The 57,671-nt window shown below is 67.3% G+C and carries 39 protein-coding genes, 1 tRNA gene and 1 rRNA gene; 21 read left to right on the top strand and 20 right to left on the bottom strand.

What is annotated here, in order from left to right; genetic code table 11:
* From rrf to AC1DDO_RS18910, 5 genes are all read left to right on the top strand, one after another.
* Positions 1-94: ribosomal RNA gene (rrf, locus tag AC1DDO_RS18890) — 5S ribosomal RNA — on the top strand; the annotation flags it as partial.
* 606 nt (positions 95-700) lie between these two features.
* Entirely contained in the window at positions 701-988 is a 288-nt protein-coding gene (locus tag AC1DDO_RS18895; protein ID WP_011776355.1) for an HU family DNA-binding protein, read from the top strand.
* A gap of 144 nt (positions 989-1,132) precedes the next feature.
* Complete coding sequence (locus tag AC1DDO_RS18900; protein ID WP_476869857.1) at positions 1,133-3,307, top strand: bifunctional copper resistance protein CopD/cytochrome c oxidase assembly protein; 2,175 nt, start codon at positions 1,133-1,135, stop codon at positions 3,305-3,307.
* Complete coding sequence (locus AC1DDO_RS18905) at positions 3,304-5,262, top strand: NHL domain-containing thioredoxin family protein (protein ID WP_476972498.1); 1,959 nt, start codon at positions 3,304-3,306, stop codon at positions 5,260-5,262. The genes AC1DDO_RS18900 and AC1DDO_RS18905 overlap by 4 nt, the downstream gene beginning before the upstream one ends.
* Positions 5,263-5,311: 49 nt before the next feature.
* Positions 5,312-6,100 (top strand): endonuclease domain-containing protein, encoded by a 789-nt coding sequence (locus AC1DDO_RS18910; protein WP_476972499.1) that lies wholly within the window; start codon positions 5,312-5,314, stop codon positions 6,098-6,100.
* 155 nt (positions 6,101-6,255) lie between these two features.
* Here the strand turns inward: AC1DDO_RS18910 and AC1DDO_RS18915 are convergent, their stop codons facing one another.
* Both AC1DDO_RS18915 and AC1DDO_RS18920 read right to left on the bottom strand, forming a co-directional pair.
* The gene (locus AC1DDO_RS18915; protein WP_441411192.1) at positions 6,256-7,248 is read right to left on the bottom strand and encodes a hypothetical protein; all 993 of its coding nucleotides are present in this window, start codon (positions 7,246-7,248) and stop codon (positions 6,256-6,258) included.
* Between the two features lie 133 nt (positions 7,249-7,381).
* A complete protein-coding gene (locus tag AC1DDO_RS18920) occupies positions 7,382-9,109 on the bottom strand; it encodes a helicase HerA-like domain-containing protein (RefSeq protein ID WP_476972500.1) in 1,728 nt (575 codons plus the stop codon).
* 147 nt (positions 9,110-9,256) lie between these two features.
* Here AC1DDO_RS18920 and AC1DDO_RS18925 point away from each other — a divergent pair, with 147 nt between their 5' ends.
* Both AC1DDO_RS18925 and AC1DDO_RS18930 read left to right on the top strand, forming a co-directional pair.
* Entirely contained in the window at positions 9,257-10,057 is an 801-nt protein-coding gene (locus tag AC1DDO_RS18925; RefSeq protein WP_476972501.1) for a glycoside hydrolase family 25 domain-containing protein, read from the top strand.
* 243 nt (positions 10,058-10,300) lie between these two features.
* Positions 10,301-11,290 (top strand): LLM class flavin-dependent oxidoreductase, encoded by a 990-nt coding sequence (locus AC1DDO_RS18930; RefSeq protein ID WP_476867907.1) that lies wholly within the window; start codon positions 10,301-10,303, stop codon positions 11,288-11,290.
* A 76-nt stretch (positions 11,291-11,366) separates the two neighbouring features.
* Here AC1DDO_RS18930 and galK read toward each other — a convergent pair whose 3' ends face one another.
* The 8 genes from galK to AC1DDO_RS18970 all read right to left on the bottom strand — a co-directional run bounded on the left by galK (position 11,367) and on the right by AC1DDO_RS18970 (position 22,373).
* Complete coding sequence (gene galK / locus AC1DDO_RS18935) at positions 11,367-12,530, bottom strand: galactokinase (protein WP_476972502.1); 1,164 nt, start codon at positions 12,528-12,530, stop codon at positions 11,367-11,369.
* The gene (gene galT / locus AC1DDO_RS18940; RefSeq protein WP_476972503.1) at positions 12,527-13,735 is read right to left on the bottom strand and encodes a galactose-1-phosphate uridylyltransferase; all 1,209 of its coding nucleotides are present in this window, start codon (positions 13,733-13,735) and stop codon (positions 12,527-12,529) included. Before galT ends, galK begins: the two co-directional genes overlap by 4 nt.
* A 2-nt stretch (positions 13,736-13,737) precedes the next feature.
* A complete protein-coding gene (locus AC1DDO_RS18945) occupies positions 13,738-15,996 on the bottom strand; it encodes an alpha-galactosidase (RefSeq protein ID WP_476972534.1) in 2,259 nt (752 codons plus the stop codon).
* Positions 15,997-16,115: 119 nt separating this feature from the next.
* Positions 16,116-16,946, bottom strand: coding sequence for a DeoR/GlpR family DNA-binding transcription regulator (locus tag AC1DDO_RS18950; RefSeq protein WP_476972504.1), 831 nt, complete (start codon positions 16,944-16,946; stop codon positions 16,116-16,118).
* Positions 16,947-16,955: 9 nt separating this feature from the next.
* Complete coding sequence (locus AC1DDO_RS18955) at positions 16,956-19,085, bottom strand: beta-galactosidase (RefSeq protein WP_476972505.1); 2,130 nt, start codon at positions 19,083-19,085, stop codon at positions 16,956-16,958.
* Between the two features lie 2 nt (positions 19,086-19,087).
* Positions 19,088-20,047, bottom strand: coding sequence for a carbohydrate ABC transporter permease (locus AC1DDO_RS18960; RefSeq protein ID WP_476972506.1), 960 nt, complete (start codon positions 20,045-20,047; stop codon positions 19,088-19,090).
* Positions 20,044-20,994, bottom strand: coding sequence for a carbohydrate ABC transporter permease (locus AC1DDO_RS18965; RefSeq protein ID WP_476867913.1), 951 nt, complete (start codon positions 20,992-20,994; stop codon positions 20,044-20,046). The genes AC1DDO_RS18960 and AC1DDO_RS18965 overlap by 4 nt, the downstream gene beginning before the upstream one ends.
* A 62-nt stretch (positions 20,995-21,056) precedes the next feature.
* Positions 21,057-22,373 carry an ABC transporter substrate-binding protein gene (locus AC1DDO_RS18970; RefSeq protein ID WP_476867914.1) on the bottom strand — a complete coding sequence of 439 codons (1,317 nt, stop codon included), beginning with the start codon at positions 22,371-22,373 and terminating at the stop codon, positions 21,057-21,059.
* A gap of 225 nt (positions 22,374-22,598) precedes the next feature.
* On the opposite strand from AC1DDO_RS18970, the gene AC1DDO_RS18975 reads away from it, so the two are divergent.
* The 9 genes from AC1DDO_RS18975 (at position 22,599) to AC1DDO_RS19015 (ending at position 35,659) form a co-directional block, all read left to right on the top strand.
* Positions 22,599-23,924, top strand: a complete 1,326-nt coding sequence (locus AC1DDO_RS18975) for a right-handed parallel beta-helix repeat-containing protein (protein WP_476867915.1) — start codon at positions 22,599-22,601, stop codon at positions 23,922-23,924.
* A 156-nt stretch (positions 23,925-24,080) separates the two neighbouring features.
* The gene (locus tag AC1DDO_RS18980) at positions 24,081-25,097 is read left to right on the top strand and encodes a LacI family DNA-binding transcriptional regulator (RefSeq protein WP_476867916.1); all 1,017 of its coding nucleotides are present in this window, start codon (positions 24,081-24,083) and stop codon (positions 25,095-25,097) included.
* A 109-nt stretch (positions 25,098-25,206) separates the two neighbouring features.
* A complete protein-coding gene (locus tag AC1DDO_RS18985; RefSeq protein WP_476867917.1) occupies positions 25,207-26,508 on the top strand; it encodes an extracellular solute-binding protein in 1,302 nt (433 codons plus the stop codon).
* 13 nt (positions 26,509-26,521) lie between these two features.
* Positions 26,522-27,487 carry a carbohydrate ABC transporter permease gene (locus tag AC1DDO_RS18990; protein WP_476867918.1) on the top strand — a complete coding sequence of 322 codons (966 nt, stop codon included), beginning with the start codon at positions 26,522-26,524 and terminating at the stop codon, positions 27,485-27,487.
* Between the two features lies 1 nt (position 27,488).
* Positions 27,489-28,460, top strand: a complete 972-nt coding sequence (locus AC1DDO_RS18995; protein ID WP_476867919.1) for a carbohydrate ABC transporter permease — start codon at positions 27,489-27,491, stop codon at positions 28,458-28,460.
* Positions 28,461-28,463: 3 nt separating this feature from the next.
* Entirely contained in the window at positions 28,464-29,558 is a 1,095-nt protein-coding gene (locus AC1DDO_RS19000) for a glycoside hydrolase family 130 protein (RefSeq protein WP_476867920.1), read from the top strand.
* Positions 29,559-29,608: 50 nt separating this feature from the next.
* Positions 29,609-31,717, top strand: coding sequence for a hypothetical protein (locus AC1DDO_RS19005; protein ID WP_476867921.1), 2,109 nt, complete (start codon positions 29,609-29,611; stop codon positions 31,715-31,717).
* 67 nt (positions 31,718-31,784) lie between these two features.
* Positions 31,785-32,849 (top strand): glycoside hydrolase family 130 protein, encoded by a 1,065-nt coding sequence (locus AC1DDO_RS19010; RefSeq protein WP_476867922.1) that lies wholly within the window; start codon positions 31,785-31,787, stop codon positions 32,847-32,849.
* A 182-nt stretch (positions 32,850-33,031) separates the two neighbouring features.
* Positions 33,032-35,659: a trehalase-like domain-containing protein gene (locus tag AC1DDO_RS19015; protein ID WP_476867923.1), complete on the top strand. Its 2,628-nt coding sequence runs from the start codon at positions 33,032-33,034 to the stop codon at positions 35,657-35,659.
* A gap of 49 nt (positions 35,660-35,708) precedes the next feature.
* Here AC1DDO_RS19015 and AC1DDO_RS19020 read toward each other — a convergent pair whose 3' ends face one another.
* The 5 genes from AC1DDO_RS19020 to AC1DDO_RS19040 form a co-directional block, all read right to left on the bottom strand.
* The gene (locus tag AC1DDO_RS19020) at positions 35,709-36,749 is read right to left on the bottom strand and encodes a GmrSD restriction endonuclease domain-containing protein (RefSeq protein ID WP_476867924.1); all 1,041 of its coding nucleotides are present in this window, start codon (positions 36,747-36,749) and stop codon (positions 35,709-35,711) included.
* Positions 36,750-36,950: 201 nt separating this feature from the next.
* Entirely contained in the window at positions 36,951-38,081 is a 1,131-nt protein-coding gene (locus tag AC1DDO_RS19025; protein WP_476867925.1) for an FAD-dependent oxidoreductase, read from the bottom strand.
* Positions 38,082-38,136: 55 nt separating this feature from the next.
* A complete protein-coding gene (locus tag AC1DDO_RS19030; protein WP_476867926.1) occupies positions 38,137-39,063 on the bottom strand; it encodes an AEC family transporter in 927 nt (308 codons plus the stop codon).
* A gap of 117 nt (positions 39,064-39,180) precedes the next feature.
* Complete coding sequence (gene panD, locus AC1DDO_RS19035) at positions 39,181-39,609, bottom strand: aspartate 1-decarboxylase (protein WP_441411214.1); 429 nt, start codon at positions 39,607-39,609, stop codon at positions 39,181-39,183.
* A 119-nt stretch (positions 39,610-39,728) separates the two neighbouring features.
* Entirely contained in the window at positions 39,729-40,679 is a 951-nt protein-coding gene (locus tag AC1DDO_RS19040) for a LysR family transcriptional regulator (RefSeq protein ID WP_476867928.1), read from the bottom strand.
* 142 nt (positions 40,680-40,821) lie between these two features.
* On the opposite strand from AC1DDO_RS19040, the gene AC1DDO_RS19045 reads away from it, so the two are divergent.
* Both AC1DDO_RS19045 and AC1DDO_RS19050 read left to right on the top strand, forming a co-directional pair.
* Positions 40,822-42,285 carry an amino acid permease gene (locus tag AC1DDO_RS19045; RefSeq protein WP_476867929.1) on the top strand — a complete coding sequence of 488 codons (1,464 nt, stop codon included), beginning with the start codon at positions 40,822-40,824 and terminating at the stop codon, positions 42,283-42,285.
* Positions 42,286-42,571: 286 nt separating this feature from the next.
* The gene (locus AC1DDO_RS19050; RefSeq protein ID WP_476972507.1) at positions 42,572-46,138 is read left to right on the top strand and encodes a bifunctional proline dehydrogenase/L-glutamate gamma-semialdehyde dehydrogenase; all 3,567 of its coding nucleotides are present in this window, start codon (positions 42,572-42,574) and stop codon (positions 46,136-46,138) included.
* A gap of 167 nt (positions 46,139-46,305) precedes the next feature.
* On the opposite strand, the gene AC1DDO_RS19055 is transcribed toward AC1DDO_RS19050, so the two are convergent.
* Positions 46,306-46,581 (bottom strand): hypothetical protein, encoded by a 276-nt coding sequence (locus AC1DDO_RS19055; RefSeq protein WP_441411218.1) that lies wholly within the window; start codon positions 46,579-46,581, stop codon positions 46,306-46,308.
* 431 nt (positions 46,582-47,012) lie between these two features.
* Positions 47,013-47,867, bottom strand: a complete 855-nt coding sequence (locus AC1DDO_RS19060; protein ID WP_441411219.1) for a LysR substrate-binding domain-containing protein — start codon at positions 47,865-47,867, stop codon at positions 47,013-47,015.
* Positions 47,868-48,008: 141 nt separating this feature from the next.
* On the opposite strand from AC1DDO_RS19060, the gene AC1DDO_RS19065 reads away from it, so the two are divergent.
* Positions 48,009-49,382, top strand: coding sequence for an MFS transporter (locus AC1DDO_RS19065; RefSeq protein WP_476867931.1), 1,374 nt, complete (start codon positions 48,009-48,011; stop codon positions 49,380-49,382).
* A gap of 73 nt (positions 49,383-49,455) precedes the next feature.
* Here AC1DDO_RS19065 and AC1DDO_RS19070 read toward each other — a convergent pair whose 3' ends face one another.
* The 3 genes from AC1DDO_RS19070 to AC1DDO_RS19080 all read right to left on the bottom strand — a co-directional run bounded on the left by AC1DDO_RS19070 (position 49,456) and on the right by AC1DDO_RS19080 (position 50,948).
* A complete protein-coding gene (locus AC1DDO_RS19070; RefSeq protein WP_476867932.1) occupies positions 49,456-50,616 on the bottom strand; it encodes a N(5)-(carboxyethyl)ornithine synthase in 1,161 nt (386 codons plus the stop codon).
* On the bottom strand, positions 50,613-50,762 hold the full coding sequence (locus AC1DDO_RS19075; protein WP_441411222.1) for a hypothetical protein: 150 nt from the start codon (positions 50,760-50,762) through the stop codon (positions 50,613-50,615). The genes AC1DDO_RS19070 and AC1DDO_RS19075 overlap by 4 nt, the downstream gene beginning before the upstream one ends.
* Before the next feature lie 112 nt (positions 50,763-50,874).
* Positions 50,875-50,948: transfer RNA gene (locus tag AC1DDO_RS19080), tRNA-Gly, on the bottom strand.
* 701 nt (positions 50,949-51,649) lie between these two features.
* On the opposite strand from AC1DDO_RS19080, the gene AC1DDO_RS19085 reads away from it, so the two are divergent.
* Positions 51,650-52,327 carry a hypothetical protein gene (locus AC1DDO_RS19085; protein WP_476867933.1) on the top strand — a complete coding sequence of 226 codons (678 nt, stop codon included), beginning with the start codon at positions 51,650-51,652 and terminating at the stop codon, positions 52,325-52,327.
* Positions 52,324-57,636, top strand: coding sequence for a PKD domain-containing protein (locus tag AC1DDO_RS19090; RefSeq protein WP_476972508.1), 5,313 nt, complete (start codon positions 52,324-52,326; stop codon positions 57,634-57,636). Before AC1DDO_RS19085 ends, AC1DDO_RS19090 begins: the two co-directional genes overlap by 4 nt.
* Positions 57,637-57,671: the final 35 nt, after the last annotated feature.

A 57,671-nucleotide genomic window follows, 5' to 3' on the forward strand; every position in this document is an offset into this window, starting at 1 on the left:
AACGCCCGGTCCCATCCCGAACCCGGAAGCTAAGACCCACAGCGCCGATGGTACTGCACCCGGGAGGGTGTGGGAGAGTAGGTCACCGCCGGAACATCATTAACGGTCGAGGACCCCCAACACATGTTGGGGGTCCTCCCGCATTTAACGCCACTTTCCGGCCACAGCCACGGCTGCCGGCCAGGCCGCCGGAACGCGCCGGCCAGGACCCCGCTGCCGCGGCCAGGACGCTGCCGGCGCCGGACCCCCGGCACCAGCGCCCCGGCACCCCCCGCACCCCACCCGGCAGGCCCGCAGGCCCATCCCTGACACCCGCCCCCGGCACCCCGCCAACCGCCCCCACGCCGCACCGGGCAGGCCCGCAGGCCCCTCCCGGACACCGGGGCGGACACCACGCCAACCGGCCCCACACCCCACCGGTACGCCTCCGGGCACCTCAATTGGTCGCGGAAAGTCCGCCAGTGGGAAACCCGGCGGAGGCGTCGGCGGACCTGTCGGAAAGGCAGCCGGCAGCGAGGCGTCCGCTCTCGGCGCAATTTCACCTGCGATCGGCGCCGATTCCAGTGATTTTCCCCAAAAAACGCCGAAAACACGCGGAATTTGCCACCTCTAAGGCGCCAAGCTGGTAAGTTTTCGAACAGTGGTTTGTACGCATGCCGTGTGCAGGCTCCAGAAATCATGACCGTCCAGGAGGACATAAATGGCTAAGAACCGTAGTGAACTTGTTGCAGAGGTAGCAGGCAAGGCCGGCACCAGCCAGGCAGCAGTCAACTCCGTGCTCGACGCACTGTTCGAGGTCTTCGAGACCTCTGTCGCCGCGGGCGAAAAGATCACCATCCCGGGTTGGCTCGCCGTCGAGCGCACCGACCGTGCAGCTCGCACCGGCCGCAACCCGCAGACCGGCGAGACCATCCAGATTGCCGCTGGCCACAGCGTCAAGCTGACCGCCGGCTCCAAGCTGAAGGCTGCAGTCGCCAAGAAGAAGTAGTCTTCTTCTCAGGCTTCAAAGGAGCGGCAACCCTCGGGTTGCCGCTCCTTTTGCGTCCCCCGGCCGTTTTGCGGGCCTGCTCCGCTCGAACCGGGCCTCCGGCGCCGATTCGCTGCGCAGGGCGGCGTAGCGGACAATGGAGGTGTGCCTTCCGCAGCAAATCCCACGCCCACAACCGCAGCGCCCGTCCCCCCGGGGGACGCACGCGGCCCTGGTTCCGGTCCCGGCGGAGTTGGCCGGCCGTGGCTGATCGCCGGCCTTGGCGCGTTGTTCGTGGGACTGGCCGCGGCTCTCATCTTTTCCGGCGCTGCAGCCGCCCGCGAAGTCTCGGACCCGGGTGCGCTGGTGCGCTGGGGGCTGCCGGTGAGCAAGGCTGTCCACAACGTCGCCGTGGCCACCGTGATCGGCGGACTCATCTTCGCCGTCGGGATCCTGCCGATGAACAGGAACGGCACCCGGTCCAAGGACCGGGACGCCCCGGAGCACCCGGCCTTCAGCCGGGCCCTGGCCGTTGCCGCGGCGGCGGGCGCCGTCTGGACCCTCTCCGCCATAGCCGTGCTGGTCCTCGGCTATTCGGACATTGCAGGGCAGGGCCTATCCGGGGATCCGGAATTCACCCGCTCGCTCGTGTACTTCATGACGGATATCGAAACGGGACGCGCCTGGCTGGCTGTCGTGATCATCGCGGCGGTCGTCACCACCGCCCTTTTCGGCGTACGGTCCCGCGGAGGCCTGGCATTGACGCTGGTCCTTTCGCTGATCGGGCTGGTCCCCGCTGCGCTGATCGGACACTCCTCAAGCTCCAGTGACCACGAGGGCGCCATCAACTCGCTCGGCCTGCACCTGGTGGGCGTCTCGGCGTGGGTGGGCGGCATCATCATGCTGGCAGTGCTCTCGGGCGTGCTGGGCGGCACAGGTGCCGGCAGCCGCAACTCAGGGGCCTCTTCCGGAACTGCGGACATCACCGAGCCAACCCTGCGCCGGTTCTCCTCCCTGGCGGGCTTCGCCTTCATCCTGGTCTTCGCCTCCGGCGTGATCAACGCCAGCATCCGCCTCACCTCCTGGGCCGACCTCTTTGGATCGGCCTACGGGCAACTGATCCTCGCTAAGACGGCGGCGGTCCTGGTGCTCGGCGGCATCGGGTTCATGCACCGCCGCTGGGTCATCCCGCAGCTGGGCAACCGCGCCATGGGAAGCTCCGCCCGCCGTGTGCTGTGGCAGCTGGTGATCGTGGAGTTGCTCGTCATGGGAGTGACGTCCGGGATCGCCGTGGCGCTGGGACGCTCTGCCCCGCCGCAGCCCACCACTTTCGCCCCCGACGCGTCGCCGGCCTTCATCCTCTCCGGCTACGAGCTGCCCCCGGAACTGACGCCGGAACGCTGGCTCACGGAGTGGCGGCTCGACTGGCTCTGGATCGCCGTCGCCATCTTTGGCCTCGCGGCCTACGCCCTCGGTGTCCGGAAGGTGCTGAAACGGGGAGACTCCTGGTCCTGGTTCCGGACCATCAACTGGGTGATTGGCCTCATGGTCCTCATCTACGTGACCTCGGGCCCGCCGTCGGTCTATGGCAGGGTCCTGTTCTCGGCGCACATGGTGGACCACATGGCCCTGACCATGGTGGCCCCCATCTTCCTGGTCCTCGGCGCCCCCGTGACGCTGGCGCTCCGGGCACTCACGCCGCGGCGCGACAGCTCCCGCGGACCGCGCGAGTGGCTGCTGATCTTCATCCACTCGAAGTTCTCGCAACTGGTGACCCACCCGCTGTTCGCCGCCGCCAACTTCGCCGGCTCGATCGTGCTCTTCTACTATTCGGACGCGTTCGGCTACGCGATGCGGGACCACGTGGGCCACGAACTGATGAACCTGCACTTCGCCCTCACCGGCTACATCTTCGTGCTCACCATGATCGGCACCGACCCGTTGCCGCGCCGCGCACCGTACCCCATGCGGCTGCTGATCCTGCTGGCCACCATGGGCTTCCACGCGTTCTTCGGCGTCGCCATCATGGGCGGCACCGGGCTGCTGGCCGCAGACTACTTCGGCAACCTGGGCCGGACATGGGGAGTCAGTGCCCTGCTGGACCAGCAGATGGGCGGTGCCGTGGCTTGGGGCATCGGTGAAGTGCCAACCCTGCTGGTGGCGATCGGCGTCGCCGTCATGTGGTCCCGCTCCGACGCGCGGGAGTCCAAGCGCACGGACCGGGCGGCGGACAGGAATAACGACGCCGATCTCACTGCTTACAACGATATGTTTGCCAAGCTGGCCGAGCGCGATGCCAGGCTTGCCGAACGCAATTCAAAGCTGGAAGGACGCTCATGACCGAAACCGTACGCACCCACCTCCGGGTCCGGGCCTCCGAACTTGTGGGCCGCAACTGGCTGAACACGGGCGGCAAATCCCTGGACCTCGAATCCCTGCGCGGCAAGATCGTCCTGCTGGATTTCTGGACGTTCTGCTGCATCAACTGCCTGCATGTCCTGGACGAACTCCGCCCGCTGGAGCAGCAGTACTCCGATGTCCTTGTGACCGTTGGCGTACATTCGCCCAAGTTCGAGCACGAGGCCGATCCTGTGGCGCTGGCCGCCGCCGTCGAACGCTACGAGATCCGCCACCCGGTCCTGGACGACCCGGAACTGGACACCTGGAAGGCCTACACGGCCCGGGCGTGGCCGACCCTGGTGGTCATCGATCCCGAGGGCTACATCGTGGCGCACCTCTCCGGTGAGGGCCACGCCGACGGCCTCGCCGTGCTCATCCCCGAACTCATCGCCGAACACGAGGCCAAGGGCACCCTGCACCGCGGCGACGGCCCCTACGTGGCGCCGGAGCCGACGTCGGGCACGCTGCGCTTCCCGGGCAAGGCCCTGTACCTTCCTGCCGGCCGCGGCGTCGGAAGCGCCGGGGACGGGTCATGGCTGGTGACCGACACAGGCCACCACCGGCTTGTGGAGCTCTCCACCGACTTTGAGACGGTTCTGGCCACGTACGGCTCCGGCGACAAGGGCCACGCCGACGGCAACGCCGCCACCGCCCGGTTCAATGAACCGCAGGGCCTGGTGCTGCTGCCCGAGGCCGTCGCCGCGGACACCGGCTACGACGTCGTGATTGCCGACTCCGTGAATCACCGGCTCCGCGGACTGTCCCTCGCGGACGGAACCGTCCGGACACTTGCCGGCAACGGCGTGCAGCGGCTGCTGGAAACCGGCCCGGCCCGGGTGGACGAGGAAGGCGCAGCCTACGGTTCCCGGCTCGAGGCGGACCCGCTTGCGGTATCGCTGAGTTCCCCGTGGGATGTCGTCTGGTCCACCAAACTGAACGCCGTGGTGGTGGCGATGGCCGGCGTGCACCAGATCTTCAGTTTCGAACCCACCTCCGGCGCCGTGAAGATCATCGCCGGCAACGGCCTCGAAGGGCTCCTGGACGGCCCGGCCGCCGAAGCCTGGTTTGCCCAGTCCTCCGGCCTGGCCGAAGACGCTGACGGCAACATCTGGGTGGCTGACTCCGAGACCTCCGCCCTGCGCAAACTCGTCATTGACGACGCCGGCAGCATCACCGTCGAGTCGGCGGTGGGCAAGGGCCTGTTCGACTTCGGTTTCCGCGACGGCGCCGCCGCCGAAGCGCGGCTGCAGCACCCGCTCGGCGTGACGGTGCTTCCCGACGGCTCCGTGGCCATTGCCGACACGTACAACGGCGCAGTCCGCCGCTACGACCCCGCAACTGGCACGGTCTCCACGCTGGCACGCGGACTGTCCGAGCCCTCGGACGTGATTGTGGATCACACCCATGTTGCCGGGGCCGAACCGCTGCTGGTGGTGGTCGAGGCCAACAAGCACCAACTCGTCTACGTGCCCATCCCGAAGGAAGCCCAGCAGGTGGACGAGGGCGCCGCGCAGACCCACCGGCCCAAGAGCCCTGTGGCGCCCGGGCTGCTCGAACTGGCCGTGCGCTTCACGGCGCCCACCGGACAGAAACTGGACGACCGCTGGGGCGATCCCACCCAGCTGAAGATCTCCTCCACCCCGCCCGAACTGCTGGTCTCCGGCGGCGGGACGTCCGTGGGGCTCCTGCGCACCCTGGAACTTTCCTCCGACGTTCCCGAAGGCGTCCTGCACATCACCGCCCGCGCGGCGGCGTGCGACGGCCCCGAAGACGCCGACGGCGAGATCCCGGACCACGCGGCCTGCCACCTGTACCAGCAGGACTGGGGAATCCCCGTCCTCCTGCAGGCCGACGGCGACACCGAGCTGGTCCTGGACCTGCGCGGAATGGACTGAGCCGCAACACCTGGCCGCTGCGCCGGTGCTGATCAAAAGGCTGCTGCCCGTGACCCCGCGTCACGGACAGCAGCCTTTCGGCTTTCTTCGGGCCGCGCTGCGGCGGGCGGTGAGGGCCGGCGTCGTGCAACCATCGCGGGGACTGTATGCGCTTCCGACGGCGGACCCTGACTATGTTGCGCTGCTCCAGCGCAGGCAGCTGCTCACGTGTGTGAGCGCCGCGCCGTTCTACGGGTTGTGGGCGTTGGAGCAGCCCGGGCCCCGGCATGTGTACCACCGGCGCGGGGGTGCGGCAGGCGGGGAGCCGGGACACGGCGGACTGCTGTTCGCCCCGGATCCGCACCGGCCGGTTGCGGCCCTGGGCGATGTCCTCATCCATGCGCTGAGGTGGCTGCCGTTCCGCGAGTCCCTGGTGATGGTGGAGTGCGCGGTCGGCAGGGGTGACATGACGCTGGACTTCCTGCGACGGCGACTGCCCGGGACGCGCAATGGCCGGGCCCGGGAGGTCCTGAATTGGGTGGACCGCGGCGCGGAATCGCTGCTCGAAACCCTGGCGCGAACCTATTTCCGGCAAGCCGGTATCCGCGTGGAAGGGCAGGTGCACATCGGCGGCGTCGGTTCTGTTGATTTGCTGCTTGAGGGCAGGCTGATAGTGGAGCTCGACGGACGCCATCACGGCGAATGGGCTCAGGTGAAGAAAGAGCAGCGCCGCAACAACCGCTCCGTGGTCCGAGGATACGCGGTGCTCCGCTACTACTATGCGGACGTGGTGCACAACCCGGCGGACATGGTGGCGGAGGTCCTCGCTGTCCTTGCCGGCATCAAGGCACCCGGGTAGGCGTCACGGCCGGCAGGTTATCTGGCACCGAGGGAGAAGAAATCCGCGGATTTGCCGGGAGCCGGGCCAGCGACGGGTTCAAAGTCTGCCCTGCATGACGGGAAGGGGCCCGGCGCCGTGGGAATCAGCCAGGGTTCCAGGAGTTAGCCGGGAGCCTAGTAGTTCAGCTGCGGGGTGAGCTTGACGGTGTCGCCGTCGATGTCCAGGCGGGTGGTGAAGCTGAAATCGTGGACGCTGTCGATGTCGGATACGGCGCCCGAGAACAGGTCCACCTGGCGGCCCTGGATCCGGGCCTTGCCGTCCAAGGGGGACACGACCCAGCGGCCGCCGAACGGCTCGATGCTGACGGTGGGGTAGTCCGTGATGCTCCAGTGGATGGTCCCGTCGATCACCCGGTTGTTCGTGGCGTGATAGAACGGGCAGTCGGGCTGCAGCTTCTGCTGCTTGTCGGCCTCTTGGGCGCAGGAGTCCAGGAAGTCCTTGACCTTGCCACTCACGGCGTCCTTGAGGGCACCGGTGGCCTCAGTCAGCAGGTTCAGCGAGGCCGGGTGCGCTTCCTCTCCGGCGACGGTGGCCCGGGTGGGCGGGGCCGAGAAGTACTGGCCGTTCAGTGAGGCCTCGTACTCGCCGGGGTAGAAGACCGCGAAGGAGTTGCGGCCGTTGGGCATGTTCACCGGAACGCCATTGACGGTTGCCTCGCTGGAGTTGACCACCGTGACGTCCAGGACGGGCAGCGCAGCGGGGACGAAGGACCATTTGTGGAAGAACAGCCACTCGGTGCCGGAACGCTCCAGCAGGAACTCGGTCCGCAGCCGGCTGCCATCGATGGTGTAGTCCATGGGCACCATCACCCGGTTCGCACCGCGCTCTTCGGCGTCGCCGAGCTTGACGTCTGAGATGCGGGAGGCCGCAGTTTGCAGGGCGGTTCCGTCGAGCATCGCCGGGTTGCTGTCCGGCACGGAGGCGCGCAGCAGGCCCAGGGCTTTTTCGCCCTCGCCTTTTTGCAGGGCGCTGAGATATTCGCGGACGGGCTGCTGCGGCCCGGCAATGGAGTCGTTCACCAGGTTGATCGACACGATGGCTCCGGCCACGGCAAGCATCAGTCCCAGCAGCCACGCTGCTGCGATTTTGACCAAGGCCTGACTCATCTGCACGATTCTTACGTTACCTGCACCCCACAGGAATCTCCGTGTCAAGGACCGCCTCTGTGACGCGGACCATGGCGGCCGCGCCCGATTAGAGTGCCCCGGACCTCCGGCGGGCAGCAACGGCAGTCATCCGCTAGCGTCGGCGGCGCCTCGAGGAAGTGCCAAACACGCCGCGCAGCAGTTCCCGGCCGAGTTGGGTCCCCAGCGAGCGGGCCATGCTCTGGAGGCCGCCGCCCAGGGCCCCCGCGAGGTCGCCGCCGATGCCGCCGCCTGTGGGCTGTGCCGGCCGGGGGGCACGCCGCTCGGGCGCCTCCCCGTATTCGGGCGGCATCCCTGGTGCCGGCGCAGGACTGCTGCTGGTTCGGCTGCTGGGACGGCCGAGGACTTCTTCCTCGATCCGTCGGGCTTCGGCGTCGATGGCGTTCGGGTCCAGTCCGCCGGCGGAGGCCCCTCCCTGGGTCCCGGCACCCTGCTGAGCGGTCCCGGCGGCCGGCCCGGTGGGGGCAGCGCCCTTCCCGGTGATCTTCTCGTACGCCGAGATGTTGTCGACGGCGGTGCCGTACTTGGGCAGGAGGGCGGAGGCAGCGACCGTGCTGGAAATCAGGGCATCGGTGCTGGGACCCATGACGGACTCCGGGGCGCGGAGCCGGGTCAGGGCCACGGGCGTCGGCGCCCCCTTTTCGTTCAAGACCGTGATGACCGCCTCGCCGATGCCGGCGGTGGTGAGGGTCTCCTCGAGGTCGTAGTCGCTGGTGGGAAAGGTGGAGACGGTGGCCTTGAGCGCCTTGGCGTCCTCCGGGGTGTAGGCGCGGAGGGCGTGCTGCACCCGGTTTGCCAGCTGGCCCAGGACGTCCGCGGGGACATCCTTGGGGGTCTGCGTCACGAAAAAGATGCCGACGCCCTTGGACCGGATGAGCCGGACGGTAGTGGTGATGGCGTCGAGAAAGGCCTTCGAAGCGCCGTTGAACAGCAGGTGCGCCTCATCCAGGAAGAACACGAGCTTGGGCTTGTCGAGGTCTCCGGCCTCAGGCAGGTCCTCGAAGAGATCTGCGAGCAGCCACATGAGGAATGTCGAGAACAGCATCGGCGTGGTCTGCAGGGTGGGCAATTCCAGGCAGCTCACCACGCCGCGGCCGTCAGGTGCGGTACGCAGCAGTTCGGCGGTGTTGAACTCGGGTTCGCCGAAGAATTTTTCCATGCCCTGCGCCTCGAGGGTGATCAGTTCGCGCAGGATCACACCGGCGGTTGCCTTAGAGAGGCCGCCGAGTTCCTCGAGCGCGTCCTTGCCCTCGGCCGAGGTCAGGAACTGGATCACGGCACGCAGGTCCTTGAGGTCGATCAGCTCCAGGTTGTTCTTATCCGCGAAATGGAAGACCAGCTGCAGGCTGGATTCCTGGGTCTCGTTCAGGTCCATGACCCGGGAGAGCAGGATGGGGCCAAAGGAAGTGATGCTGGCGCGGACGGGTATGCCCTGTCCATCGCCGCCGAGGGCCAGGAACTCCACCGGGAAGGTCTTCCCCGACCATGCCTGGCCGATGCTCTCAGTGCGTGCCAGGAGCTTCTCGCTGCCTGTGGCGGCGGTGGCGAGCCCGGAGAGGTCGCCCTTGATGTCGGCCAGAAACACGGGCACGCCCGCCGTGGAAAGCTGTTCGGCCATCATGTGGAGCGTGACTGTCTTGCCGGTGCCCGTTGCCCCGGCCACGAGGCCGTGCCGGTTCATCATCGCGAGCGGCAGCCGGACGGGCGCGTCCTTGTGGAGTTCGCCGTCGACGATTGCCGCCCCGAGCTCGATCGTCGGGCCGTCCAGGGTGTAGCCCTTCTGGATCGTGGCGACTTTGTCTGCAGTGGATTTGATGGCCATGCGGTTAGCTTAGCCGGGTCCGGTGTTCCCGGACCCGGCTCAAGCCGGCCTATTCGGCGGTGGCGAGTTGTGTGACCGTGTCGGCGGCGCACCGGCGCCGTGACAGAATTACGCCACCGATTTGTTTTTCTTGCTTTAGACTGTGGCATGCCCAACTCGTTCCCGCGCATCGTACTGGCCTTTGTCATAACCCTCTGCCTTGTCTTCTTGGGTGGAGGCGCTGCCTCGGCCGCCACGGCCACCTCCCCGGGACCGGGCATCGACGTGTCCTGGCCGCAGTGCGGCAAGACGCTGCCAAAGCAGCCCGCTTTCGCGGTCGTCGGCGTCAACTACGGCCTGGCCAACAACACGAACCCGTGCCTGGCAAGCCAGCTGGCCTGGGCGAAGACAGCGAAGTCTCCCGCAGCGACGTCGCAGCCGCGGGTGGCCCTGTACGTCAATACGGCCAACCCCGGCCTGAAGGGGTCCTGGTGGCCCACATCGAACACCTACAGCGGGGTGAAGGTCGCCAACCCCTACGGCAACTGCGCCCTGGGGTCGTTCAAAGCCTGCTCCTACATGTACGGATGGGCCAAAGCGTCCGACGACGCCAGGCGCCGCGGCGTCAGCAACCCTCAGACCTACCTCTGGTGGCTGGATGTGGAAACGGAAAACACCTGGCAGTCAGACAAGGCAGCCAACGTCGCAGTCCTCGAAGGCATGACCGCCTACTTCAAGCGGATCGGCGCCCGCGTGGGCCTCTACTCCACCCCCTATCAGTGGGGGAGGATCGCCGGAACCGTTAAGTTCACCAGCCCGCTGGCAGGACTGCCGAGCTGGCTTGCGGGAGCGGGATCCGCGGCCGGCGCCAAGAAGAACTGCGCCCTCCCCGGATTGACCCCGCGCAGCCGTGTCTCGATGACGCAGTACATTTCCGGCGGACTCGATTACAACTACTCATGCAGCTGACCCGCTGATTCACTGATCTGCGAAAGCCTATGTAGCAGGCAGGCAGGCACGTAGCAGGAGGCGTGCGGCCGGCCGCAGGCTGGCCGTACCGGGCAAGAAACATGCGCAGGAAAATGTGCAGAAATATCCCGGGGGCCGCCGTCGTTGATGCCAGTGTGCCCGCGCCGGAAACCCGGTGCCGCCAGGACCGCAGTTCCCAACTCCGGCCCGCACACTGCTCCGCTACGAAAGGCCGGCTTTTCCGTGACTGTTCCGCTTTCCATCCTTGATCTCGCAACCATCGGCCCGGGCCAGACGGCGGCGGAGAGCTTCGCCGGCAGCGTGGCCATGGCGCAGCTCGCCGAGGACCGGGGCTACCGTCGGATCTGGTACGCCGAGCACCACAACATGTCCGCGATCGCCTCCTCCGCCACGAGTGTGCTGATCGCGCACGTCGCGGCGCACACCTCCAGCATTCGGCTCGGCGCCGGCGGCGTGATGCTGCCCAACCACTCGCCGCTGACCATCGCGGAACAGTTCGGTACCCTCGAAACCCTGCACCCGGGCAGGATCGACCTCGGGCTGGGCCGGGCCCCGGGCAGCGACCAGAACACCATGCGGGCCCTGCGCCGTGACCCGATGTCGGCCGAGAGCTTCCCGCAGGACGTCCTGGAGCTCCAGGGCTACCTGACCGGACCCACCCGCATCCAGGGCGTCGAGGCGACCCCGGGCAAGGGCACCAACGTCCCGCTGTACATCCTGGGTTCGTCCCTGTTCGGCGCCAGGCTGGCAGCCCAGCTGGGCCTGCCCTACGCCTTCGCCTCCCATTTCGCGCCCAATGCGCTGCAGGACGCGGTTGCCACGTACCGCCGCGAATTCCGGCCCTCGGCGCAGCTCGACGTCCCGCACGTGATCGCCGGCGTCAACGTCATCGCCGCGGACTCCGCCGCTGAAGCCCAGGCCATGTTCCAGGCCACCAAACGGGCCAGGGTCTCACTGTTCTTCGGCAATGGACGCGTGTTCAGCGACGACGAGGCGGACATGATCCTGGACTCGCCCCAGGGCCAGCACATGGCGCAGATGATGAAGTACTCCGCCGTGGGCACTCCCGATGCCGTGCTGGCGTACCTCGAGGAGTTCACGGAGCACGCCGACGCCGACGAGCTGATCGTGGCCCATCAGAGCACCGGCACCGAGACCCGGCTCCGTTCCGTGGAGCTTCTGGCAGACGCCGCCCGGCTCGTCCGGGCGTAGCGGCCTAAGAGCCGAACGCCTGACGGCGCCGCGGAGCGTCAGTCCAGGACCGGCGCCCGCGCGGCGCCGTCTCTGGCTACAGTTCCCGGCGGGCTCCCTCCGACGCGGTGACGGGGAAGATGTGCGGGGCGGTGTACCCCGCCCGGGCGAAGTCGCGGGCAATGCCCTCGGCCACTGTCCCGGCGTCGCCGTTCCGGACCAGTGCCAGGGCCGCGCCGCCGAAACCGCCGCCGGTCATGCGCGCGCCGATCGCACCCAGCTTCTGGGCGCTGGACACTGCGAGGTCGAGCTCGGCGGTGGAAATCTCGAAGTCGTCGCGCATCGACACGTGCGATTCGTTGAGGAACGGGCCGATCGCGGCGGCGCCGGAAGTCCGCAGCGCCGCGACGGTGTCTAGTACCCGCTGGTTTTCCGTGATGATGTGGCGGACCCGGCGGTAAGTCTGTCCGTCGAGCTGTGCCGCTGCCCGCGGGAGGTCCTCCGGGCCCAGAGCCCGGAGGCTGCCGACGCCCAGGCGGCGGGCGCCGTCCTCGCAGGAACGACGGCGGCTGGCGTAGCCGCCGTCGGCATGGGAGTGGCTGGTCCTGGTGTCGATCACGAGGAGCCCCACCCCGGCGCCGGCGAACCCGAGGGCTACGCTCTCGGTCTTCAGGCTCTGGCAGTCGAGCAGGATGCCATGATCCGGCTCGCCCAGGAGCGAGGCTGACTGGTCCATGATCCCGGTGGGCGCGCCGACCACCCTGTTCTCGGCCAGCTGGCCGATCCGGGCCAGCTCCGGCCGGTCCAGCCCCAGCCCCCAGAGATCGCTCAAGGCCAGGGCCACCGCGCATTCGACGGCGGCAGAGGAGGACAGCCCGGCGCCGGCCGGGACATCCGAGGTCAGCGCCAGGTCCATGCCGGAGAGCCCGGAGGCGCCGCCCGCCGCCGCCAGGGACATCGCCCAGGCCACGCCCAGCGGGTAGGCCGCCCAGCCGGTGAGGGCATCCGGGTCCACGTCATCGAGGTTCACCTCCACCATGCCGGGGAACGAGCTGCTCGTGACCCGCAGCAGGCGGTCTTCCCGGACGCGGGCCGCCACCGTGGTGCGCTTGTCGATGGCGATCGGAAACGCGAAGCCGTCGTTGTAATCCGTGTGCTCGCCGATCAGGTTGACCCGCCCGGGCGCCGACCACAACCCGTCCGGCGCGCCGCCGAACTGGCTGGCAAAGTACTCGCTTCCCAGCCGAAGGACCTTGTTCATGGCTGGGCGGCTTCCTGTTCTGTTGCTGGGAGTTCTGTTGCTGGGAGTTCTGTTGCTGGGAGTTCGAGTTCGGGGAGGTCCGGGCGGAACGGCTCGAGACCTGCCGTTTCCATCGCCTCGCGGAGCCGGGCGGCGGCCGCTTCCGGCGGGATGTCCGCAATGAACGCACCCATCGCCGCCTCGGAACCGGCCAGATACTTGAGTTTGTCCTCCTCCCGGCGGGGCGAGGTCAGCTGCAGCATGAGCCGGATGTCTTCCCGGTGAGCATGGACGGGGGCCTGGTGCCACGCCGAAATATACGGGGTGGGAGTGTCGTAGAGGGCATCGACGCCGCGCAGGAGCCGGCTGTACAGCAGGGAGAACTCGTCGCGTTCCTGCTCCGTCGTGGCGGCAAGGTCCGGGACGTGCCGGTGCGGGAGGATGTGCACTTCCAGAGGCCAGCGGGCGGCAAACGGGACAAACGCCGTCCAGTGCTCGCCCTGAAGCAGCACCCGCTCGGATTTCTGCTCGAAGCTGAGGATGTCCTCGAACAGCGGGCCGCCGTAGCTTTCGATCGTGCGGACCAGCTGGGCCGTGCGAGGCGTGATGTACGGATAGGCGTAGATCTGACCGTGCGGGTGGTGCAGAGTCACGCCGATCGCTTCCCCGCGGTTCTCAAACGGAAAAACCTGTTCGACGCCGGGCAGCGCGGACAGCGCGGCGGTCCGGTCCGCCCACGCCTCCACCACCGTGCGCATCCGGGACAGCGGCAGCGCCGCCAGGGATCCGGTGTGTTCCGGCGAGAAGCACACCACCTCGCACCGGCCTACAGACTGCCGGCTGCGCCCCAGCCCCACCAGGGCGAGGTCGTCCAGGCCGGCCGGCGCGGCGGCGTCGCCCGCCAGAGCCGGTCCGAAGGACGGGGACTTGTTTTCGAAGACGGCGACGTCATAGGGGCTCGGAATTTCCGAGGGATTCTCCGGCGAGGCGGGGGCCAGCGGGTCCAGGTGCGAGGGGGGCAGGACCACCCGGTTCTGCCGGGCGGCCGCGATCGAAATCCACTCCCCGGTCAGGACGTCCTGGCGCATGGTCGCCGTGGGCGGACGGACCGCCGGCTCGCGGAGATCGTCCCCGCGTTCCGGGGGCAGGACGGTATCGGCATCATCGAAGTAGATGATGTCCCGGCCGTCGGAGAGCTTGTAGGAGCGTTTCGTAATCTGGCCCATTGTCAGGAGCTCCTCACGGGGTCGCCGCCGGATGCGGTTGGATCGGCGGCATTGGCACGGCGGACGGACAGGAGCAACCCGTGTTCCGGGTTGAGGACCGGCATGGGGAGGCCGGACTCCGCCAGGAAACGTCCGGTCGCCTCGATGCCGCCGGCAAGCCATGCCGGGGGCACCGCCTGCAGGAACGCCCGCTTGTCCCCGGCCGCGGGGTACACCGCGTCCACCCGGTACGTGGCTTCCGGAAGCAGTCCAGGCATGCAGATCCGTCCCGGAACTTCGGCGAACGACGTCGCCACGGACACCAGCGCGTAGAGGGCCTCGCCGCCATCGTGGGACACAACGCCGTGAAGCCGAAGGGCCGGGTCGGGCTCGTCGGCGCGGACCATCCGCCCGCTGTGCAACAGCGGACGATGCTGCTTGTACAGTGCGATCGCCCCGGCAAGTTCGGTGCGCTCGGAGTCCGTGAGGTGCCGGACATCCCATTCCAACCCGAAGTGGCCGAACATCGCTGTAATTGCCCGGAAGGAGAGATCGTGCGTTCGCGCGGTGGTGTGGCTCGTGGTGGGGCCGATGTGCGATCCGACGAGCTCCGGCGGCACCACCACGCCGGTCCAGCGCTGGATGGTCTGCCGTTCCAGGGCGTCGTTGCAGTCCGAGCCCCAGACCCGGTCAGTGCGTTCGAGGATACCGAGATCCACCCGGGCGCCCCCGGAGGAGCAGCTTTCAATCTCGACATCCGGGTGGGCCAGGCGGAGCTCGTCGAGGAGCCGGTAGACGGCCTGCGTCTGGGCATGCACGGAAGAGCGTCCGTCGTGGCCCATCTCGGTCAAGTCCCGGTTCTGGTCCCATTTGAGGTAGCTGATCCGGTTTTCGCTCAACAAGGCATCCAGCCTGTCGAAGATGTACTGCCAGGCCTCCGGGTTGACCAGGTCAAGGACCTGCTGGTGCCGCCACTGCATGGGCAGCCTGCCCCCGGCGGACGGTCTGTCCCCGCCGGACGGGCTGTCCCCGCCGGACGGGCTGTCCCCGCCGGACAGGCTGTCCCCGGCCGTCCGGGGTGCCGGTCCGGCGATCCAGTCCGGGTGGGCGCGGGCCAGGTCCGAGTCTTCGTTGACCATTTCGGGTTCGACCCAGAGGCCGAATTCCATGCCGTGGCCGGTGACCGCATCGATCAGCGGGGTCAGGCCCCCGGGCCACAGTTCCTCGTCGACGTACCAGTCGCCGAGGCCCGCCCGGTCGTTGCGCCGGCCGCGGAACCAGCCGTCGTCCAGGACATAGCGTTCCACGCCGAGCCGGGCTGCCGATGCTGCGAGTTCGAGCAGCACCGGCATCCGGTGGTCGAAATACACCGCCTCCCAGACGTTGAGCACCACCGGACGTGCCTTGCCGGTCCGCACGCCGGGGTGGTGCGGGCGCCCGCGGAACCAGGAGTAGAACGCGTCGCTGATGCCGTCCAGCCCCGCGGCGGAGTACGCCGCGAACAACCACGGCGTCTCGTAGCTGGCGTTCGGGGCCAGGCTGATCTCGCCGGAACCGAGCAGTTCCGAGGCGCCCAGCACGGTCCGGCCGTCCGCAGCGGCGTCAACGAAGCTCTCGTGGTTGCCACTCCAGCCCAGGTGCACGGCCCAGACCTGCCCGTGGCGGTTGCCGAATCCGGGGGTGCCGGCCGCCAGCAGGAGCGAGGCGTCATGGCCGGTGCGCCCGTGCCGGCCCGAACGGACCCACGTGCCTTGGCGCAGCGGCAGGCGCTGCGGGTGGGACTCCCGGCACCAGCGGCCGGTCAGGTCCAGGATCTCCGTGGCGGCGCGGCCCAGCGGCAGCACGGCCGCGAGCTCGTCCAGGCTGTACCGTTCAGCGCCGTCGTTCTCGAGCCGGTGCCTGAGCTGGAGCAGTCCGCCGTCGTTGATCCTGATCTCCGTGCGGACGGTGACACCGGCGTCGGGGTCGGCCTGGGTGATGACCGCAGAGCACTGTTCCCCTTCGGTGCGTTCCACAGCAACAACGCGCAGGCGGGCCGAGAATGCCTGGCCGTTCCGGTGCCCGCGGAGGCCGGGCCGCCCGCGCCAGCCGGAGGATGCCTGCGGGATCAGTCCGAGTGTGACAGGGACGTCGTGGGCGGAGCGCGGCACGGCGTCGCCCAGCAGTGAAAGGTCCGGCAGGGCCGGGCCGAGGTCGGAGCCGAAGTGCAGCATGGCGGCCTCTCCGGTGCTGAAGTCAATGAGCAGGGATGTTCCGGAGCGGCGCAGGTGCAACGGCTCCAGATCCGACGACGTCAGGGCCGGGACACCCAGGGCGAGGGTCTCGGCGGCAAGAGTGAGGTCCGGGTTGTTCACGGCAGCTCCAGGCGTAGTGGTTGGGGGCGGGCGGGGGCCGTGCGGGGTCAGCCTGCGGCTGCTGCGGGGGTGGCTGCGGCTCGGTCAACCGCGCCGTGCGGGTCGTCGCCGGTGCGGGCCAGGCGGAGCCGTCCGACGCGCTCGCCGAGGATGCGCCGGGCCTCGCTGCCGAGGAGGTCATCGCTGATGAGTTCGTCAGCGTCCTCCAGGCTGGCGATGGTGCTGATGCCCAGGGTCCCCCACTTCGTGTGGTCGGCCAGCACCACAACGCGGCGGGCCGCGGTGACGAAAGCCCGGTCCGTTTCGGCTTCGAGCACGTTTGGTGTGGTGAACCCGGCGTCGGCGTCAACACCGTGGACGCCGAGGAACAGCACGTCCAGGTGCAGCTGCTTGAGCGAGGAGGTGGCCAGCGGCCCCACGAGGGCATCGGAGGGGGTACGCTCGCCGCCTGTGAGGATCACCGTGGACGCGGACGAGCTCTGATGGAAGACATCCGCGATCCGGACCGAGTTGGTGACCACCGTGATCCGCGGCCCGGCGGACAGCAGCTGCGCCAGCGCCCACGTGGTGGTGCCGGCGCTGAGTCCCACCGCCATGCCCTCGCGCACCTGGGCGGCCGCCTCCTGCGCAATCGCCATTTTCTCGTCCTTGAGCTGGGTCACCTTCAGCTCGAAGCCTGGCTCGTGGGTTCCGGCCCCGCCTGGCAGCTTTGCCCCGCCATGGATCTTCTCCACGGAGCCCGCCGCGTCGAGGGACTCGATGTCCCGCCGCACGGTCATCAGCGAGACACCGAGCATCTTGGCGAGGTCCGCGACGCGGACGATCCGCTCACGCTGGACCTCTGCGAGGATGGCTGAATGACGGGCTGCGGCTAGCATGTGGAGTCCTTACTGGCTTGAGTGGTTTGGAAGGCTTGACTGGTTTGATTTGCCGGCGGACGTGGCGACCAGTTGGGCGGCCCGTGAACGGACGACGGCGACACCTCCGGCCGGGAGGCCGAGCCCGCCGTCGAGCTCGGCGCCTGTGAGCAGGTCGACGCCGCCCAGCGGCAGCCGGACCTCGTGCGCCCCGTGGTTGATGCAGAACGTCCAGTCGGTCCCGTCCTTGCTGCGCCGGGCGACTTCGACATTGTCCGGCAATTCCGGCACGAGCGGCTGCACCGCGGCGTCGGCGCAAATAAGGGTCAGCAGCTCGCCCAGGCCCTCCGGTGCGAGCGTCGTGGCGACGTAGTAGGCGCGGCCGCTGCCGGCGCGGTTGCGGGTCACGGCCGGAGAACCGGCGGCCGGCCCCTCGTCCACGGCCGCAAGGACCTCAGCGGTGGTAGCCCGCCCCAGCTCGTTCCAGCACGTGCCCGCCCCGAAGCCGCTGAGCCGGACGCTTTCGCCGCCGCGCAACGGAAAGAACTCTTCCATCCGGACGCCGAGCAGTCCGCTGAACGCGCCGGGGTAGCTGCCAAGCCTGATGTGGTCATTTTCGTCCACGATACCGGAGAAGTAGGTCACCACGAGGTGGCCGCCGGAGCGCACGTACGCGTCCAGATTCGCGGCGCCGGCGTCGCTGATGAGGTACTGCATCGGGGCGACGACAAGCCGGTAGCCGGAGAGGTCCTCGGTGCTCTGGCGGAAGTCGGTGGGGATCCCGGCGCGGTAGAAGGCATCATGCCAGCGCCGGGTTTCGGCGATGTTGGAGGCATCCACGCTCGGGTGCGAGTCCAGCTCCGAGGCCCAGCGGGCATCAGTGTCGTGGAGGATGGCGACGTCCACCCGGCCGGACGCGCCTGTGACCACCGAGCCGCTGACTTCCGCCAGGCTGCGCAGCGCCTGCCCCAGCTGGACCACTTCGCGCCACACCTTGGTGTCCGTGCCGGCATGCGGGAGCAGCCCGGAATGGAATTTCTCGGCGCCTGCGCGGGAGGCCCTCCACTGGAAGAAGAGCGCGCCGTCGGCACCGCGGGCAACATGCTGCAGGGAATTACGCAGCATCTCGCCGGGCGCCTTGGCGATGTTGCGGGGCTGCCAGTTCACGGCGGAGGTGGAGTGCTCCATGAGCAGCCACGGCTTGCCCTTGGCCCAGCCGCGGGTGAGGTCCGCGGTCGCCGCCAGTTCCTGGAAGTTCCGGGGGTCCTCGGCGATGAGGTAGTGGTCGTTGGAGACCACGTCCATCTCCTCGGACCAGCGCCAGTAGTCCACGGGCTGGTGCAGGCCCATGTTGAACCCCATGAAGTTGGTGGTCACGGGGTGACCCGAGTGCGAGCGGATGATCGCGGCCTCGGCCTTGTAGCATTCGAGCAGCTCGTCGGAGGAGTAGCGGGCAAAGTCCAGCTGCTGGGTCGGGTTGACCCAGGTCCCGGAGGTGCGCGGCGGCAGGATCTGCTCCCAGGCCGAGTAGCGCTGGGACCAGAAGGCCGTGCCCCAGGCGGCGTTGAGCGCCTCGAGGCTGCCGTACCGGCGTTCGAGCCAGCGCCGGAAGCCGGCGGCGGCGCCGTCGGAGAAGTCCGGCTGGTTGTGGCAGCCGTACTCGTTGTGGACGTGCCACATCACGACGGCGGGATGGTCTTTGTACCGGACGGCGATCTGCTCGGTCAGCGCCGCGGCGGCCCGGCGGTATTCGGCGCTCGAGGCCGCGAAGGCCTGTCGCGAACCGTAGCTGTGCCGCACGCCGTCGGCCGTGACAGGCAGGGACTGCGGGTACTTGTGGCTGAACCACGGCGGCGGCGATGCCGTGGCGTTCGCCAGGTCCACCCGGATGCCGTTCGCGTGCAGCAGGTCCAGGACCCGGTCCAGCCAGCCGAACTCGTACACGCCCTCGGAGGGCTCCAGCAGCGACCAGCTGAAGATGCCCACGCTGACCAGGTTGACGCCGGCCTCGCGCATCAGCGCGACGTCCTCCTCCCAGGTCTCCTCGGGCCATTGTTCCGGGTTGTAGTCCCCGCCGAAGGCCAGCATTGGGGCGCCGTCGGCGCCGAGTCGGGCGGTGATGTAGTCCATGGCGTTGTTGGGGTTGGAGCTGTTGTCCACGTTTATCCTTTGCTGGAGCCGAGGGTCAGGCCCGCCACGAAATGGCGCTGCAGGAGCAGGTAGATGATCAGGGCCGGAACGGCCGTGATCATGGCGCCGGCGGCGATCAGGTTGTAGTTGGAGAGGAACTGGCCCTGGAGGTTGTTGATGGCGGTGGTCACCGGAAGACGGTCACCGCTCTGGATGAACAGCAGGGGCCAGAAGAAGTCGTTGTAAATGAAGATCACTTCGAGCGTGCCCATGGCGGCCAGCGCCGGGCGGCACAGCGGCAGGATGATGTCCCAGTACTGGCGCCAGACGCCGGCACCGTCCACCAGGGCCGCCTCGGTCAGTTCGGGGGACAGGGCCTTCATGTAGTTCGAGAGCACGAAGGTCACGAAGCCGATCTGGAAGGCCGTGTCCACGGCGATCACGCTGATGTAGGTGTTGAGCAGGTTCCCGGAGTCGCTGAAGGCGTACGGCAGCTCGAAGTGCTTGAACATTTCAAAGAGCGGCGCCGCGAGCACCTGCGGGGGAAGCAGGTTTCCGGCCGTGAACATGATCAGCAGGGTGATGTTGAACTTCCAGCTCACCCTACTCACGGCGAACGCCATCATGGAGGCGAAGAACAGGATCAGGAACACGGACGGGACGGTGATCAGCACGGAGTTCCAGAACAGCTTGGCAAACCCGCCCTGCGTCCAGGCCTGGGTGAAGTTGTCGAAGTTGAAGGCCCCGCCGGTGCTGAAGTAGCCGTACTTGTCCGTGTCCGCCTTGGGCCGCAGGGCGGTGAAAATGGCCCAGCCCAGGGGGACCAGCCAGATCGCCGCCATGACGGTGAGGAAGATGTGGGTGCCGTAGTGCCGCTTGCCCTGCTTGTTCTTGGCCGGACGGCCGGGGCCGGTCCTGCCCGCGCCCGAGCTGCGCTGCCGGGCGTCCGCCGGGGTGCCGGCTGCGGCGTCGGTGGGATGGGCGATGCTCATGCCTCTTTGTCCTTTCCGAACGCGCGGGAGAGGTAGAACGTGATGGGGATCAGCGAGATGACCAGCAGGATGACGGCCAGCGCGGAGCCGATGCCGATCACCTGGCCCTCGCCCACAAGATTCTGGATGACCAGGGCGCTGATGAGTTCCAGGCCGTTGGTGCCGCGGTTGATCACGTAGACGATGTCGAAGGCCCGGAGGGATTCGATGACGGTGATGACGATGATGATGACGTTGACCGGGCGCATGGCCGGGAAGATCACCCGGAAGAAGGTCTGCACCGCATTGGCACCGTCAATCTGGGCCGCCTCGCGCAGGGTCGGGTCCACTCCCTTGAGCCCGGCCAAGTACAGGATCATGACGTAGCCGGCGTGCCGCCAGGTGGCGGCGAAGAGGGCGGCCCAGATATTGACGCTGGAGTCCCCGAACCAGTCGACGGCCTGCGGTGTACCCGCCGTGCCGAGGACGAAGTTCAACAGGCCGCTGTCACGGTTGTAGAACAGCTGCCAGATGATCCCGATCAGGGCCAGGGACAGCATCACCGGGGCGAAGAAGATGCTCTGGTAGATCCTGGTGCCGCGGATGTTCTGGTCCAGGAGCACGGCCAACAGCAGCCCCAGCGGAGTGGCCACAAGTGCCAGGAATGCCAGCCACAGCACGTTGTGCTGCACGGCCGGCCAAAACGGGGGGTAGTCCTGGGCGACGAACTGGTAGTTCTCGACGCCGGCGGGTTTGATGTCGGTCAGCTCCAGCCCGTTCCAGCGGGTGAAGGACAGCCCGACCGACATGAGCGTGGGGATCCAGACCAACACGAGCTGGATCAGCGTGGGGACGCCCACCATCATGCCGAGCACCACTTTGTCGCGGCGGGACAGCCGCCGAACCCGCCGCGCGGGGGCGGCGACTGCTTTGCGCCCCCGCGCGGACGGACTGGTAGAGACACTCATGGAGATTCCTTGCCTTGGGACATGCAGGGTGAAATGCGGTTGAAATGCGGGCAGATACGCCGCTACTGCGCGGCGTACAGGGACTTGGCCTGGGCTTCCAGGTTCTTCACATCCACGTTGCCGTCCTTGATGAAGGACTGCAGGGCCGGGATCATCACGTTGTTGGCCATGGCGGGCAGGGCATCGCGGTCGAAGAACTGGCTGATGTTCTTGGCGCCGCTGATGGCCTCGGCCAGTTTCTTGTTCAGGGGAGTGAACTTGGAGGTGTCCGCGCCCTTGGCGGTGGCGATGTTGGACGAGTCCACGGAGGCGTACACGTCCTGCCCCTCCGGAGTGCCGACGTAGGCCAGGAAGTCCCGGGCGGCCTGGTTCTGGCCGCCCTTCTTGGAGAGCAGGAGGCCGTCGATCGGTGCCTCGATGGCGTCCTGGCCTTCCACCGCGACCTCGGGGAACGGGAAGAAATCGATGTCGTCGGCGATTGCCTTGTCCGTGTACTGCTGGGTGAGGAAGGATCCGAGCAGGTACATGCCGGACTTCTTGTCCGCCAGGGACTTCGCCGAGTCCTGCCAGGTCATGCCGAGGGCGTTCGGGTTCTGGTAGGGCAGCAGGGCTTTCCAGGTGTCAAAGACATCGCTGACCTTCTTCTGGTCCCAGCTTTCCCGGTGCGCGGTCAGGTCCATGTGGAACTGGTAGCCGTTCAGGCGCATGTTCAGGTAGTCGAAGGTGCCCATGGCGGGCCAGCCGTCCTTGTCCGCGAACTCAATCGGGATCAGGCCGTCGGCCTTCATCTTGGTGGCGAGGGCCTTCAGCTCATCGAACGTCGTGGGGACGGTGTAGCCCTTCTCCGCCCAGAGGCTCTTCCGGTAGAAGAAGCCCCAGGGGTAGTTGTAGTTCGGGATCAGGTACATCTTCCCGTCGGCGCCCGTGGACGCCTTCTTCAGGGCGTCCGAGTAGTTTCCGCCGACCTTTTCCCAGACATCGTCGATCGGGGCCAGCAGTCCCTTGCCGGCGTAGTACTGCATGCGGTAGCCGGCGAACCACGTGAACGAATCGTCCGGGCTGCCCTGGAGGTAGGTGTTGATCTTGTTCTGGAAGTCGTTGTGCGCCACCACGTTGGTGGTGATGGCGACGCCGGACTTCTTCTGGAAAGCATCGGTCACCGCCTTGTAGGCGGCCTTGGGGACCTCGTCCGAGGATCCTGAGCCGAAGGTAGCCGTGTTGGATCCGCTGCTGGCAGGGGCGCTGCCGCCCGTGCAGGCTGTGAGCAGCGGAATGCCGGCCATCGCGACTGCTCCGGCGCCGAATGTCTTCAGCAGCGTCCTCCGGTCCCACCCGCCTTGGCTGGAGGCCCGAAGCAGTGCGTCTTCATGCATGGTCATAATTTCTCCTTTGAAATAACGCGGGTGGCGTGAAGCAGCTCACATGATTAGCAATCATAATCGCACAATAAAGAACGTCAAGTAGCAAAAAAGAACATTGCGGCTTATCCGTTGACTTAGTGTTGACCCGCTCTTAGCGTTAAGCCCCTCAGGGTGCCGACGTGGTCCGCCGGCCGGCGGTGGTGCCCGGATCCGCGGAAACATGGCGAAAACCCAGGTGCACCCATGAAGATCAAGGCCACAGCCGCCGCCACGCTGCTCATCCTGCTGTTCCTGGGGGGACTGCTCGGCGGCGCCTCCGCGCCGGCGTCGGCCGAGGGGGCCACCTATTACGTGAGCGCGGACGGCAATGACGCCAACGACGGGACATCGCCGCAGACCGCCTGGGAAACCATCGACAAGGTCAATGCGACCATACTGCGGCCCGGGGACTCGGTCAGCTTCCGCCGCGGCGACGTCTTCTCCGGGGGGCTGGTGGTCGGAAACAGCGGCGCCGGCCGGCTCAGGATCACCCTGAATGCCTACGGAAGCGGCGATCCGCCCGCCGTAACCGGAGGGCTTGCGGGCACCTGCGTCAGGCTCGACGGCGACTACATCACCGTGGATGGCCTGCGGGCCGATTCGTGCGGCTATGCGGGGTTCAGTATCTACGGCGACCACGGATCCGTGCGGAACTCCGCAGCGAAGAACAATGCCGCGGGGATCAAGGTGAGCGAGGGTTCCGACTTCGGCACCTATGCCAACAACACCCTGGCGGATAACAACATCATGAACGTCAACACCCCGGGGGCGGGGTGCGGCACCGCGACCGCCGTGCAGTGCAACGATGATTCGGGCGCCTTCGGCTTCCTGATCAACGGCAGTGACAACGAGTTCTCCGGCAACACCATCACCGGCTCCACCGCCTTGTCCTACGACTTCGGCCACGACGGCAGCGCGTTCGAGATTTTCAACGGCAACCGGAACAGGATCCACCACAACGTGGCGGTGGACAACAACGTCTTCTCCGAGCTGGGGCGCGGACCCGGCGGAACCGCGGACGGCAACACCTACAGCTACAACCTGGTCCGGTCCACCTGCGGCCCCAACTGCTCCCAGGCCATGGGCCTGATCGCGCGCGGCAGGACATCGTCTTTCGGTCCGACCAACGGCACCACCTTCGAATACAACACCGTCTGGCTGGACGGGCCGGACACCCAGGCCGTCGTCTGCCACGCCTCATGCCCGTCCTCGACCGTCATCCGGGGAAACATCCTCGTCGCGGTCCGCAATGCCCTGTGGATGGACGGCACCGGCTGGACCGAGGGGCAGAATGTCCTCAACGGCCCCACCAACATCGTCCCCAGCGCTACCTCCACCACTGATCCGGCCGAGTTTGTGAATGCCCCCGCCGACCTCCACCTTTCCAGCACGAGTCCGGCCATCGACCGTGCCGGGAACAGCCCCTTCCCCGCGGATCTGGACGGCCTGCCGGCCAACCAGAAGGGCGACTGCCAGGGCGGCGGCGCGGCCGATGCGGGCACCTACGAGTACAGGCCGCCCGGCTGCTGAACCGCATGCGCCGGCCGACGGCTCCGGTGGCGTGAGGCGGGTGCGGCCGCGGGCCCATCCTTGACAAACAACAACTGAACCGGTTTAGTAGTAGAAATCACTTAACCGGTTCAGTGCAGGAAGCTGCCTCAGGACCACGTCCGAAAGGAACGGCCCATGGCAGTCACCATCAGCGACGTCGCCCAGGCGGCCGGCGTCAGCAAGGGTGCCGTGTCCTATGCCCTCAACGGTCAGCCCGGGGTCAGCCCGGACACCCGGGAGCGTATCCTCAAGGTCGCCAAGGACCTCGGCTGGAAGCCGAACCTCCGGGCGAAGGGGCTGTCCTCGGCCAAGGCTTACGCACTGGGCCTCGTGGTGGCCCGGGACCCTTCCCTGCTGGGTACGGACCCGTTCTTCCCGGCCGTCATCGCCGGGATCGAGACCGCGCTCGCCGAGCACGACTACACCCTGGTGCTGAGCGTCGCCACGGCGCCCGGCGCCGAGGAACGCTGCTACCGCAAGCTGGTGGACAACGGCAGGGTCGACGGCGTAATCCTCACCGATGTCCGCCGCAACGACTCCCGCATCCCGCTGCTGCTCGAGCTGAAGTTGCCCGCAGTCACGCTGAACCGGCCCGACGCCAATTCCCCGTTCCCGGCCGTGTCGGTGGACGAATCGGCCGGCATCGTCGCGGCCGTGAAGCACCTGGTGGCCCTCGGGCACCGCCGGATCGCCCACGTGGGCGGAGGGCAGGAGTACATCCACGGACGAAGCCGCCGCGAAGCCTGGGAAGGGGCGCTGGCCGCTGCCGGTCTTCCTTCCGACCTCTTCGCCGCAGCCGACTTCACCGCCGCGGGGGGAGCGGCCGCCACAGCCGAACTGCTCCGCCGGGCGGACCGGCCCACCGCCATCGTCTACGCCAACGATCTCATGGCCACCGCCGGGCAGTCGTACGCGCAGTCCCTGGGGCTCAGCATCCCCGGCGACCTATCCGTCACCGGCTATGACAACGCGGAATTCACCCAGTACCTGAACCCGCCGCTCACCACCCTGGCCACCGACCCCATGCTGTGGGGGCGGGTTGCGGCCCAGGTCCTCCTCAGCCAGCTGGCAGGGGCCCACCCCGGCGAGGACACCGTCCTCCCGGCGCCCCGTCTTCTGGTCAGGGCTTCGACGGGACCGGCCCCGGCCTGACCTGGTCCGTCGACCGAACCGAAAGCCCACTCCAGACCGTCATTTCTCTTCCCGCACGACCACCCAACCTGGCACGCATCCGTCAGTAAACCCCTCCCAAGGAGACGCAATGAAGCGCTTTTCAATTGCCACGCGAGTTTTGTCCGTGGCCGCACTGACCATCATGGGAGCGGGCCTGGCCGGCTGCGGCGGCGGCGCCAGCGGCGGCACCGCCGACTCGGCCACCACGGCCAAGGGCCCCATCAAGATCTGGTACTCGAACAACGAATTCGAGGTCAAGTGGGGCAAGGCCATGGTGGAGTCGTGGAACTCCGCCCACCCGGACCAGAAGATCGATGCCCAGCAGATCCCGGCCGGCAAGAGCTCCGAGGAAGTCATCGGCGCCGCCATCACCGCCGGCAACGCCCCCTGCCTGGTCTTCAACACCGCTCCCGTCGCCGTTCCCCAGTTCCAGAAGCAGGGCGGACTCGTCGCGCTGGATTCCTTCCCGGACGGCGCCCAGTACATCAAGGACCGCACCGGCGACCTCGCGGACCAGTACAAGTCCGGCGACGGCAAAATGTACCAGCTGCCCTGGAAGTCCAACCCCGTGGTCCTGTTCTACAACAAGGACCTCTTCACCAAGGCGGGCCTGGACGCCGAGCACCCCAAGCTCGGCACGCAGGCCGAATTCCTGGACACCGCCCGCACACTGGTGAAGTCCGGCGCCGCGGCCAACGCAATCTGGCCGTCCCCGGCCAGTGACTTCTTCCAGTCCTGGTTCGACTTCTACCCGTTCTACGCCGCCAACTCCGGGGGCGCGCCGCTGATCAAGGACGGCAAGGCCACCTTCGACAGCGAGCAGGGCAAGCAGGTAGCGAACATGTTCGAAACCCTGTACAAGGAAAACCTGGCCTCCAAGGAGGTCTACCAGGGTGACTCCTTCGCCGAGGGCAAGGCCGCCATGTCGCTGGCCGGTCCGTGGGCCATCGCCGCCTACAAGGACAAGGTCAACTGGGGCGCCGTGCCCGTGCCCGCCGCTCAGGCCCAGACCGAAGGCTCCACGTTCTCGGACGCGAAGAACGTCGCGATGTACTCCGCCTGCCAGAACCAGGGCACCGCCTGGGAAGTCATGAAGTTCGCCACCAGCAAGGAACAGGACGGCAAGCTCCTCGCCGACACCGGCCAGATGCCGATGCGCAAGGACCTCCCGGCCACGTACTCGGACTACTTCGCCAAGAACCCCCTCTACAAGCAGTTCGCGGAGCAGGCCAGCCACACCGTCGAGGTGCCCAACGTGTCCAACTCGGTTGAGGTCTGGCAGACCTTCCGCACCGCCTACGCCAAGTCCGTGATCTTCGGCAACGAAAGCATCGACGCCGCGTTCAAGGGCTCTGCCGAGAAGATCAACCAACTGGCAGCCCAGAAGTAGCGGGTGAACCACCATGTCACTTCGCTCAGCTGAAGGGGCGCCCGCCGCGGGGGACAGCACCCCGCAAGCAGGGGGCCGGCGGCCAGCGGCCAGGAAGCGCAAGAACTTCCTGGGCCGCCAGCCCCTCGGGCTGCTGTTCAGCGCCCCGTACATCATCTACGTCCTGGGCGTGCTGGCGTTTCCGCTCTGCTACGCCGTCTACATTTCCTTCCACGACTACTTCTTCACCGCGCCAAAGGTCAAGGTTGACCGCCCGTTCGTGGGCCTGGAGAACTACATCACCGTCCTGACGGACCCGGCGGTGCAGCGTTCCTTCGCCAACATCGGCATCTTCCTGATCATCAACGTCCCGCTGACCGTGGGCCTTTCCCTGGTCCTGGCCAACGCCCTGAACCGGGTGACGAAGCTCAAGACCTTCTTCCGTGTCAGCTACTACGTCCCGTACGTCACGGCGAGCGTCGCCGTCGTCGGCGTCTGGCTGTTCCTGTTCCAGCAGAACGGCCTGGTCAACTCGCTGCTGGGGCCGCTGGCCCCGAACCCTTCGTGGCTCGTGAACTCCTGGCTTGCGATGCCCACCGTGGCGCTCTTCGTGACCTGGAAGCAGCTCGGGTTCTTCATCCTGCTGTACCTGGCCGCGCTGCAGAACATCCCGGAGGAGCTCTACGAGTCCGCCTCGGTGGACGGCGGCAACAAATGGGTGCAGTTCTGGAACATCACCGTTCCCGGCGTCCGCTCGGCCAGCGTGCTGGTGACCCTGCTGGCCACCATCACCGGCGCCAACCTGTTCACGGAACCGTACCTGCTCACCGGCGGCGGCGGACCGGACGGCGCCTCCACCTCACCGGTGTTCCTGATGTACCAGATGGGCATCCTGCAGGGGAATCCCGATCTGGCCGCCGCACTGGGTGTGGTGCTGGTGATCGGCGTGCTGCTGATCGCCCTGATCCAGAAACGCCTCGTGGGCGGAAAGGAGGACTGACATGTCGATCCTCAACAAGGCAGCTGCGCCCAACGATGAGAACAGCGGCAGCAACAACAACGACGACGACAGTCGCCCCCGCCGGCCCGGCGCCTTCAGCCGCCTCGGCAAGCCGGCGGCAGGCGCCTCAGGCGTGGAGAAGCGCCGAAGCCTCGGCCTGGGCAGTTTCGTGCTGCTGGCCGTGGGAGCGTTCGTCTTCCTCTTCCCGTTCTACTACATGTTCATCGGCTCGCTGCAGACCTCACCGGACACCTCGGTGGCCGGGGCGTTCCCCAACCCGGCGAACCTCACCGGCGAGAACTACGCGAACATCAACAACTCCATCAACCTGCTCCAGGGCCTGATCAATTCGGGCATCTTCACCGGCGGTGTCATCTTCTTCACCGTCATCTTCGGGCTGCTGGTGGGATACGCCCTGGCGCAGATGCACTTCCGCGGCAAGGGGCTGGTGTTCGGCATGATGCTGCTGGTGCAGATGATCCCGTTCCAGCTGCTGCTCATCCCGCTCTACGTGATGATTGTGCGGGACTACGGGCTGGCCGACACGTACCTGGGCATGATCCTGCCGTTCGCGATCAACTCCACGGCCGTGTTCGTCTTCCGCCAGTACTTCATGCAGCTGCCCTCCACCCTCTTCGAGGCGGCCAGGATCGACGGAGCCTCCGAACTGCGGATCCTCTGGCAGATAGCGATCCCGCTGGTGAAGCCCGCGATAGTCACGGCGATCCTGCTGACCTTCATCGGTCCGTGGAACGAGTTCCTGTGGCCCTTCCTGGTCACCAAGGACCAGTCCATCCAGCCGCTCGCCGTCTCCCTGGCGAACTACATCTCCAACATCTCCGCGACGGCGTCCAACCCGTTCGGCGCCATCCTGGCGGGCGCCTGCGTCCTCGCCGCACCCGCCGTCGCGCTCTTCATCTTCTTCCAGCGTCAGTTCATTTCCACCAATATCGGCTCCAGCGTAAAGGGTTAATCTATGACCTCCCCCCAGACTTCAGCACTTCCCACCGTCCCCTTCACCCTCACCCGCGCCGGTGTCATCATGACCCCGGAACCGGGCAACGAATACGAGGCCGAGGGTGTGCTCAACCCAGCCAGCGGCCGCGGCCTTGACGGCGAGCTCTATCTGCTGCCACGCCTGGTCGCCAAGGGCAACGTCTCCCGCGTGGGACTGGCCAAGGTAGTCATCGAAGACGGCGTCCCCACCGGCGTCGAACGCCAGGGCATCGTCCTGGCCCCCGACGAGGGCTGGGAACGGGGCCTGAACAACGCCGGCACCGAGGACCCCCGCACCACCTGGGTGCCCAGCCTCGGCAAGCACCTGATGACCTACGTCGCGTACGGCCCGCTGGGTCCGCGCCTGGCCTTCGCCTACTCCGAGGACCTGCGCAACTGGGAGCGGCTGGGCCCGTGCCTCTTTGGCTACCAGGCCGACCTGTCCATGGACCTCAACCTCTTCCCGAACAAGGACGCCGTATTCTTCCCGGAGCCGGTCAACGACCCCGACGGCGTGCCGTCCTACGCGATGCTGCACCGCCCGATGTGGGACCTCGGCTGGATCCGCGAGGGCGAAGGCGAGCACCTGCCAGCCGGAATCACCGACAACCGCCCCGGCATCTGGATCTCCTACGTCCCGGTCGCGGACGTCGAAAAGGACATCAACAACCTCGTCCACATGGCCAAGCACCGGCTCGTGGCTTTGAGCGAGTTCCCGTTCGAGGAACTGAAGATCGGCGGCGGCCCCGCCCCGATCCGGGTGGACGAAGGCTGGCTGCTGATCCACCACGGCGTCTCCGGTGAGCTGGCGAAGTCGGCGTTCGACCACCAGCAGAACGTCAACTACACCGCGGCCGCCATGATCCTGGACGGCGAGGACCCCTCCAAGGTGATCGCCCGCAGCGACAAGCCGCTCCTGGCACCCGAAACCGAGGACGAGATGTCCGGAATCGTGCCCAACGTCGTGTTCCCGACCGCGATCGAGAAGATCGGCGAGCAGCTGTTTGTGTTCTACGGCATGGCTGATTCGAAGATCGGCGTCGCCAAGCTGGACCGGATTCCCGCCGCCAACTAGCACCGCCGTCCCCGCCCGACGACCAGCCAGCCAGCCACCAGGAGCCACCGATGACGAACAACGATGTCCGCTCAAAACTGACAAGTCGATTCACGGCCACCGCCGTGTCCGCATCGATGGTCCTGCTCCTGGTCCCGCTCGGTGCGGGTGCAGCCAGCGCGGCACCCGCACCGGCCGGCACTGGCCAGTCGGCCGTTCCGGCCGCTCCCGCTCCCGCCGCAGCACCCCTGACCAACCTCGGCCACCTGAACTTCCTGATGGACACCGTGCCGCTCTCCCCGGTGGAGGGCCACACCACCTATGAGCTGGACCGTAATCCCTCCGCCCAGGCCCCCTGGACCTACGCGGACAAGAAGGCCGACGGCAGTTACACCAGGATCGGCGGCGGCGACCTCGATCCCGCCACCGGGCACTGGAGCCAGGGCGCCTTCAACGCCGACGACATCGCCCGGACCGCCGTCGTCTACCTGCGCCACTGGCAGCAGACCGGCGACCCCGCCAGCAAGGAACGCGCCTTCCAGACCCTGCGCGCCCTGACCTACCTGCAGACCACGTCCGGGCCGAACGCCGGCAACGTGGTCCTCTGGCAGCAGCCCGACGGTACCCTCACCCCGAGCGCCAAGCCGGTGGAACTGCCGGACCCCTCCGACTCTGCCGAGTCCTACTGGCTGGCACGCACCGTCTGGGCACTCGGCGAAGGCTACGCAGCCTTCGCCAGCGCCGACCCGGCGTTCGCATCCTTCCTGCAGGAGCGCCTGCAACTGGCCCTTGGCTCGCTCAACAAACAGTCCCTCGGCAAATACGGCACATACGACACGGCCGACGGCGCCAAGGTCCCGGCCTGGCTGATTTCCGGCGGCGCCGACGCCTCCGGGGAAGCCGTGCTCGGGCTGGCCGCCTACGTCAAGGCCGCCCCCGGCGACCGCGTTGCCACGACGGCGCTGGCCCACCTGAGCGAGGGCGTCGCCGCGATGTCCTCGGGTTCCGGCACGGAATGGCCGTTCGGTGCCATCCTGCCGTGGAACAAGTCCCGGACCCTCTGGCACGCCTGGGGCGGAATGGCCCCGGCCGCCGTCGCGACCGCCTCAACGGTGCTGCAGCAGCCCCGGCTGCTCGACGCCGCGGTGAAGGATTCCGCCCAGTTCACCCCGCAGCTCCTCGCCGCGGGCGGTCCGGACAACGCCTGGAGCCCCACCCCCGGGGAGGCCCAGATCGCCTACGGCGTGGACTCCCGCGTCCAGAGCCTCGTGGCGACGGCGAAAGCCGCCAACGCCCCCGGCCTGCTGGACGTCGCCGCCATTGCGGCCGGCTGGTTCTTCGGCGCCAACCCCAGCGGAGCCCCCGCCTACAACCGAGCCACCGGCACCGCGATCGACGGGATCGAACCGGACGGCCGCGTGAACCCGAACTCCGGCGCCGAATCCACCATCCACGCGCTGCTGACCATGCTGGCGCTGGACGCCAACCCCGGGCTGAAAACCAAGGCCCGGGGCATCAACCGCACCGTCTCGACCCACGGACTGAGCGTCATCGAGGCCGAATCCGGCACCATCGCCGGCAACGGCACCGTGGTGAAGCCCGCCTCGGCCTGGACCGGGGAAGCCAACATCTCCGGCGGGGCCTACGTCGCCCTGAAGGCAGGGGGATCCCTGAGCCTGCCGCTGCCCGCAGCCGAGGAACCGCGCAATATCTACCCGATCGTCAACCAGGGGACAGCCCCCTCCGGCACTACCAGCTGGACCACGGACAAGGGCCCGCTGGGCAGCACCCGCAACGGAGGCGCCGGCGCCCAGGGCATCACCGATGCCCCGGGCATCCTCTTCCCGTTCGCGCTGAGGCGCGCGCTGCCCGCCGGGGCGGCCGCCGTCGTCGGTACGACGGACGGTGACGTTGCCCTCGACGCCCTGCTGGTCCAGCCGCAGCTCTCCACGGTCTCCGTTTCCGGCGACGCCGGTGCGTCCACGCTGTATGTCAGTGCAGCCCCCAACCGCACCGAACGGCAGGTGAACCTGCCCGCAGGCTTCCGCCTGAACCAGGAGGCGTTTGATGCCTCCGGCCGGCCCGTCACCCCCGGTCCGCAGCAGAACGCGGCCGACCGGTCCGGCCGTGTGGCGGTGGCCCCGGGCGGATTCACCTGGGTGACGTTCGTCCGCAACTAATCCCTCACCCCGCCGGCGACCGGTCCCGGCGGCATGGCACGCAACATCAAGAACAGGAAGAACCCAGATGCAGAAAATCACCACCCAGGCACTGCTCGAGAGTTACGAGGGAGCGCTCGCGTTCAGCAATCCGCTGACCGACACCATCTCCACCGAGCAGTTCTCCGCCGAGTACCCGGAGCGCCCGGAATGGGCGGTGGGCCCGTTCGGCAAGGATGATTCCCTTTCCTTCCGGCAAGTCCAGGACTGGGAGGACCCCACGGGGATCGGCTGGACGGCGGATTCAATCTTCAACCCGTCCATCATGGAGCGGGACGGCAAGCTCTACCTGTTCTACCGTGCATCCCCACGCAAGGAATCAGTCTCCAGCCGCATCGGCGTCGCCGTCCTCGATCCCGAAACCGGCTGGCAGGACAATGCGTCCAATCCGGTGATCTACCCCACCCTGGACAACGAGATCCTTGGCTGCGAGGATCCCAAGGTGTACCAGGCCAACGGCCGGTACTACATGTTCTACAACGGCATCTGGACGATCGACGGCGCCGATCAGCGGGCCGCCGGGAATTCCGATGCCTATCCCCTGGGCGAGGTTGGTTGCGACATCAATGTCGCCGTGTCCGATGACCTGATCCATTGGGAAAAGCTCGGGCTGGCGGTCCCCCACAAGATTTCCCGGTACTGGGCCAAAGGGGCCGTCATCCCGCGAAACGCCCGCGGCGAGGCCGTCAAGATTGGCGGGGACTACCTGATGTACCTGTCCGAGGGCTGCGGCGGGACCACCCACGTGGGCCGGTCCGCCGACATGGTCAACTGGACGTTTGAGCCGCAGGACTACCTGGACCTTGAACCGCTGGGCGGCTCACTGCACGAGGTGGCCTGCGCAATCGTCAATGAAGGCGAACGGACCGAGCTGGTCCTGGACTTCTTCTACGGCGACGCCGACGGCCAGTTCTCCGCGGCGCAGGCACTGTATGACATCAGCCAGCCCTTCACCCAGAAAGCGGTCCACAAGGGCGGGTCGCTGGCATGGGGAGGGCTGCTCAAATTCGGCGGAAGCTGGGTGTTTGCCCAGGGCTGGGACGCTCCCAAGGGATCCCGGGAGATGTACTTCTACCGCGCCGAGCAGGGCTAGCCCACCGGACGCCCGCCGCCGGGGTGCCCCTGTCGGCGGGGTGCCCCTGGCGGCGGGCAGAAGTTACATAGTTGCAACGGCCGGGACACAGCTGCGAAATCGGTGGCGGAGGATACTGGAACTACGCCCTCCCGGGGACGATTCTCATGCTGGCATTGGGGACTACTTGAAGGACTCCGCGCATGCCCACTCCGCTCAACCAGTCCTTGGCTGCCTCTGCCCTTTTGACCAAATCCCTGCCGCTTGGCCTGCTCCGGGCCTTTGTGCAGACTGACGCCGCTGATGACGGGCTGACGCCGCAGCTGCTGGCTGACCTCAAGATCCTGGCCCGCACCCCCGGGCTGCTGGTGGCGTGCAACTATGGGGGAACCCTGTGCACGGCGGAAGGCATCTCGACCGAGACCCTGCCGCTGGCCAGTGCGGCGATCGCTCTCCGCGCGCTCGCGGCGCTGCCCAATACGCACGCCGCCATCATCTCCGGCCGGTCCCTGCGCGACCTCGCGGCCGTCTCACGCCTGCCCGCCGAAGTGCATCTGGTGGGCTCACACGGCACCGAGTTCGACATGGGCTATGCCCACAGCCTCTCGCTGGCCACCGAGTCCGTGCTCCAGCAGACGCATCAGGCGCTTGCCGAAACGATCGGGGCCTACCGGGGCATCAGCATCGAACGCAAGCCCGTCGCGGTTTCCGTCCACACGCGCTCCGCGGCGCCGGACACGGTTGAGCTGGCGGCCCGCAAGGCGGCACGGATTGCCCAGGACAACGGGCTGAACTTCATCGTGGACGGTTCGGTGCTGGACCTTTCGGTCGTCGAGCCGTCCAAGGCCTCGGCCATGGAGCACCTGCGCTCCATGCTGGGCGTCAGTGCGGCCCTCTACGCCGGCGACGCGTCCAGCGACGAGCTGGCCATGGCGACACTGCGCGGGCCGGACATGGCGCTGCGGGTGGGGGAGGGTCCCACCGTGGCGAACCACAGGCTCCGGGACCCGGAGTCGTTCGCCCGCGTCCTGGCGATCCTGTTCGAACTGCGGCGGGCGTGGCTTTTCGGTGAGGACGCCGTCGGGCTGGAACGGCATTCCATGATCGGCAACGGCTCGTCCACCGCCCTGATCACCCCGGACGCGAAGATCTGCTGGATGAGTCACCCGCTGCCGGACTCGGGGTCGCTGTTCGCCCATCTCCTCGGCGGCGATGCGGCCGGCCACTTCTCCGTGGAGCCGGTGAAGTCCTCACAGGTCCTGGGCCAGCGCTACGTGGACAGCACCATGATCGTGGAAACCCGCTGGGCCGACGTCACCGTGACCGACTACCTGGAGCCGGCCCCGGATGGCATCACCAGCCTGGTCCGGGTGCTCTCCGGCACCGGCGTGGCAAGGGTCGTCTTCGCGCCGCGGCCGGACTACGCGAATGCCCCGTTCAGCATGGAAGCGCGCGGCACGGAACTGCACGTCGTGGGCACCGCGGACCCGATCATTCTCCGGGCGCCCGGGGTGGAGTTCACCATCACCTCGGACGGCCGGCACGCCACCGCCACGGGCGAGGTCGACCTGCGGGACGGGCCCGTGGTCCTCAACCTGCGCTGCGGCGACACGGAACCGCAGCCCGCGGTGCCCGACGACGAGACGGGGCGCCGCGCCGCCGTCGCGCATCATTCCCGCCGCTGGGTCCATGAGCTGCAGATGCCCGGCGTCAAACCGTCGCTGGTGCGCCGGTCCGCGCTGGTGCTGCGGGCCCTGGTCCACGAACCCACCGGCGCCGTGCTGGCCGCCCCCACCACCTCGCTGCCGGAGGGAATCGGCGGAACCCGGAACTGGGACTACCGTTACTGCTGGCTGCGGGACGGGTCCATGACCGTCAACGCCCTGGTGGACCTTGGCTCCACCGTCGAGGCCGAGGGCTTCCTGGCCTGGCTGGGCCGGATCCTGGCCCACGCCCCGGGCCCGGAATGGCTGCATCCGCTGTACTCGGTGACCGGGGCGCCGCTGTCCACCGAAGCGATCATCGAGAGCCTGCCCGGCTACGCGGGATCGCGCCCGGTCCGGATCGGCAATGCCGCCGACCACCAGGTGCAGCTGGACGTGTTTGGCCCGATCGCCGAGCTGATCGACGCCCTCAGCGCCCGCCAGGGCGTGCTCTCCGATGCCCACTGGGAACTGATGGTCCAGGTGGCGGCGGCCGTGCTGGCCCGCTGGCATGAGGCGGACCACGGCATCTGGGAGGCCCGGCGGGCGCCGCGGCACCATATCTACACCAAGGTGATGTGTTGGGTGGCGCTGGACCGGGCGCTGCGCACGGCCGCCCGGCATGGCCGGGAACCAGTGCCGGCCTGGGAGCCCACTGCGGCAAGGATCCGGGAGGAAGTCCTGCACGAAGGTTGGGACGAGACGGCGTACTCCTACACCGTGGCGTACGACAGCCCGGACCTGGACGCAGCCGTGCTGCACGTCGGACTCTCCGGCCTGCTGGACGTCAACGACCCCCGCTTCTTGGCCACCGTCACGGCGGTGGAGCGGGAACTGCGGGTGGGGCCCACCGTTTTCCGCTACCGGTACGACGACGGTCTGCCGGGGCTGGAGGGCGGCTTCCACATCTGCACCACGTGGCTGATCGAGGCCTACATCGCCGTGGGCCGGATCGAGGAGGCCTGGGACCTCTTCGACCAGCTGGTCAACCTGTTCGGCCCCACGGGGTTGCTGCCGGAGGAGTACGATCCCGGTACGGAAACGCACTTGGGCAACCATCCCCAGGCGTATTCGCACCTGGGCTTCATCCGCTGCGCCCGGCTCCTGCACGAGCACCAGAGGAACTGAGCGCCGCAGTCAGTGCGTCACGGCAGTCAGTGCTTCACCGCAAGCGGAGCTATTCGCAGCCGACGCCGTCCCCGTCGCGGTCCAGCTTGAGGCTGTAGCCGGGCTGGCCGGCGCGGATGGGGGCCGCGCCGGCGGCACGGACCGCGGCGCAGTTCGCGTAGGACACCGTGGCAGCCGGTGCCTGCGCGGGGGCGGGCGCCGGAGCCATCTGAACCTGCGCAGGGGCTGGCGCCGGTGCTTGCACGGCCGGGGCCGGTGCCGGCGCGGCCTGCGCGGGCGAGGCTGCCGGCTGGTTCGTGGGAGCCACGGCGTTCGGGCAGTCCGACAGGACCCGTGCCATGGCATCGTGCTCGGCCTGGGTCACCCAGAGGCCGTAGCTGGATTTCACCGAAATCTGGCGGGCGACATAGTCGCAGCGGTAGGACTTGTTCGGCGGCAGCCAGGTGGCGGCGTCTCCGTCGCTCTTGCTTTGGTTGGCCGGGCCGTCCACCGCCAGCAGGTTCAGGGGATCGTTGGCGAAGGACAGCCGCTGGGCCGGAGTGAGCTGCTGCGCGCCCTTCTGCCAGGCGTCGCTGAGCGCCACGACGTGGTCGATCTGGACCGCGGTGCTGGTGGCGTTGCCGCGCCGGAAGTTGATGGCGGCGGCGGTGTAGGGGTCGGCCAGGACGCCGGAGAGCACCACGCAGTCCCGCGTTCCGGGCCTGAGGGCGAGGGCCGTGAGGTCGCGGCGGAGCACGTCGTTGCGGGTATCGCAGCCGTTGTGGTCGACGTCGGACCAGGCCGGGCCGAACTGGTCGCGCGAATAGCCGGTCTTCGGCGCGCGGCCCTTGACGGGCAGCGTCGCCAGCACCGCGAGGGCCTTGCTCGCAAAGGCCGGCTGCTGATGCGGGGCGCCGACGCCGGGACCCTCGACACCGGGGGTGGTCTCGGGATCCAGCGGAGCGCTGTCCGGGCCGGCTGACGGGGAGGCGGGGGAGCTCGCGACGGCGGCCGGGGCGGCGGCCGGGGCCGTCCCGGGACTGGCACAGGCCGTGCCGGAAATCAGCAGCAACCCCGCCAGGCCGGCAGCGATCCAGTCGACCGCGCCCATCCTCCGGCCGCGGGCGCCCTTCCCCGGGTTGTCGCCTGAGAGAGTTCCTAGATTGACGCTGCCTGTTTGGGCGCTGGCTGTTTGGGCGCTGCCTGATGTGACCCTGTGCAATTCTTCCCCGCTTCGTGCTGTTGCCCCTGGCATTCGGGGCGGCTTGAGACCGGTCCCAGCCTATCGGCTGTGGATCGGACCGAGAGCGTGTCAGCCGATCCCGGGCCGGGAGGCAGAGAAGATGGCCGGTGCTCCGCCGTCGCCGGTGGCAAGGTCGGCGAGGATCCGGCCCACTGCAGGCGTGAACTTGAATCCGTGGCCGGAGAAGCCGGCGCCGATGACAACCGGGCCGATCCTGTCCAGGACGAAGTTCTCATCCAGGGTGGTGGTGTAGGTGCAGCTGATGTCGGTGAGGGAATCGGCGTCGACCCCGGGCAGCCAGTCCCGGGCGTAGCGCTGCAGGGCCGCCCGCTGCTCCGGCTCCGGGGCGAAGGTCCGCCGGTCCGGGTCCACCACCGGGCCCACCCCGTGCCATCCGGCCTTGATTCCCTCGCCGGGCGTTTGCATGCCGTACACGGGCGACCGCCAGTACGCGTACTCCTCCCCGGGACCGGGCGTGTGGTTGAACCCCGGCCACTGGGCGGCGTCGTCCGTGATCGCGAAGTGCGCTGGCTGCTCCTGGGTGACGGTCAGCCGGGGCACGGGCGCCACACCGGCGAGCAGCTTCGTGGTCCAGCCCCCGGCGGTGACCACGGCCTGCCGCGCGGAGAGCGTCTCGGTCCGGCCGCCGGACTCGAGCGTAAGCCGGACGCCGTCGTCGAGGATCTTCAGCTCGAGGACCTTCACATGATGGCGGATCTCGGCGCCGAGGCCCGCGGCGAGGCGCTGCATCGCCGGCAGCGCGGAGTCCGGGTTCAGCTGGCCGCCGTCGGCCATGTGCAGCACGCGCGACTCGAACCGGATGCCGCGCCAGCGCTCGGAAGCTTCCTCGGGGGAGAGGAACTCCGCCCGGAGTCCCGCGGCAAGCAGGGCGTTCCGGACCTCGGGCAGCCGCGGATCCGCGCCGTGGTTCACGACGCCGGTGCGCGCCAGCAGGCGCTCGCCGCTGTCCGTTTCGAGCTCGTTCCACAGCCTCGCCGCCTCGGCCAGCAGGGCGACGTAGTCCGGATCGGCGTAGCCGGGGTTGAAGTTCCGGGTGGTGCCGTGGGAGGCGCCATTGCGGTGGCCGGGCCCGAACTGCTCCAGCAGGGTCACGTCCGCACCGCGCCGCGCCAGCGCCCACGCGGCGGCGGAGCCCATCGCGCCGCCGCCAATGACCACTGTGTCCAGGGTTGTTTTCAAGGGTCCTCCTCGGGGATGGGTGCCGGCCCGCCCAGCCGGGCAAGACCAGCCGGGGTCAGGCCAGCAGCAGGGCCACGCCAATCATGGCCGGCACTGCTACCACGGTAGTGATCAGCACGGTGTCCTTGGCGACTGTGACGCCGGTGCGGTAACGGCTGGCCGCGACAAACACGTTTTGGGCAGTGGGCAGGGCTGCCGTGACGACGGCAGCGAACAGCGCCTGCTCCTGCATGCCGAGGACAAAGCGGGCAAACAGGTACGCCACCAGCGGGTGGACGATCAGTTTGAAGCCGCTGGCCAGCAGGGTGTCGAGCCGGCGGCCGGTGGAGGCCTGCAACGGCTTGGATCCGTTGAGGCTCATGCCGAAGGCGATCAGCATGGCCGGGATGGCGGCCCCGCCGATCAGGTGGATGGGCTCCATGATCAGCGGCGGTACCTGCCAGCCGGTACCGGCCACCACGAGACCCAGCCCGGTACCGACGATCATCGGGTTCCGCAGGATCATCAGCACGAACCTCAGGGGCGTGGTGCGGTGCGAACTGGTGGTGGCGTCCAGGGCCATGAGGAACATGGGCGTGAAGAAGGCCAGCTGGAAGATCAGCAGGGGCGCCACGTAGCTGGCGTCGCCGAGCACGAAGACGGCGATGGGAATACCGAGGTTGGCCGAGTTGGCCAGGGACGCGCTCATGGAGGAGATGAGGGCCTCGGGTACGGGCCGCTTGAGCGCGAAACGCACGATGCCGAAGAACAGGACCGCCGTCGTCACGGCCCCGACGGCCGTCACGAGCAGCGGCGCGGCAAAGACGTTGTGCAGATTGGCCTTGCTGAGTGTCTCGAACAGCAGGGCCGGGCTGGCGACGAAAAACGTCAGGGCGCTGAGGACGGAGCGGGCGTTCTCGCCCAGTATGTTGCGCCGGCCCACGAACATGCCGACCAAGATGATGGCCCAGACGACGAAGAAGCCTGCCAGGACCCCTAGCATGCGGTTCTCCGCGGCGGGTCGGAAGGGCAGGGGGCAGGGGTCACCGTTCCAGAGTAATCAGCTTTATTCCGCAGGCCGCCCTATTACGCCCGACGGCGTGCTGCCGCGCCGGATGCGCTAGTTGAGCGCGGCGTTGTTCAGGGAGTGCGGCGGGCGCATGAGGCCGGGCGTCATGCCTTCCGCGGGGTCGTTGCCGATCTGGACAATCCTGTTGTCCTGGTCGACGTGGACCACCTTGGGGTTGTACGCCTTCGCCTCGTCCGTGGTCATCTGGGCGTAGGTAATGAGGATGACGATGTCGTTCTCGTGCATCAGGTGCGCGGCGGCACCGTTGATGCCGATCACGCCCGAACCGCGTTCACCGGCGATTGTGTACGTCTCAAGCCGGGCGCCGTTCGTGACGTCGACGATCGCCACGAGCTCCCCGGGAAGGATGTCGGCCGCCTCCAGCAGATCCAGGTCCACGGTGACGGAACCGACGTAGTGAAGGTCCGCGTGGGTGACCGTGGCGCGGTGGATCTTGGATTTGAATATTGTGCGATTCATAACGTCACCAGTCTAGCGCGGGGCCAACCCCGGCGCTGTGGCGTACTGCACACGCCGGGGCCGGTACCCAGCCGGTCCCCCACAGGCGCAGCCAGTCCGGCAGCCAGTCCAGCAGTCCGTCACACGGGCCTGTCCGCGGAAGCCTGACCAAGCGCGCCGGCGGCCGCCGACGGAACGATCGATGCCGCCGTCGCGGCCAGGATTTCGCGGGCCGCCAGCAGGGCGGGCCGCTTGGCACTCGACCGCCGCACCGAGGTGAAGACCGTCCGGTGCGGATCCCCGGGCAGGTCCAGGAGCTGCGCGCTGGTGCCGCGGCCGGTCCACACGAGGTCGGGCATCAGGGCCACCGCATTTCCGGATTCAATCAGCCGGATCTGGGCCTGCAGGTCGGCGGTTTCAAAGCGGACATCGGGCTCAAAGCCGGCGCTCCGGCAGGCCTGCTCGGCCCAGTGCCGGGAGGCGGCCCCGCGGGGTTCCATCACCCAGGCCAGCCCGGCGGTATCCGCCAGCGTCCTGATGTCACCGCGTTCGGGCGACGGCGGCGGCACGGCCAGCCGGATGGCGTCGCGGGTCAGGGCCACACGGTCCAGTTCGGCGTAGTGCGGGGCGGCATGGCCCGGGTATTGCTCGGCGATCACGAGGTCGAAGTCGCGGGCCCACGTTTCGTGAAGGGCGGTTTCCGGCTCCCGCTGGGTCATTTCCACCCGGACTTCCGGGTAGCTGGCGGACATCCTGGTCAGCGTGCCTGGCATGAGTGCCAGGGCTGCGGACTGGAACACCGCAATCCGCACAGTGCCTGTGACCGTGGTCAGCGAGGCCGCGAGGTCCGCTTCCGCCTGCTCCAGGGTCTCAAGGAGCTGGGACGTGTGGGCCACGAGGACTTCGGCCTGGGGGGTCAGCTGCACCCGCCGCCCGGTCTTTCTCAGCAGCTCCACCCCGGCCTCCTTCTCAAGGAGGGCCAGCTGCTGAGAGACTGACGATGGGCTGTACTGGAGCGCTTCGGCTACTTCGGCCAAAGTGCCCCGGATCTTCAGTTCGCGCAGCAGTCGCAAGCGCCGGACGTCCAACATCGCTTTTCCCTTACGAATTCTAATGGTTATTGATTAAGAGAATTCACTTTATCTAATGCAATCGGGCTTGCATACTGTTGCCACTCGGTAACGCCCATCACGGCGTGTATTGGTGGGCATCACACCTAAGCAGGAGGCCCTGATGGCTACACAGGATTCGTCTCAGTCGATCATGCGGCGCAAGCCCATCGACGACATCGAAGAAGAAAACAAGCACAGCGGATTGCACAGGAGCCTGGGGCTCTGGCAGCTGACGGCCATCGGCGTTGGCGGCATTATCGGTGTCGGCATCTTCTCTTTGGCGGGCCTTGTGGCCCACGGCAGCGCGAGCGAGCCTGGCGTCGGCCCGGCTGTGCTCGTCTCGTTCCTGATCGCAGGCCTCGCATCCGCCGCCGCGGCGCTGTCCTATGCCGAGTTCGCCGGCATGATCCCGCGGGCTGGCTCGGCCTACACCTACGGCTACGTTGCGCTCGGCGAGATTATCGGCTGGTTCATCGGTTGGGACCTGTTGCTGGAATACATCGCCATCGTGGCCGTGGTGGCCATCGGCATTTCGGGCTACTTCGACGCAGCCCTTTCCGGCATAGGCATCCACATGCCCGTCTGGATGACGGCGACGCCGGATGAGGGCACCGGCGGCATCATCAACCTTCCCGCGATCCTGGTCTGCCTGCTGGTGACCTGGATCCTCTCCCGCGGCACCAAGACCTTTGGGCGCTTCGAGGTGATTGCCGTCGGCATCAAAGTGTTCCTGATCCTGTTCATCATCGGCCTGGGCATCTTCTACATCAACACCAACAACTACAACCCGTTCTTCCCCAGTGGCTTCGGCCCCGTGGTGGCCGGCTCGGCTACCGTGTTCTTCGCGGTGTTCGGCTACGACGCCATGAGTACCGCTGCGGAGGAAGCGACGGACGGCAAAAAGCACATGCCGAAGGCGATCATCCTCTCGCTGATCATCGCCATGCTGCTCTATGTCGCAGCAACCCTGGTGCTCACCGGCATGCAGAACTTCACGGAGATCGACCCCAAGGCCGGCTTCGCCTCCGCCTTCAACAGCGTCGGGCTGCCGGTGATCGCCACGATCATCTCCGTGTTCGCCGTCCTGTCCATCCTCACCGTGATGCTGACCTTCCTTCTCGGCGTCACCCGCGTCTGGTTCTCGATGAGCCGCGACGGGCTGCTGCCCGGCTGGTTCTCGAAGACGGACCGGAACGGCACACCGCAGCGCGTGACCTGGATTGCCGGCGCCGGGGCCGCAGTGCTGGCCGGCATCCTTCCGATCAAGGCCGTGGCAGACCTGACCAACATCGGCATCCTCGCCGCGTTCGTCGTCGTGTGCGTGTCGGTGATCGTGTTCCGCTACAAGAAGCCCGACGCCCCGCGGACCTTCCGCCTGCCGCTGATGCCGCTGGTTCCGGCGTTCGGTGTGTTTGCCTCGCTGTTCCTGATGTTCCAGCTGCACTGGGAAACCTGGCTGCGGTTCGTCGTCTGGCTTGTGGTCGGCCTGATCATCTACTTCACCTACGGCCGCAAGAACTCGCTGATGAACCCGGACAGCCCGCGGCACGAGGAGATCGTGGAGATGCACCGCCCCCTGACGTAACCCGCCCACCACTGCCCCCGCCCCGCCCCGCCCCGGCGCTTCCGACCCGCCCGTCGTTGCGCTATCACTTATGGCTCCCATCCGCCGGTTTTGGGGACCATAAGTGACAGGGCAACGGGGGTTCTTGGTGCGTTCGGCGCGGTGGTTTCCGAACGTTCGGACAGGATTTCGAAGCTTCGGTATTTCTAACCGGTATTGCTCAGAAAACATCGCTTTATCTTATGAAAATCCGGTCGCATACTGATTCATAAGAGGTCCACATTTTGAGAAAGAACGAGTTCCAGCCATGACCAACATCTCCACGGAGTCCGGCGCAGCCACCGGAAACGCAGCAGCCGGCGCCGCAGGCATCGAAGCCACGCACGCCGCCGTTTCGGAAGGCTCGACGGTCCTTGAGGCCGCAGCCCTGGCCGAGGACACCATTGCGCTGGTGCGCCACTGGCTCACCGAAGCCGCCAAGGTGCCCGTCGACGCCTCGGCCGAGCAGCTCGCCGGTGTGCTGAAGGACCCCAACGGCCTGGACTTCACGGTCGGGTTCGTCGATGGCGTCGTCCGTCCCGAAGACCTGCAGGTCGCCGCACGCAACCTCGCCGCCCTGGCCCCCAAGGTCCCCGCGTTCCTGCCCTGGTACATGCGCCGTGCGGTCCAGCTCGGCGGCACCATGGCCCCGGTCCTGCCGCAGGTGGTCATCCCGGTTGCCCGCCGCGTGCTCCGCGAGATGGTCGGCCACCTCATTGTCGACGCCACCGACGCCAAGCTGGGCCCGGCCATCGCCAAGATCCGCAAGGACGGCATCAAGCTCAACGTCAACCTCCTCGGCGAGGCCGTACTCGGCGAGCACGAGGCCTCCCGCCGGCTCGAAGGCACCCACACCCTGCTGTCCCGGCCCGACGTCGACTACGTCTCGATCAAGGTCTCCTCCACCGTGGCCCCGCACTCCGCCTGGGCCTTCGATGAAGCTGTGGAGCACGTCGTGGAGAAGCTCACTCCGCTCTTCACCCGCGCCGCCTCCTTCGCCACCGGCGGGCAGAAGGCCAAGTTCATCAACCTGGACATGGAGGAATACAAGGACCTGGACATGACCATCGCGGTCTTCACCCGGATCCTGGACAAGCCCGAGTTCAAGAACCTCGAGGCCGGCATCGTGCTCCAGGCCTACCTCCCGGATGCGCTCTCCGCCATGATCCGCCTGCAGGACTGGGCCGCCGCCCGCCGCGCCGAGGGCGGCGCCGCCATCAAGGTCCGCGTCGTCAAGGGCGCCAACCTGCCCATGGAACAGGTCGAAGCCTCCCTGCACGACTGGCCGCTGGCCACCTGGAACACCAAGCAGGACTCGGACACCAACTACAAGCGCGTCATCAACTACTCGCTGCACCCGGACCGGATTGGCAACATCCGGATCGGCGTCGCCGGGCACAACCTCTTCGATATCGCCTTCGCCTGGCTCCTGGCCAAGCAGCGCGGCATCGCGGATACCGCAGAGCAGAACATCGAATTCGAGATGCTGCTCGGCATGGCCCAGGGCCAGGCCGAGGCCGTCAAGAAGGACGTCGGCTCGCTCCTGCTCTACACGCCCGTGGTCCACCCGGCCGAGTTCGATGTCGCGATCGCCTACCTGATCCGCCGCCTCGAAGAGGGCGCCAGCCAGGACAACTTCATGTCCGCCGTCTTCGAACTCAGCGAGAACGAAGCCCTCTTCGAGCGTGAGAAGCAGCGCTTCCTCTCCTCCCTTGCCAAGCTCGACGACGAGGTCCCGGGCCCGAACCGCCTGCAGAACCGCGCCCTCCCGGCCGCGCCGCTGCCGCGCGACTCCTTCGAGAACACCCCGGACACCGATCCGTCGCTGCCCGCGAACCGCGCCTGGGGCCGCGCCATCCTGGGCCGCGTCACGACCTCGACCCTGGGCAATGCCGCCGTCGAAGCCGCCACCATCAACGATGCCGCGACCCTGAACACGGTCATCGAGACCGCCGTCGAGAAGGGCAAGGCCTGGGGCGCACTCTCCGGCGCCGAGCGCGCCGAGATCCTGCACCGCGCCGGCGACGTCCTCGAGGCCCGCCGCGCGGACCTCCTTGAGGTCATGGCCAGCGAGACCGGCAAGACGATCGACCAGGGCGATCCCGAGATCAGCGAGGCTGTCGACTTCGCGCACTACTACGCCGAGTCTGCCCGCAAGCTCGACGACGTCGACGGGGCCACGTTCGTCCCGGCCAAGCTCACCGTCGTGACCCCGCCGTGGAACTTCCCGGTCGCCATCCCGGCCGGCTCCACCCTCGCGGCCCTCGCCGCCGGGTCCGCCGTCGTGATCAAGCCCGCCAAGCAGGCCCGCCGCAGCGGTGCCGTGATGATCGAGGCCCTCTGGGAGGCCGGCGTTCCCCGCGACGTCCTCACCATGGTCCAGCTGGGCGAGCGCGAACTGGGCCAGCAGCTGATCTCCCACCCGGCCGTGGACCGGATCATCCTGACCGGCGGCTACGAGACCGCCGAGCTGTTCCGCTCCTTCCGCAAGGACCTGCCCCTGCTGGCCGAAACCAGCGGCAAGAACGCCATCATCGTCACCCCGAGCGCGGACCTGGACCTCGCGGCCAAGGACGTCGCGTACTCCGCCTTCGGCCATGCCGGCCAGAAGTGCTCCGCCGCGTCGCTGGTGATCCTCGTGGGCTCCGTGGCCAAGTCCAAGCGTTTCCACAACCAGCTGGTCGACGCCGTCACCTCCTTGAAGGTCGGCTACCCGGAGGACCCGGCAAGCCAGATGGGCCCGATCATCGAGCCCGCCAACGGCAAGCTCCTCAACGCCCTCACCACGCTCGGCGAGGGCGAGACCTGGGCCGTCGAGCCGCGGAAGCTCGATGAAACCGGCAAGCTCTGGAGCCCCGGCGTCCGCTCGGGCGTCCGCCGAGGATCCTACTTCCACCTCACCGAGTTCTTCGGCCCGGTCCTCGGCGTCATGACCGCGGAGACCCTCGAGGAGGCCATCGCGATCCAGAACCAGATCGACTATGGCCTCACCGCGGGCCTGCACTCGCTGAACACCGAAGAGCTGGGGATCTGGCTGGACACCATCCAGGCCGGCAACCTCTACGTCAACCGCGGCATCACCGGTGCGATCGTCCAGCGCCAGCCCTTCGGCGGCTGGAAGAAATCCGCCGTCGGCGCCGGCACCAAAGCCGGCGGGCCGAACTACCTCGTCGGCCTCGGCGAATGGACGTCCAAGCCCAGCACCGCCGCCGGCACCCCGGGCGCCGCTCCCCTCCACGCCGGAGTCCGCCGGATCGAGGACGCCGCCAAGGGCTTCCTGACCGCGGATGAACTCGCGCCGCTGCAGCGCGCCCTGGCCTCCGACGCCCGCGCCTGGGCCGAGGAGTTCGGCACCGCGAAGGACGTCTCCGGCCTGAGCGCCGAGCGCAACGTCTTCCGCTACCGTGCACTGCCCGTCACGGTACGCCTCTCCGAAGGCGAGCCGCTCGCCGCGCTCGTGCGGACCCTCGCCGCCGGCGTCCTGGCCGGGTCCGTCCTGACGGTTTCCACCGCCGTCGAACTGCCCGCCCAGCTGAGCGCCATCCTGTCCGGCCTGGGCATCGCGGCCACCGTGGAGAACGACGCCGACTGGCTGGCGTCCGCCGGCACGCTCGCCGCGGCCGGCAAGCTCTCCGGCGCCCGGATCCGGCTGATCGGCGGGGACGCCAAGGCCCTGGCCGAGGCCACGGGCGGCCGCCCGGACCTGGCGGTGTACGTCCACCCCGTCACCGAATCCGGACGGGTGGAACTGCTGCCGTTCCTGCACGAGCAGGCCATCAGCATCACCGCGCACCGCTTCGGCACGCCCAACCACATCTCGGATGCGCTGATCTAGGGAGCTGTTGCCCTAGCCCGGGCGTGCTAAAACGCCATCGCCGCCGTGCAGGCACTGTAAGGTGCGGCACGGCGGCGACGTCGTTAAGCGGCGAAGGCGTATAGGCGGCAGGCGTTGGCGGCGGCGTTAGGGGCAGGCTTGAAGCGCCGGGTGGCCTCGCTGAAGTATTAGCCGAAGTACCAGCCCGGCGGAACCCACGAGGCCGGGACCGCGTGGGCGGAGAAGTCATCGCAGCCCGAGCAGAAGTACGTGACTTCGCCGAGCTTGCTGACGGAGCCGTCCCTGCGGTGCGTGGCCGGGACGAAGGTCTCCAGGTAAATGAACTCGTCCGTGCCGCAGCGTTCGCAGTACGGGCTGGCCACATATTCGGATTCCGCCAGGGTGGCCGGGCGAATTCCCCGGTGGCCCGCGGCCGTGTGCTGGGCGGTGCTGGAATGCTGCACCGGGGTGCCCGGGTGGTGAACTGGCGCCGCCGGATGCGCCGGCACAGTTACCGGGTGGCCGGTCCGTGTCGGGCGGGCGGCAACTGGTGCGGCGGGGCGTGAGCGGTTTATGGCTGGCATCATTGTCGGCCTATCCCGAACGCCGCGGCGCCAGCCATGCGGCAGCGACGGACAGCGTTCGTTAATCGAAATCGTTGTCGTGGGCCTCTGCTTGACCTCGAACGGTTGATCTTGAGTAATGTCAGGATAGATGAAGTACCTGTACCGTTCAATGGTCAAGTAAGTACAGCCGCCGCCCGGGTAGCCCCCCGCGTAGGTACCGTGGACGGATTCGCGCCCCGCCCCCACGGCCGCCCAGCGGCAAATCCGCTCGGCAAACCCCACTCCAGGCTGGCGTCAGGCACGGCGTCAGGCCGGGATCAGGCATGGCGTCAGGCCGGGCGTTTCAGGGTCCGGCCCACGATCGCCTGGGTGAGGGCATCGATCACCTCGGTATTGGCCAGCGGGTTGCGGATGAGAGTGAAGTCCACGTCACCCACCGGCGGCAGGTCGAAGCGGCGGGTGATGATTTTCAGGTCTTCCGGCACCAGGGAGGAGGGCATGACGGCCACCCCAATCCCGGCCCGGACAGCGGCCAGGACGCCGCTGATCTGCCGCGTGGTGCAGGTGATCCGCCACGTGCGGCCGGTGGCCTCGAGGGCATCGATGGCCAGTTTCCGGCTCAGGCTGGGGGAGGGATAGGCGATCAGCGGGACATGATCGCCCGGATCCAGTACGGTCTGCTCCAGGCCGACCCAGGCGAAGGCGTCCTGCTGGACCACGGTCCCGTCCTTGGCCCCCGCCACCCATTTCACAAATACGAGGTCCAGTTGCCCCGCGTTGAGGCGCTTGTAGAGCTGATCGCTCTGGCCCACCGTCAGCTCGAGGTTGATCTGCGGATAAATCTGCCGGAACTCCCGGAGAATGCGGGGCAGCCCGGTGATGGCGAGGTCGTCGGCCGTGCCGAAGCGCAGGCGGCCGCGCATGGCGGATCCGGAGAAGTAGCGGCTGGCGGCATCGTGCGCGGCGAGGATGCTGCGGGCAAATCCGGCCATCGCGTCGCCGTTGTCCGTCAGCCGCACATCCCGGGTATCCCGGGCGATCAGCACCCGCTTGGCGGCGGACTCGAGTTTGCGGACATGCTGGCTGACAGTGGGCTGGGCCAGGCCGAGGCGTTCGGCGGCCTTGGTGAAACTCAGGGTTTCGGCCACGGCCAGGAAGGAGCGCAGCTGGGCGGGTTCGAACATGGGGTCTCCCGGATCGGGTGCCGCCAACGCGGCATTGCGTTTCGTAATGCTAGTTATGCGGGGAATACGCTTCCATAATCTCCTGGGGCCAGCCTAGCGTTAAGTCCATCCCACTCACCCGCTCTTTTAGAGGACTTTTCCGTGGCACCCCCTCCGCCGCTAGAGGCAAACGCAGCTTCCCTGCCGGACACCATCACCCAACCCATCGCCGTCGTCAACGAGCGCCTTCCGTGGCGCCACACCTTTATTTCGCTGAAGGTCCGCAACTTCCGGATTTTCGCGATCGGACACTTCATCGCCGTGATCGCGCTCTGGATGCAGCGGATCGCCCAGGACTGGCTGGTGCTCCAGCTCTCCGGTTCCGTCACCGCCGTCGGCATCACCGTGGCCCTGCAGTTCCTGCCGTCCCTGTTCCTGGGCCCGTGGGCCGGCATGATGGCGGACCGGTTCGCGAAGCGGAAAATCCTCATGCTGTGCCAGTCGGTGGCCGCCGCCCTGGCCGCGGCCCTCGCCGTCCTGGCGCTTAGCCAGCGGATCGAGGTGGGGCACGTCTACGCGATCGCCCTGCTGCTGGGCCTGGTCACCGTGCTGGACCAGCCCGCCCGCCAGGTGTTCGTCAACGAACTCGTGGGCCCCCGCTACCTGCGGAACGCGATCAGCGTGAACTCCACGATCTTCCAGCTCGGCGGGCTGATCGGTCCCGCGATCGCCGGTATCCTGCTGACCGCCGTGGGTGCCGGCTGGGCCTTTGCCGCCAACGCCGTGGCCTGCTGCTTCACGGTGGCCATGCTCCTGAGCCTGCGCAAGGACCAGCTGCATGTCAGCGTCCCGGCCCCCAAGCGCCGGGGCATGCTGAAGGAAGGGCTGGATTACGCGCTCAGCAAGCCGACCATTTACTGGCCGTGGCTGATGGCCGGTTTCATTGCCGTGTTCGCGATGAGCCTGCCGGTGCTGTTGGCGGCGTTCGCCGACCACGTGTACGACGCCGGTGCCGGCGGCTACGGCCTGCTCAACACCCTCGTGGCCCTGGGGGCGCTGGCCGGCGCCGTCACCTCGGCCCGGCGGCGTGCCCTGCGGCTGCGCTCGGTGGTGCTGGGTGCGGGGATGTACGGGCTCATGCTGTGCCTGGCATCCGCGGCGCCGTCGATGCCCTGGTTCGGCGTTGTCATGGTGCTCGCCGGTTTCTGGTGCCTTATGTTCCTGACCGCCGCGAATCAGCTGGTCCAGGTCAGCGCCAACCTGGCCATCCGCGGGCGCGTCATGAGCCTGTACATCATGGTGCTGATCGGCGGGCAGGCTATCGGCGGCCCGATGATCGGCTGGCTCGCCGAGCACACGAACCCGCACACCGCCGTCCTGATCTCCGGGGGCGTGCCGTTGCTGGCCGCCGCGACCATCGCCGTCGTCCTCGCGCGGCGCGGGCAGCTCATGCTCAAGGTGGATTTGAAGGACCGGCGCCGGTTGCTGCGGATCGTCCGGACTTCGGACGGACGGCAGGCAACCGCAGCACCGTAGCCTTTTCGCGCCGGAATAGGACAGCCGCCGCGTGGATCCACGCAGCGGCTGTCCTATTCCAGCGCAGAAACCCCTAGACCGCCAGGGGGAGGTGCGGGAACTCCGGGCCTCGCTGCTGGAACTGCAGCACATCCGGGTTCAGGACCACGCCGTCGCGGATTTCGATGGCGCGGCGGATGGTCTCGTTTGCGTCCCACGCTTCAGGGCCCGAGACCACGGTCTCGAGGAACGGCAGCAACGCTTCGCTGATTTCCCAGCTGGCGGAATTCCAGAGGTAGGACGGGCTGTGGTCCACGGCGTAGTAGTCGATATGGTGACCCACCTGGAACATCGGCTCGGCGAACGTGGTGGTTTTCGCCCAGCTGAAGCCCATGCCCTCGTCGCAGGATACGTCCACGATCAGGCTGCCCGGCCGGAAGGCGGCCAGGTCCTCGGTGCGCAGATACGTCAGCGGTGCGTTGGGGTCCTGCAGCGTGCAGTTGACCACGATGTCGCTCGCGGCGAGGAACGGTGCCAGCGGCACTCGACCGCGCTCCGTGATGACCTCGCTCAGGAACGGCGCCTCGCTGTCGTGGTCGAACTGCGCGATCCGGACCGAATGGATCGGTGAGCCAACCGCGGCAACGCCACGGTTGGTGAGCACCTGCACGTCGTGGACGCCGTGGGCATTCAGCGCCGTGACAGCGCCGCGGGCGGTGGCCCCGAAGCCGATCACGACGGCGCTCAACCGGCGGCCGTAGTCTCCGGTGGAACCGGTCAGCGCCAGGGCATGCAGCACGGAGCAGTAGCCGGCGAGCTCGTTGTTCTTGTGGAAAACATGCAGGCCGAAACCGCCGTCGCTGGCCCAGTGGTTCATGGCCTCGAAGGCGATGAGCGTGAGCTTCTTGTCGATCGCCAGCTGGGTGATGGCCCGGTCCTGGACGCAGTGCGGCCAGCCCCAGAGGACCTGCCCGTCCCGGAGTTCGGCCAGATCCTCGGGCTGCGGTTTGGGCAGGAGGACGACATCGGCCGCCGCCAGCAGCTGCTTTCGCGGTGCGATGCGCCCCACGAGCGGCGCAAGCTCGGCATCGGAAAGGCCGAAGCGTTCGCCGTAGCCTTCCTCGAGGATCAGCTGTTCCCGGATTTCCGGCGCGATGCGGTCCAGGTGCAGGGGATGGATGGGGAGGCGTCGCTCGTCCGGTTTGCGTGTGCTGGCGAGGATGCCGAGGGTGAGGTGGTTCGAGGAACCGGTCACTTCTTTTTGGGGCTCGCCGTCTTCGCCGCGGTCACCTTGTCCAGGGAGCTGGCCGGCGCAGCAGCGGCCCTCTTGTCAGCGCGCTTTTCCTTAATGGATTTGCCGGCTTTTTTGGATGCTGCTTGACGGGGGGACTTGTCAGCCATGTTTGCTCCTGTAGCGGAACCGAAGAGGTTCCTGACTTCTGACCATACAGGTAGCAACCTAATGGGAGCCCGGGGAGCGGTGCAGGGGCCGAGGGGATCGCGGAAGATGATGTGGAGCGGCTGACGGGAATCGAACCCGCGTATCAAGCTTGGGAAGCTAGCGCTCTACCATTGAGCTACAGCCGCAGTGGGGACAGTCAAAATGCCGGACTCTGCCCCGGTGAAACAACCCGGTGAAACAACCCGGTGAAACAACCCGCTGAAACAACCCGGTGAAACAACCCGGTGAAACAACCCGGTGAAACAACCCGGTGAAACAACCCGGTGAAACAACCCGGTGAAACAACGAGATTTACATTACCCCAGTCTGGCGCGCTCGTTAAACACCGGGCCGCGGGCGCTGTGTGCCGTGTCCGCCTCCGGCCGCGCGGACTTTTGCCGATAGACGGTTCCGCGACCAAATCCGCGGTCCAACAGGTAGTCACGTCTCAGATCCGCGTACTTCGTGCCGCCGGTGATAGTGGTCAGGAAATCAAGGAGGGGTAGCGCACACTCGTGTGCGGCCTGCAGTCATCGATTTTACTTGGGAGATCACAGCCGGCTCAGCCGGTGGAAGGTCTCAGCAAGGTCTCCGCACGGTCTCGCGGTCTCGGTCTCAGCGTGGTCTCGCGGTCTCGATCAACAGCATGGTCTCAGCACGGTCTCGATCATCGAAGCAGGTAGCTCGTGGGGGTAAAAGTGAAGAAGGCAGCTCCTGGGTGTGCAGCGGTGCGCATTGCCTTGGCGGGCGCACGCGGCCAGATCCCGGACGAAAGTCGATCAACCTCGTGAGCGGCGGGGGCGGGCAGCAAACACGGAAGAAGCTGTTTGCCATCGGACTTGTCCTGGTGGCGATTCTGATCGGCGGAGGTGTCTGGGGGTCCGGCCTGGCCGTCTCCGGAGCTCCAGCAAGCGTGGTGGACACGACGCGCGGCGGCGTCCCGGCGCCCCCGCCGTCGACTGCGCGTCCGCCGGCGGATGCGACACCCCCGGCCACAGACCCGGCGCCAGCCATTGCAGGGCCGGCACCCGGAGAACCTGCGGCTCCCGGGCCGGCCACATCAGCCCTGGCGGGCAGGTCCGAGGCAGAGCTTGCCGCCAGCCCGCAGCTCGTTTCCGCACCCGTTGCCCTTGGCGGCGCAGCAGCACTGCAGCCGGGCGTGACCGCCACAGTCGCCGGCATTGAAGCGGTGACCGGGGAGGCCACAGGACCCGGCGAGATTGCCGGCCCCGCAATTCGCTTTACAGTTTCAGTCCGCAACCAGTCCGGCCAGACCGTGTCGCTCGCGGACGCATTTGTCAACGTCGAGGCCGGAGCGGACAAACTCCCGGCCCTTCAACTGAGCGGACCTGGCGCAACAAAGTTTCCCGCGTCCGCAGCGGCCGGGGCCACCGTCTCGGCCGTTTACGTCTTCCTGGTGCCGCCGGATCAGCGCGACCAGGTTCACATCTATCTGAACTACCAGGCGACGTCACCCATCTTGGCCTTCGTCGGTGCCGCCACAACGTCGGAGGGGAAGTCATGAGCATCGAGCAGAGGTCCCACAGTTTTCCCGAGCAGCCGCGGCAGGAAGGAAACTGGCAACCCACCAAGCGGGCACAGGCTCGGCCAAGGCCGTCCTTGCTGCGGGCCGCCAAGGGATTGTTTGTGATGATCGTGTCGTCCGCAATGATGGTGGCGATCGCAATACTGCCAGTTCCCGCGGCCACCGCGGATACGGCTCCCGTGGATCCCGCCAGCCCGGCAACCCCGGTGACCGTGTCAGCTGATGCGCTGCCCACCGCCCAGATTGATGGCGTGGCGTGGCAGCAGCTCGTGGTGGGCAACACGGTCTATGTGGTCGGAAAGTTCAGCACCGCGCGACCCGCCGGTTCCGCCCCAGGCACCAACACCGTGCCACGAAACAACATTCTTGCCTACGACATCCGCACCGGCGCACTGATCACTTCCTTCGCTCCCAGCCTGAATGCCCAGGCCCTGTCCGTCGCTGCGTCCCCAGATGGGTCCCGCATCTATGTGGGCGGGGACTTCACCGCGGTCAACGGCACCACCGTGTGGCGTGTGGCCGCCCTCAATGCGGTCACTGGCCAGCTCATTACCAGCTTCCTGCCGAAGGTTGCTTCCTCTGTTCGAGCCATCGTCGCCACCTCAAGTGCGGTGTACATGGGCGGGTTGTTCGGGGCGGTGGGGCAGGCGTCGCGGCAGAACCTGGCGGCGGCCAGCCCCACTGACGGCGCGCTGCTCCCGTGGCATCCGGTCGCCGGCGGAAAAGTCAACGCCCTGGTCCTGTCTCCGGACAAGACGCAGGTGGTCATCGGGGGCGCGTTCACAACCCTGAACGGATCATCCAATCCTGGGTACGGGCTCGGATCGGTTGATTCAACAATCGGCGCACTGCTCCCGTTTGGAGCGAACAACCTCATCCGCGACGGAGGCCCGCAGGCGGCAATCCTTAGCCTTTCCTCGGACAGCACCAACGTCTACGGCTCCGGCTATGTCTTCGGCACCGGAGGAAACCTGGAAGGCGTGTTTTCCGCGAACTGGAGCGACGGCGCCATCAAATGGGTGGATGACTGCCACGGGGACACTTATGGGGTCTACGCGGCCGCCTCGGCGGTCTACGCCGTCGGCCACTCGCACTACTGCGGCAACATCGGCGGCTTCCCCCAGACAACCCCCTGGGGGTTCCATCGCGGACTGGCATTTGGCAAGGACGCGACAGGGACCATCACGGATGATCCCTATGGGTACTACAACTTCGCCGGGAACCCGTCGCCGTCGCTCCTCAATTGGTTTCCCGACCTCGACACGGGAACGGTAACGGGCCAGAACCAGGGTCCGTGGGCCGTGACCGGAAACTCCCAGTACGTGGTGATGGGAGGCGAGTTCAAGAACGTCAACAGTTCGGCGCAACAGGGGCTGGTGCGGTTCGCCGTGAAGGAAATAGCCCCGAACAAGGAGGGGCCGCGGGTCACGGGGGCCAAGCTCAACCCTTCGGTGATCTCGACAGCAGCTGGGACCGCCCGGCTCTCCTGGCAGGCCGACTGGGACCGGGACAATGAGCACCTGACCTATCAGGTGATCCGCGACAACAAGACCGCGGCCCCGATCTATACGACAACGCAGGAGTCAACCTTCTGGAGCCGTCCAGGCATGGGATACATAGACTCCGGACTGGTGCCCGGATCCACCCACACGTACCGCGTATTCGCCAGCGACCCGTTCGGAAACATCGCCAAGTCCGACGGCGTGAGCATCACGGTGGCCGCATCGGGTGCCGTCAGCAACTACACCACCAAGGTTCTCAACGACGGCGCGCTGGACTTTTGGCGGCTGGACCAGGCCAGCGGCAGCAGCGTGGTCGACTGGGCAGGCTGGAACGACCTCGCCCCGGGAACCGGCATCAGCGGCGGGGCCGGCGGGGCAATCCTTGGTGATTCGGACAAGGCCTCCACCTTCGATGGAACCAGCGCCGGCTTCGCCTCAACCCGGACTCCTGTCCCCGGGCCGGACACCTTCACGGTCGAGTCGTGGATCAACACAACCTCCACCAGCGGCGGCAAGATCCTTGGGTTCGGGTCAAGCGCCACGGGGGATTCGGGCAGCTATGACCGCCACGTATACATGGACAATGCAGGGCATATCTGGTTTGGCGTCTACCCCGGAGGCGTGCAGACGCTCAACAGCAGCGGCACCTACAACGACGGCCAGTGGCACCAAATCGTGGCAAGCCTCGGAACGACGGGGATGGCCCTCTATGTGGACGGGAAGCGGGTCGGCCACCGGTCCGATGTCACATCGGGACAGGCCTACTCGGGGTACTGGCGTGTTGGAGGGGACAACCTGGGCGGGTGGCCCAATGGTCCGGCCAGCAATTACTTCCAGGGAAGCATCGACGATGTCTCGCTTTACCCCTCGGTCCTCACCCTTCAGCAAGTCCAGGGCCACTTCACCGCCTCGGGACGGACGTTGGACATCCCGGTTGCACCCGCGGACGCCTACGGCAAAGCGGTCTTCGACGCAGGTCCCGATCTCTACTGGAGGCTCGGGGAAACCAACGGCTCAATAGCGGCCGACAGCGGCGTCAACGGAAACTCGGGAACCTACGTCAGCGGAGTAACGCTCGGCGCCCCCGGAGCTGTAGCAGGAACCGCCAATACCGCGGCCAGCTTCGACGGGAGCACCGGCCTTCTCTCCAGCAATGCGCAGTTCAGCAATCCCACAACATATTCGGAGGAGCTCTGGTTCAACACCACGACGACCAACGGCGGCAAGCTGATCGGATTCGGGAACGCGGCGACGGGCCTGTCCAGCGGCTACGACCGGCACGTCTACATGGAGAACGACGGCCGGCTCACTTTCGGAGTCTGGACCGGAAACCCAAACACGGTCACTTCGCCGAACGGCTACAACGATGGCCGGTGGCACCACTTGGTGGCGACACAGGCCGCGGACGGCATGAAGCTGTACGTTGATGGTGCCCTCGTCGGCACCAACCCCCAGACCCAGGCGCAGGCCTATGACGGCTACTGGAGGGTTGGAAGCGACAATACGTGGGGTCCCCAGCCGTACTTCTCCGGCCTGATCGACGAAGTCGCCATTTACCCGACTGAATTGTCCGCAGACGTTGTGGGAAACCATCACGCGATCGGCAGCGTCGGGATTGCTCCCAACCAGCCGCCGGCGGCTGCGTTCACGACGTCGTCCGCTGACCTGGTGGCGTCGTTCGACGGCTCGTCGTCCTCGGATCCGGATGGCACGGTTGCTTCGTACAGCTGGGACTTTGGCGACGGGTCAGCGGCGGGTGCCGGGGTGAAGCCGGCGCATAACTACGCGGCGGCCGGGACCTACCAGGTGAAGCTGACGGTGACGGACGACAAGGGCGCCACGGCTTCGGTGACGAATCCGGTAATCGTCGTACAAAATCAGCCGCCGGCAGCGGCGTTCACGACGTCGTCTGCCGATCTGGTGGCGTCGTTCGACGGCTCGGGTGCGTCGGATCCGGATGGCACGGTTGCTTCGTACAGCTGGGACTTCGGCGACGGGTCAGCGGCGGGTGCCGGGGGGAAGCCGTCTCATACCTATGCCGCGGCCGGGACCTACCAGGTGAAACTGACGGTCACGGATAACAAAGGCGCCACGGCCTCGGTGACGAACCCCGCCGCGATAGCGGCGGCAGGAACTGTTCCCCGACCCGACCATGTGGTGGTTGTGGTCATGGAGAATGAGTCCGCGGCGTCAATAATCGGAAACCCCGACGCCCCGTACATCAATTCGCTGGCTTCGAACGGAGCCTTGATGACACAGTCGTTCGGCGTGACGCATCCGAGTGAGCCGAACTATCTCGCGCTTTTCTCGGGTGCCACTCAAGGTCTGACCGACGACAGTTGCCCCAATACATATTCGGCGACCAACCTGGCCGGCCAGCTAAATGCCAAGCAGCTGAGCTTTGTCGGGTATTCCGAGTCCCTGCCGAGCGTCGGTTTCATGGGTTGTACCAGCGGTGCGTATGCCCGCAAGCACAGCCCTTGGACGAACTTCCCGTCGCTGCCAGCGGCAGTCAATCAGCCACTGACGGCCATCCCGACCGACTACACAACTCTGCCCACCGTGTCGTTTGTCATTCCCAACCTGCAGAACGATATGCATGACGGAACGATCGCCCAGGCGGACACCTGGCTGCAGGGCAATTTGGGTGCCTACGCAACGTGGGCTGGGCAGCACAATAGTCTGTTGATCCTGACGTGGGATGAGGGCGATGCCACGAATCAAATTGCGACGATCTTTAGCGGACAGCGCGTCCGGCAGGGACAGTATCCGGACCGGACCGACCACTACAACGTCTTGCGTACCCTGCAGGAAGCGTACGGGCTGGGGTCGAACGGAAACACTGTGTCTGCCACTCCCATAACCAGCATCTGGGCCTCCTTGAATCAGCCGCCCGCACCGGCTTTTACCTCCTCGGCGGTGAACCTGGCGGCGTCGTTCGACGGCTCGGGGTCCTCGGATCCGGATGGCACGGTCGCTTCGTACGGCTGGGATTTCGGTGACGGGTCGACGGCGGGCGCCGGCGTTAGGCCGGCGCACAACTACGCGGCGGCCGGGACCTATCAGGTGAAACTGACCGTCACGGACAACAGAGGCGCAAGTGCCTCGGCAACCCATCCCGTCACAGTCACCGCTGCCGGAAACCAAATTCTGGCCCAGGATGGGTTTGGGCGGTCCGTTGCCGCAGGTTGGGGCAGCGCCGATCGGGGCGGCGTGTGGACCTTGAACGGCTCGGCCTCCTACTTCTCGGTGGGCAATGGGCTAGGCAGCGTGACGCTGACAAAGCCGGCCGCTGGTCCGGCTGCCTACCTGAATGGCGTGTCGTCAAGCTCTGCCGAAACTTCCGTCAAGCTATCCCTCAATAAGGTGGCGAATGGCGGGGGAACGTTAGTCAGTGTCGTCGGGCGGCACGTAGGAACTGTTGGTGAATATGCCGCCAAGGTCAAGGTCTCGGCAACCGGTGGTGTGACCCTCGAGGCCACCAAACTAATCAACGGGGCAACCTCGTCACTGGTGTCGAAGGCAGTAGCGGGCCTGACCTATACGGTGGCCGATCAGTTGCAGGTGAGAGTGCAGGTCACGGGAACCACTCCGACGCAGATCAGGGCCAAAGTTTGGAAAGTGGGCGCAACCGAGCCAGCCGCATGGCAGATTTCGACCACCGATGCGGAACTGGCGCTGCAGGCAGCTGGCACCACGGGCCTCGTAACGTACGTTTCGAGCACAGCCTTGAACACACCCGTCATCGTGCGATTTGACGAGTACGCCGTCACTAAACTCGGTTAGCCGGCATCTGAGGGGGATTCTTCGGCCCCGTAACT

The organism is Arthrobacter sp. 10N43 (assembly GCF_056394525.1).

Excerpts from the sequence above, each read along its gene's own strand:
- AC1DDO_RS18895 (WP_011776355.1), top strand. The coding sequence starts at position 701 with ATGGCTAAGAACCGTAGTGAACTTGTTGCAGAGGTAGCAGGCAAGGCC.
- AC1DDO_RS18905 (WP_476972498.1), top strand. The coding sequence starts at position 3,304 with ATGACCGAAACCGTACGCACCCACCTCCGGGTCCGGGCCTCCGAACTT.
- AC1DDO_RS18915 (WP_441411192.1), bottom strand. The coding sequence starts at position 7,248 with ATGAGTCAGGCCTTGGTCAAAATCGCAGCAGCGTGGCTGCTGGGACTG.
- AC1DDO_RS18920 (WP_476972500.1), bottom strand. The coding sequence starts at position 9,109 with ATGGCCATCAAATCCACTGCAGACAAAGTCGCCACGATCCAGAAGGGC.
- AC1DDO_RS18925 (WP_476972501.1), top strand. The coding sequence starts at position 9,257 with ATGCCCAACTCGTTCCCGCGCATCGTACTGGCCTTTGTCATAACCCTC.
- galK (WP_476972502.1), bottom strand. The coding sequence starts at position 12,530 with ATGAACAAGGTCCTTCGGCTGGGAAGCGAGTACTTTGCCAGCCAGTTC.
- galT (WP_476972503.1), bottom strand. The coding sequence starts at position 13,735 with ATGGGCCAGATTACGAAACGCTCCTACAAGCTCTCCGACGGCCGGGAC.
- AC1DDO_RS18950 (WP_476972504.1), bottom strand. The coding sequence starts at position 16,946 with ATGCTAGCCGCAGCCCGTCATTCAGCCATCCTCGCAGAGGTCCAGCGT.
- AC1DDO_RS18960 (WP_476972506.1), bottom strand. The coding sequence starts at position 20,047 with ATGAGCATCGCCCATCCCACCGACGCCGCAGCCGGCACCCCGGCGGAC.
- AC1DDO_RS18965 (WP_476867913.1), bottom strand. The coding sequence starts at position 20,994 with ATGAGTGTCTCTACCAGTCCGTCCGCGCGGGGGCGCAAAGCAGTCGCC.
- AC1DDO_RS18970 (WP_476867914.1), bottom strand. The coding sequence starts at position 22,373 with ATGACCATGCATGAAGACGCACTGCTTCGGGCCTCCAGCCAAGGCGGG.
- AC1DDO_RS18975 (WP_476867915.1), top strand. The coding sequence starts at position 22,599 with ATGAAGATCAAGGCCACAGCCGCCGCCACGCTGCTCATCCTGCTGTTC.
- AC1DDO_RS18980 (WP_476867916.1), top strand. The coding sequence starts at position 24,081 with ATGGCAGTCACCATCAGCGACGTCGCCCAGGCGGCCGGCGTCAGCAAG.
- AC1DDO_RS18985 (WP_476867917.1), top strand. The coding sequence starts at position 25,207 with ATGAAGCGCTTTTCAATTGCCACGCGAGTTTTGTCCGTGGCCGCACTG.
- AC1DDO_RS18990 (WP_476867918.1), top strand. The coding sequence starts at position 26,522 with ATGTCACTTCGCTCAGCTGAAGGGGCGCCCGCCGCGGGGGACAGCACC.
- AC1DDO_RS18995 (WP_476867919.1), top strand. The coding sequence starts at position 27,489 with ATGTCGATCCTCAACAAGGCAGCTGCGCCCAACGATGAGAACAGCGGC.
- AC1DDO_RS19000 (WP_476867920.1), top strand. The coding sequence starts at position 28,464 with ATGACCTCCCCCCAGACTTCAGCACTTCCCACCGTCCCCTTCACCCTC.
- AC1DDO_RS19005 (WP_476867921.1), top strand. The coding sequence starts at position 29,609 with ATGACGAACAACGATGTCCGCTCAAAACTGACAAGTCGATTCACGGCC.
- AC1DDO_RS19010 (WP_476867922.1), top strand. The coding sequence starts at position 31,785 with ATGCAGAAAATCACCACCCAGGCACTGCTCGAGAGTTACGAGGGAGCG.
- AC1DDO_RS19015 (WP_476867923.1), top strand. The coding sequence starts at position 33,032 with ATGCCCACTCCGCTCAACCAGTCCTTGGCTGCCTCTGCCCTTTTGACC.
- AC1DDO_RS19020 (WP_476867924.1), bottom strand. The coding sequence starts at position 36,749 with ATGGGCGCGGTCGACTGGATCGCTGCCGGCCTGGCGGGGTTGCTGCTG.
- AC1DDO_RS19030 (WP_476867926.1), bottom strand. The coding sequence starts at position 39,063 with ATGCTAGGGGTCCTGGCAGGCTTCTTCGTCGTCTGGGCCATCATCTTG.
- panD (WP_441411214.1), bottom strand. The coding sequence starts at position 39,609 with ATGAATCGCACAATATTCAAATCCAAGATCCACCGCGCCACGGTCACC.
- AC1DDO_RS19040 (WP_476867928.1), bottom strand. The coding sequence starts at position 40,679 with ATGTTGGACGTCCGGCGCTTGCGACTGCTGCGCGAACTGAAGATCCGG.
- AC1DDO_RS19045 (WP_476867929.1), top strand. The coding sequence starts at position 40,822 with ATGGCTACACAGGATTCGTCTCAGTCGATCATGCGGCGCAAGCCCATC.
- AC1DDO_RS19050 (WP_476972507.1), top strand. The coding sequence starts at position 42,572 with ATGACCAACATCTCCACGGAGTCCGGCGCAGCCACCGGAAACGCAGCA.
- AC1DDO_RS19060 (WP_441411219.1), bottom strand. The coding sequence starts at position 47,867 with ATGTTCGAACCCGCCCAGCTGCGCTCCTTCCTGGCCGTGGCCGAAACC.
- AC1DDO_RS19075 (WP_441411222.1), bottom strand. The coding sequence starts at position 50,762 with ATGGCTGACAAGTCCCCCCGTCAAGCAGCATCCAAAAAAGCCGGCAAA.
- AC1DDO_RS19090 (WP_476972508.1), top strand. The coding sequence starts at position 52,324 with ATGAGCATCGAGCAGAGGTCCCACAGTTTTCCCGAGCAGCCGCGGCAG.